The organism is Rhodoferax sp. GW822-FHT04A08, from assembly GCF_058801025.1.
In genome coordinates this window covers 54,170-107,684 of sequence record NZ_JBXAMW010000013.1, presented here as the reverse complement: position 1 = coordinate 107,684, position 53,515 = coordinate 54,170, and the positions used below count along the sequence as shown (strand labels likewise).

At 61.1% G+C, this 53,515-nt stretch carries 58 protein-coding genes (2 of these 58 cut by a window edge); 26 read left to right on the top strand and 32 right to left on the bottom strand.

The window, feature by feature from the left end:
- From AC1RMF_RS20935 to queE, 3 genes are all read left to right on the top strand, one after another.
- On the top strand, positions 1-389 hold the 3' end of the coding sequence (locus tag AC1RMF_RS20935) for a LysR family transcriptional regulator (RefSeq protein ID WP_342619168.1). It extends 532 nt beyond the left edge of the window; the window shows 389 of its 921 coding nt (coding positions 533-921); its start codon lies beyond the left edge, outside the window; the stop codon is at positions 387-389.
- 116 nt (positions 390-505) lie between these two features.
- A complete protein-coding gene (locus AC1RMF_RS20930) occupies positions 506-1,594 on the top strand; it encodes a 6-carboxytetrahydropterin synthase (RefSeq protein ID WP_493144060.1) in 1,089 nt (362 codons plus the stop codon).
- Positions 1,595-1,597: 3 nt separating this feature from the next.
- On the top strand, positions 1,598-2,233 hold the full coding sequence (gene queE / locus AC1RMF_RS20925; RefSeq protein ID WP_493144058.1) for a 7-carboxy-7-deazaguanine synthase: 636 nt from the start codon (positions 1,598-1,600) through the stop codon (positions 2,231-2,233).
- Between the two features lie 25 nt (positions 2,234-2,258).
- On the opposite strand, the gene AC1RMF_RS20920 is transcribed toward queE, so the two are convergent.
- Genes AC1RMF_RS20920 through AC1RMF_RS20900 form a run of 5 tightly spaced genes read right to left on the bottom strand, consistent with a single transcriptional unit; the run spans position 2,259 to position 6,748 of the window.
- The gene (locus AC1RMF_RS20920) at positions 2,259-2,984 is read right to left on the bottom strand and encodes an ABC transporter ATP-binding protein (protein WP_493144055.1); all 726 of its coding nucleotides are present in this window, start codon (positions 2,982-2,984) and stop codon (positions 2,259-2,261) included.
- Complete coding sequence (locus AC1RMF_RS20915; protein WP_493144053.1) at positions 2,977-3,750, bottom strand: ABC transporter ATP-binding protein; 774 nt, start codon at positions 3,748-3,750, stop codon at positions 2,977-2,979. Before AC1RMF_RS20915 ends, AC1RMF_RS20920 begins: the two co-directional genes overlap by 8 nt.
- Complete coding sequence (locus AC1RMF_RS20910; protein ID WP_493144052.1) at positions 3,747-4,694, bottom strand: branched-chain amino acid ABC transporter permease; 948 nt, start codon at positions 4,692-4,694, stop codon at positions 3,747-3,749. Before AC1RMF_RS20910 ends, AC1RMF_RS20915 begins: the two co-directional genes overlap by 4 nt.
- A complete protein-coding gene (locus AC1RMF_RS20905; RefSeq protein WP_493144051.1) occupies positions 4,691-5,566 on the bottom strand; it encodes a branched-chain amino acid ABC transporter permease in 876 nt (291 codons plus the stop codon). Before AC1RMF_RS20905 ends, AC1RMF_RS20910 begins: the two co-directional genes overlap by 4 nt.
- Positions 5,567-5,575: 9 nt before the next feature.
- Positions 5,576-6,748, bottom strand: coding sequence for an ABC transporter substrate-binding protein (locus tag AC1RMF_RS20900; RefSeq protein WP_446737974.1), 1,173 nt, complete (start codon positions 6,746-6,748; stop codon positions 5,576-5,578).
- Between the two features lie 177 nt (positions 6,749-6,925).
- Between AC1RMF_RS20900 and pobA the strand changes: the two genes are divergently transcribed.
- The 5 genes from pobA to AC1RMF_RS20875 all read left to right on the top strand — a co-directional run bounded on the left by pobA (position 6,926) and on the right by AC1RMF_RS20875 (position 11,637).
- Entirely contained in the window at positions 6,926-8,098 is a 1,173-nt protein-coding gene (gene pobA, locus AC1RMF_RS20895; protein WP_342619161.1) for a 4-hydroxybenzoate 3-monooxygenase, read from the top strand.
- A gap of 40 nt (positions 8,099-8,138) precedes the next feature.
- Complete coding sequence (locus AC1RMF_RS20890) at positions 8,139-8,723, top strand: hemerythrin domain-containing protein (protein ID WP_493144048.1); 585 nt, start codon at positions 8,139-8,141, stop codon at positions 8,721-8,723.
- 115 nt (positions 8,724-8,838) lie between these two features.
- On the top strand, positions 8,839-9,024 hold the full coding sequence (locus AC1RMF_RS20885) for a DUF3563 family protein (protein WP_342619159.1): 186 nt from the start codon (positions 8,839-8,841) through the stop codon (positions 9,022-9,024).
- Positions 9,024-9,251, top strand: coding sequence for a hypothetical protein (locus tag AC1RMF_RS20880; RefSeq protein WP_493144046.1), 228 nt, complete (start codon positions 9,024-9,026; stop codon positions 9,249-9,251). Before AC1RMF_RS20885 ends, AC1RMF_RS20880 begins: the two co-directional genes overlap by 1 nt.
- A 157-nt stretch (positions 9,252-9,408) precedes the next feature.
- Complete coding sequence (locus AC1RMF_RS20875) at positions 9,409-11,637, top strand: SulP family inorganic anion transporter (protein ID WP_493144043.1); 2,229 nt, start codon at positions 9,409-9,411, stop codon at positions 11,635-11,637.
- A gap of 36 nt (positions 11,638-11,673) precedes the next feature.
- Here AC1RMF_RS20875 and AC1RMF_RS20870 read toward each other — a convergent pair whose 3' ends face one another.
- The 5 genes from AC1RMF_RS20870 to AC1RMF_RS20850 form a co-directional block, all read right to left on the bottom strand.
- Positions 11,674-12,948: a PP2C family protein-serine/threonine phosphatase gene (locus AC1RMF_RS20870; RefSeq protein WP_493144042.1), complete on the bottom strand. Its 1,275-nt coding sequence runs from the start codon at positions 12,946-12,948 to the stop codon at positions 11,674-11,676.
- Between the two features lie 9 nt (positions 12,949-12,957).
- On the bottom strand, positions 12,958-13,392 hold the full coding sequence (locus tag AC1RMF_RS20865; RefSeq protein ID WP_493144041.1) for an ATP-binding protein: 435 nt from the start codon (positions 13,390-13,392) through the stop codon (positions 12,958-12,960).
- Between the two features lie 8 nt (positions 13,393-13,400).
- Positions 13,401-13,745 carry an STAS domain-containing protein gene (locus AC1RMF_RS20860; RefSeq protein ID WP_342619154.1) on the bottom strand — a complete coding sequence of 115 codons (345 nt, stop codon included), beginning with the start codon at positions 13,743-13,745 and terminating at the stop codon, positions 13,401-13,403.
- 125 nt (positions 13,746-13,870) lie between these two features.
- Positions 13,871-14,326 (bottom strand): universal stress protein, encoded by a 456-nt coding sequence (locus AC1RMF_RS20855; protein WP_493144039.1) that lies wholly within the window; start codon positions 14,324-14,326, stop codon positions 13,871-13,873.
- Between the two features lie 15 nt (positions 14,327-14,341).
- Positions 14,342-16,003, bottom strand: a complete 1,662-nt coding sequence (locus tag AC1RMF_RS20850; RefSeq protein ID WP_342619152.1) for an L-lactate permease — start codon at positions 16,001-16,003, stop codon at positions 14,342-14,344.
- Between the two features lie 173 nt (positions 16,004-16,176).
- Here AC1RMF_RS20850 and AC1RMF_RS20845 point away from each other — a divergent pair, with 173 nt between their 5' ends.
- Positions 16,177-16,929 (top strand): FadR/GntR family transcriptional regulator, encoded by a 753-nt coding sequence (locus tag AC1RMF_RS20845; RefSeq protein WP_493144036.1) that lies wholly within the window; start codon positions 16,177-16,179, stop codon positions 16,927-16,929.
- 9 nt (positions 16,930-16,938) lie between these two features.
- Here AC1RMF_RS20845 and AC1RMF_RS20840 read toward each other — a convergent pair whose 3' ends face one another.
- A complete protein-coding gene (locus AC1RMF_RS20840) occupies positions 16,939-17,619 on the bottom strand; it encodes an alpha/beta hydrolase (protein WP_493144034.1) in 681 nt (226 codons plus the stop codon).
- A gap of 16 nt (positions 17,620-17,635) precedes the next feature.
- The gene (locus AC1RMF_RS20835) at positions 17,636-18,469 is read right to left on the bottom strand and encodes a dioxygenase family protein (RefSeq protein ID WP_493144032.1); all 834 of its coding nucleotides are present in this window, start codon (positions 18,467-18,469) and stop codon (positions 17,636-17,638) included.
- A 125-nt stretch (positions 18,470-18,594) separates the two neighbouring features.
- On the opposite strand from AC1RMF_RS20835, the gene AC1RMF_RS20830 reads away from it, so the two are divergent.
- From AC1RMF_RS20830 to AC1RMF_RS20805, 6 genes are all read left to right on the top strand, one after another.
- Complete coding sequence (locus tag AC1RMF_RS20830; protein ID WP_493144030.1) at positions 18,595-19,494, top strand: LysR family transcriptional regulator; 900 nt, start codon at positions 18,595-18,597, stop codon at positions 19,492-19,494.
- Between the two features lie 82 nt (positions 19,495-19,576).
- Entirely contained in the window at positions 19,577-20,200 is a 624-nt protein-coding gene (locus tag AC1RMF_RS20825) for a flavin reductase family protein (protein WP_493144028.1), read from the top strand.
- A 6-nt stretch (positions 20,201-20,206) separates the two neighbouring features.
- Positions 20,207-20,755 (top strand): hypothetical protein, encoded by a 549-nt coding sequence (locus AC1RMF_RS20820; protein ID WP_493144025.1) that lies wholly within the window; start codon positions 20,207-20,209, stop codon positions 20,753-20,755.
- The gene (locus AC1RMF_RS20815) at positions 20,752-20,922 is read left to right on the top strand and encodes a hypothetical protein (RefSeq protein WP_342619146.1); all 171 of its coding nucleotides are present in this window, start codon (positions 20,752-20,754) and stop codon (positions 20,920-20,922) included. Before AC1RMF_RS20820 ends, AC1RMF_RS20815 begins: the two co-directional genes overlap by 4 nt.
- 115 nt (positions 20,923-21,037) lie before the next feature.
- Positions 21,038-21,346 (top strand): high-potential iron-sulfur protein, encoded by a 309-nt coding sequence (locus tag AC1RMF_RS20810; protein ID WP_342619145.1) that lies wholly within the window; start codon positions 21,038-21,040, stop codon positions 21,344-21,346.
- A 23-nt stretch (positions 21,347-21,369) separates the two neighbouring features.
- Positions 21,370-21,690, top strand: a complete 321-nt coding sequence (locus AC1RMF_RS20805; RefSeq protein WP_493144023.1) for an ATPase with chaperone activity — start codon at positions 21,370-21,372, stop codon at positions 21,688-21,690.
- 15 nt (positions 21,691-21,705) lie between these two features.
- Here the strand turns inward: AC1RMF_RS20805 and rsmI are convergent, their stop codons facing one another.
- Positions 21,706-22,620, bottom strand: coding sequence for a 16S rRNA (cytidine(1402)-2'-O)-methyltransferase (rsmI, locus tag AC1RMF_RS20800; protein WP_493144021.1), 915 nt, complete (start codon positions 22,618-22,620; stop codon positions 21,706-21,708).
- A 1-nt stretch (position 22,621) separates the two neighbouring features.
- Here rsmI and AC1RMF_RS20795 point away from each other — a divergent pair, with 1 nt between their 5' ends.
- The 3 genes from AC1RMF_RS20795 to AC1RMF_RS20785 all read left to right on the top strand — a co-directional run bounded on the left by AC1RMF_RS20795 (position 22,622) and on the right by AC1RMF_RS20785 (position 24,338).
- Positions 22,622-23,011: a YraN family protein gene (locus AC1RMF_RS20795; protein ID WP_493144019.1), complete on the top strand. Its 390-nt coding sequence runs from the start codon at positions 22,622-22,624 to the stop codon at positions 23,009-23,011.
- A 98-nt stretch (positions 23,012-23,109) separates the two neighbouring features.
- Positions 23,110-23,709 carry a phosphoheptose isomerase gene (locus AC1RMF_RS20790; protein ID WP_342619141.1) on the top strand — a complete coding sequence of 200 codons (600 nt, stop codon included), beginning with the start codon at positions 23,110-23,112 and terminating at the stop codon, positions 23,707-23,709.
- Positions 23,706-24,338: a BON domain-containing protein gene (locus AC1RMF_RS20785; RefSeq protein ID WP_493144017.1), complete on the top strand. Its 633-nt coding sequence runs from the start codon at positions 23,706-23,708 to the stop codon at positions 24,336-24,338. Before AC1RMF_RS20790 ends, AC1RMF_RS20785 begins: the two co-directional genes overlap by 4 nt.
- Before the next feature lie 64 nt (positions 24,339-24,402).
- Here AC1RMF_RS20785 and AC1RMF_RS20780 read toward each other — a convergent pair whose 3' ends face one another.
- The 3 genes from AC1RMF_RS20780 to AC1RMF_RS20770 form a co-directional block, all read right to left on the bottom strand.
- Positions 24,403-25,311: an NAD(P)-dependent oxidoreductase gene (locus AC1RMF_RS20780; RefSeq protein WP_493144014.1), complete on the bottom strand. Its 909-nt coding sequence runs from the start codon at positions 25,309-25,311 to the stop codon at positions 24,403-24,405.
- A gap of 3 nt (positions 25,312-25,314) precedes the next feature.
- Entirely contained in the window at positions 25,315-26,451 is a 1,137-nt protein-coding gene (locus AC1RMF_RS20775) for a PilT/PilU family type 4a pilus ATPase (RefSeq protein ID WP_342619138.1), read from the bottom strand.
- A 155-nt stretch (positions 26,452-26,606) separates the two neighbouring features.
- Positions 26,607-27,650 (bottom strand): type IV pilus twitching motility protein PilT, encoded by a 1,044-nt coding sequence (locus tag AC1RMF_RS20770; RefSeq protein ID WP_342619137.1) that lies wholly within the window; start codon positions 27,648-27,650, stop codon positions 26,607-26,609.
- Between the two features lie 44 nt (positions 27,651-27,694).
- Here AC1RMF_RS20770 and AC1RMF_RS20765 point away from each other — a divergent pair, with 44 nt between their 5' ends.
- On the top strand, positions 27,695-28,390 hold the full coding sequence (locus tag AC1RMF_RS20765) for a YggS family pyridoxal phosphate-dependent enzyme (RefSeq protein ID WP_493144011.1): 696 nt from the start codon (positions 27,695-27,697) through the stop codon (positions 28,388-28,390).
- Positions 28,391-28,402: 12 nt separating this feature from the next.
- Here the strand turns inward: AC1RMF_RS20765 and AC1RMF_RS20760 are convergent, their stop codons facing one another.
- Positions 28,403-28,888, bottom strand: coding sequence for an Lrp/AsnC ligand binding domain-containing protein (locus tag AC1RMF_RS20760; RefSeq protein WP_493144009.1), 486 nt, complete (start codon positions 28,886-28,888; stop codon positions 28,403-28,405).
- A gap of 279 nt (positions 28,889-29,167) precedes the next feature.
- Between AC1RMF_RS20760 and AC1RMF_RS20755 the strand changes: the two genes are divergently transcribed.
- Positions 29,168-32,194 (top strand): L-glutamate gamma-semialdehyde dehydrogenase, encoded by a 3,027-nt coding sequence (locus tag AC1RMF_RS20755; RefSeq protein WP_493144007.1) that lies wholly within the window; start codon positions 29,168-29,170, stop codon positions 32,192-32,194.
- A 274-nt stretch (positions 32,195-32,468) separates the two neighbouring features.
- On the opposite strand, the gene AC1RMF_RS20750 is transcribed toward AC1RMF_RS20755, so the two are convergent.
- From AC1RMF_RS20750 to AC1RMF_RS20740, 3 genes are all read right to left on the bottom strand, one after another.
- Entirely contained in the window at positions 32,469-33,272 is an 804-nt protein-coding gene (locus tag AC1RMF_RS20750; protein ID WP_493144005.1) for a TIR domain-containing protein, read from the bottom strand.
- Between the two features lie 242 nt (positions 33,273-33,514).
- Positions 33,515-33,835 carry a helix-turn-helix domain-containing transcriptional regulator gene (locus tag AC1RMF_RS20745; protein ID WP_493144002.1) on the bottom strand — a complete coding sequence of 107 codons (321 nt, stop codon included), beginning with the start codon at positions 33,833-33,835 and terminating at the stop codon, positions 33,515-33,517.
- Positions 33,836-33,840: 5 nt separating this feature from the next.
- On the bottom strand, positions 33,841-34,197 hold the full coding sequence (locus tag AC1RMF_RS20740; protein ID WP_493144000.1) for a type II toxin-antitoxin system RelE/ParE family toxin: 357 nt from the start codon (positions 34,195-34,197) through the stop codon (positions 33,841-33,843).
- A 243-nt stretch (positions 34,198-34,440) separates the two neighbouring features.
- On the opposite strand from AC1RMF_RS20740, the gene betC reads away from it, so the two are divergent.
- Entirely contained in the window at positions 34,441-35,955 is a 1,515-nt protein-coding gene (betC, locus tag AC1RMF_RS20735) for a choline-sulfatase (RefSeq protein WP_493143998.1), read from the top strand.
- A gap of 9 nt (positions 35,956-35,964) precedes the next feature.
- Here the strand turns inward: betC and AC1RMF_RS20730 are convergent, their stop codons facing one another.
- The 3 genes from AC1RMF_RS20730 to AC1RMF_RS20720 form a co-directional block, all read right to left on the bottom strand.
- Positions 35,965-37,533 carry a methyl-accepting chemotaxis protein gene (locus tag AC1RMF_RS20730; RefSeq protein WP_342619132.1) on the bottom strand — a complete coding sequence of 523 codons (1,569 nt, stop codon included), beginning with the start codon at positions 37,531-37,533 and terminating at the stop codon, positions 35,965-35,967.
- Positions 37,534-37,723: 190 nt separating this feature from the next.
- Positions 37,724-38,968 carry a sensor histidine kinase gene (locus tag AC1RMF_RS20725; protein WP_342619131.1) on the bottom strand — a complete coding sequence of 415 codons (1,245 nt, stop codon included), beginning with the start codon at positions 38,966-38,968 and terminating at the stop codon, positions 37,724-37,726.
- 8 nt (positions 38,969-38,976) lie between these two features.
- Positions 38,977-39,681: a response regulator transcription factor gene (locus AC1RMF_RS20720; protein WP_342619130.1), complete on the bottom strand. Its 705-nt coding sequence runs from the start codon at positions 39,679-39,681 to the stop codon at positions 38,977-38,979.
- 157 nt (positions 39,682-39,838) lie between these two features.
- Between AC1RMF_RS20720 and AC1RMF_RS20715 the strand changes: the two genes are divergently transcribed.
- Positions 39,839-41,302 (top strand): hypothetical protein, encoded by a 1,464-nt coding sequence (locus AC1RMF_RS20715; RefSeq protein ID WP_493143996.1) that lies wholly within the window; start codon positions 39,839-39,841, stop codon positions 41,300-41,302.
- 50 nt (positions 41,303-41,352) lie between these two features.
- On the opposite strand, the gene AC1RMF_RS20710 is transcribed toward AC1RMF_RS20715, so the two are convergent.
- Both AC1RMF_RS20710 and AC1RMF_RS20705 read right to left on the bottom strand, forming a co-directional pair.
- Positions 41,353-42,705: a GAF domain-containing protein gene (locus AC1RMF_RS20710; protein ID WP_493143994.1), complete on the bottom strand. Its 1,353-nt coding sequence runs from the start codon at positions 42,703-42,705 to the stop codon at positions 41,353-41,355.
- Positions 42,702-43,178, bottom strand: coding sequence for a hypothetical protein (locus tag AC1RMF_RS20705; RefSeq protein ID WP_493143992.1), 477 nt, complete (start codon positions 43,176-43,178; stop codon positions 42,702-42,704). The genes AC1RMF_RS20710 and AC1RMF_RS20705 overlap by 4 nt, the downstream gene beginning before the upstream one ends.
- A 133-nt stretch (positions 43,179-43,311) precedes the next feature.
- On the opposite strand from AC1RMF_RS20705, the gene AC1RMF_RS20700 reads away from it, so the two are divergent.
- The gene (locus AC1RMF_RS20700; RefSeq protein ID WP_493143990.1) at positions 43,312-44,049 is read left to right on the top strand and encodes a hemerythrin domain-containing protein; all 738 of its coding nucleotides are present in this window, start codon (positions 43,312-43,314) and stop codon (positions 44,047-44,049) included.
- 27 nt (positions 44,050-44,076) lie between these two features.
- Here AC1RMF_RS20700 and rocF read toward each other — a convergent pair whose 3' ends face one another.
- Both rocF and AC1RMF_RS20690 read right to left on the bottom strand, forming a co-directional pair.
- Positions 44,077-44,991, bottom strand: coding sequence for an arginase (rocF, locus tag AC1RMF_RS20695; RefSeq protein WP_493143986.1), 915 nt, complete (start codon positions 44,989-44,991; stop codon positions 44,077-44,079).
- Positions 44,988-45,995, bottom strand: coding sequence for an asparaginase (locus AC1RMF_RS20690; protein ID WP_493143984.1), 1,008 nt, complete (start codon positions 45,993-45,995; stop codon positions 44,988-44,990). Before AC1RMF_RS20690 ends, rocF begins: the two co-directional genes overlap by 4 nt.
- A 76-nt stretch (positions 45,996-46,071) precedes the next feature.
- Here AC1RMF_RS20690 and AC1RMF_RS20685 point away from each other — a divergent pair, with 76 nt between their 5' ends.
- Together AC1RMF_RS20685 and AC1RMF_RS20680 are read left to right on the top strand one after the other, a co-directional pair.
- Positions 46,072-46,911, top strand: a complete 840-nt coding sequence (locus AC1RMF_RS20685) for a phytanoyl-CoA dioxygenase family protein (RefSeq protein ID WP_493143982.1) — start codon at positions 46,072-46,074, stop codon at positions 46,909-46,911.
- A gap of 75 nt (positions 46,912-46,986) precedes the next feature.
- On the top strand, positions 46,987-48,144 hold the full coding sequence (locus tag AC1RMF_RS20680; protein WP_493143981.1) for an aminotransferase class V-fold PLP-dependent enzyme: 1,158 nt from the start codon (positions 46,987-46,989) through the stop codon (positions 48,142-48,144).
- Positions 48,145-48,181: 37 nt separating this feature from the next.
- Here AC1RMF_RS20680 and AC1RMF_RS20675 read toward each other — a convergent pair whose 3' ends face one another.
- The 5 genes from AC1RMF_RS20675 to AC1RMF_RS20655 all read right to left on the bottom strand — a co-directional run bounded on the left by AC1RMF_RS20675 (position 48,182) and on the right by AC1RMF_RS20655 (position 52,970).
- Positions 48,182-49,366 carry a pyridoxal phosphate-dependent aminotransferase gene (locus AC1RMF_RS20675; RefSeq protein ID WP_493143980.1) on the bottom strand — a complete coding sequence of 395 codons (1,185 nt, stop codon included), beginning with the start codon at positions 49,364-49,366 and terminating at the stop codon, positions 48,182-48,184.
- Positions 49,367-49,391: 25 nt separating this feature from the next.
- Entirely contained in the window at positions 49,392-50,117 is a 726-nt protein-coding gene (locus tag AC1RMF_RS20670) for an LrgB family protein (protein WP_342619121.1), read from the bottom strand.
- Positions 50,110-50,472: a CidA/LrgA family protein gene (locus tag AC1RMF_RS20665; protein WP_342619120.1), complete on the bottom strand. Its 363-nt coding sequence runs from the start codon at positions 50,470-50,472 to the stop codon at positions 50,110-50,112. The genes AC1RMF_RS20670 and AC1RMF_RS20665 overlap by 8 nt, the downstream gene beginning before the upstream one ends.
- A 6-nt stretch (positions 50,473-50,478) precedes the next feature.
- Entirely contained in the window at positions 50,479-51,981 is a 1,503-nt protein-coding gene (locus AC1RMF_RS20660) for an FAD-linked oxidase C-terminal domain-containing protein (RefSeq protein WP_493143978.1), read from the bottom strand.
- 101 nt (positions 51,982-52,082) lie between these two features.
- Positions 52,083-52,970 (bottom strand): LysR substrate-binding domain-containing protein, encoded by an 888-nt coding sequence (locus AC1RMF_RS20655; RefSeq protein ID WP_342619118.1) that lies wholly within the window; start codon positions 52,968-52,970, stop codon positions 52,083-52,085.
- 57 nt (positions 52,971-53,027) lie between these two features.
- Here AC1RMF_RS20655 and asd point away from each other — a divergent pair, with 57 nt between their 5' ends.
- Positions 53,028-53,515 carry the 5' portion of an archaetidylserine decarboxylase gene (gene asd, locus AC1RMF_RS20650; protein ID WP_493143977.1) on the top strand. It continues 358 nt past the right edge of the window, so 488 of the gene's 846 nt are visible here — the first part of the coding sequence; the start codon lies at positions 53,028-53,030; its stop codon lies beyond the right edge, outside the window.

Here is a 53,515-nt window from a genome sequence, read left to right as displayed (position 1 = left end):
CAGGGCTGAACCTGAAGGCGCGCATGCCGCTGTCGGCGCTGGCATCGCTGCCGCTGATACTGCCGAGCCGGCCCAACGCCTTTCGCATTCTGATTGACACCGAGCTGGACCATCTGCGCCTCAAGCCCGAGATCGTGCTGGAGGTGGATGGCCTCAACGCCATTCTGGAACTGGTCGGCGAGGGGCTGGGCTTTGCCGTGTTGCCCCACTACACCTTGAGCAATTTTCCCAAGCCCCACAGCTTTACTACCCACCGACTGCACAGCCCGCAACTGGCGTGCGAACTGATGCTGGTGACTTCAGCGCGCCGCCCCAGCACCGAGACCCACAAGGGCGTGCATGCGCTGGTGGCCGATGTGGTGAAGTCGGCCATCGAGTCCCTGTCCTGAGGCGGGTCCCGGGGGTGAAATCTCCGGGCGTTGGATAATGCACCTTTTACGTGCAGTCGGAACGGTCAGTGCAGTGGCCCGGATTTGCAGCGTGTTTGACCTGGAACCCCCTGAGAATGAATGTAAAGACCCTCTTCACCGCATCGGCCGGTTTTGAAGCGGCACGGCAGCTCGATGGCCTTGCTGCACAGCATCGGCTGGGCCGCCTGCATGGCCACAGTTTTATGGCCTCGGTGCGTTGTGCCCCGCCCGAAGGTTGGGCCCATTTCCCCGGAGGGGAGGTCGACCGGCTGCGCAGTACGCTGACCCAGGCCATTTCCAAGCTGGACTACCGTCTGCTGAATGAGCAGTTGCAGCAACCGACCGATGCCAATCTGGCGCGCTGGCTGCAATCGCAGTTGCAACTGCCATCCATCACCCAGGTGGGGTTGCAAAGCACGTCCACCAGCGGTGCCACGCTGGACCAAACCGGTCAGGCACACGTCTGGCGACGCTATGTGTTCCAGTCGGCACACCGTTTGCCCAACGTACCGGTCGGGCACAAATGCGGGCGCATGCACGGCCATGGTTTTGAAGTCATTCTGCATGCCAAGGAGCAGAGCAATGGGCGCGTTGTGGATGCCGACGTGCTGGATGCGGTCTGGGCGCCCATGCAGCAGCAGCTCGATTTCGCCTGCCTGAACGACCTGCCGGGTCTGGGTAATCCGACCAGCGAAATGCTCTCCAGTTGGTTGTGGCAGCGGCTGCTGCCGCTGCTGCCGGAGTTGTCCTGGATCACCGTGTTTGAAACCGCGTCCTGCGGCGCCAACTTCGACGGCAGCCACTACCGCATCTGGAAGGACTTCACGCTGGACAGTGCCCTGCAATTGCGCCGTGCGCCCGACGGCAGCGCGCTGCGCCGCATCCATGGTCACACCTACACCTTGCGCCTGCATCTGACCGCTGCGCTGGATCAGGTCATGGGCTGGACGGTGGACTTTGGTGACGTGAAGCAGGTGTTCAAGCCGGTCTTCGACGCACTGGACCATAGGCCGCTGTACGAAATAGCCGATCTGGCCGATTGCGATACGGCCAGCATTGCTGCCTGGATTCTGGCCAAGGCGCGCGCGCATCTGCCGCAGCTCAACCGTGTGGACCTGTTTGAGACGCAGGGGTGCGGCGCTGTGGTGTCTACCGATCTGGAGGCGCCGGCCCTGCCGGTGTAAGCCATGGCCTATACCGTCAAGGAAATGTATTACACGCTGCAAGGCGAGGGCGGGCAGGCGGGGCGGGCGGCGGTGTTCTGCCGCTTTGCCGGATGCAACCTTTGGTCTGGAAGGGAAGAAGACCGCAGCAAGGCCGTCTGCCAGTTCTGTGACACCGACTTCATCGGTACCGATGGTCCGGGCGGTGGCAAGTTCGCGTCAGCCGACGCCTTGGCGCTGGCGGTGCAGGACCATTGGCCGTTGGCCCCCGGTGGCAAGCCGTTGGTGGTGTTTACCGGCGGAGAACCGCTGCTGCAACTGGACCAAGAACTGGTGGACGCGATGCACCGCCTGGGTTTTGAAATCGCCGTGGAGACCAATGGAACCCAGCCGGCGCCTGAGGGGCTGGACTGGATCTGCGTCAGCCCCAAGGCAGACGCAGAGCTGGTGCTCACGCGTGGCAGCGAACTCAAGCTGGTGTTTCCTCAGGCTCTGGCCATGCCGGAACGCTTTGCGCACCTGGATTTCACCCACTTCTTCCTGCAACCCATGGATGGCCTGGAGGCCAAGCGCAACACGCAAGCCGCCATTGCGTACTGTCTTGCGCACCCGCAATGGCGCTTGAGCATTCAAACGCACAAGGTCGTCGGTATCGCCTAGCCCCTGGGGTCGGGGCCGACCCGGCTTAGCGCGCTACGCCTAGCAACTTGTCCAGCAGTTCGGGTTGTGCCAGCAGGTTGTCAGCGCTGTCGGTGTGTACCACCGTGCCGCGGTCCAGCACCGCAGCGGTGTCGGAGATGGCCAGGATCGCCTGTGGATGCTGCTCCACGATGATGGCTGCCAGCCCTTCGCTCTGGGTGATGCTGCGAATGGCTCGCAGCAGCTCCTGCACGATGATGGGTGCCAGGCCTTCCAGCGGTTCGTCCAGCAGCAGGATGCTGGGGTTCAGCACCAGGGCACGGCCCACGGCCAGCATCTGCTGCTCGCCGCCGCTGAGCTGGGTGCCCAGGTTGTATTTGCGCTCGGCCAGACGGGGGAACATTTCGTACACGCGCTTGGGCGTCCACTGCGGATTCTTGCTGCCGGCACGCGAGGGGCGCGCCACCGCCGTGAGGTTTTCATCCACCGTCAGCGATTTGAAGATGTTGCGCTCCTGCGGAACCCAGCCAATGCCAGCGGCGGCGCGTTCGTGCGAAGGTAGCTTGTGCAAGGCCACACCACCCAGGGTGATGCTGCCGCCGTGCTGGCGCGTGGCGCCAGCCAGGGTGTTGATGAGCGTCGTCTTGCCGGTGCCGTTGCGGCCCAGCAGCGCCAGGGTCTGGCCTTCAGCCAATGACACGTTGATGCCGTTGAGCACCACCGCTTCGCCATAGCCCGCGCTGAGGTTTTCCACGCGCAGCAGATCAGCCATGCTGTGCTCCTTCGCCGTGGCCCAGATACACCTCTTTGACCTGTGGGTCGTTGGCGATTTCATCGGGCGAACCTTCGGTCAGCACCGTGCCGTTGACCAGCACCGTCATGCGGTTGGCAAAGCTGAAGACAAGATCCATGTCATGTTCAATCAAAAGGATGGACACATCCGCCGGTAGCGCGGCTACCGTTTGCAGCAGCTCCTCACGCTCGCCCGCAGGAACACCAGCTACGGGCTCGTCGAGCAGCAGCACGCGCGGCTCGCAGGCCAGGGCGATGGCGATTTCCAGCAGGCGGCGCTTGCCGTAGGCCAGCACATTGGTGGTCTGGTGCGCAACGCTGGTCAGGTGGAATTGCTCCAGCAGTTCTTCGCAGCGGCGTGTGACGTTCTTGTTGGAGCCCAGCGCCTGCCACCACTTGCCACCCAGCCCTTGCTGTTGCGACACCGTGAGGGCCAGCGTTTCCATGGGCGTCATGGTGTCAAACAGCTGGTTGATCTGGAAGGTGCGCACCATGCCCCGGCGTACCCGTTGGTAGGGCGGCAGGTTGCTGATGTCGTTTCCTTCGAGCGTGATGCGTCCTTCGGTGGGCGTCAGCACGTCGGTCAGCAGGTTGATCAGCGTGGTCTTGCCTGCACCGTTGGGGCCGATGAGCGCATGGCGTGCGCCCTTGCGCAGATTCAGCGTCACGTTGTTGGTGGCGGTGATGCCACCAAACACCTTGACCAGGCCTTGCGCGCTCAGCACGATGTTGTCTTGCGCGCTCATGCCTTGCCTCCGCGTCCAAACCAGGTCCAGGGGCGCAGCAACCGCTCACGGCCCACCAGCACCAGCACCACCAGGAACAGACCGATCCAGAAGGTCCAGTACTGCGGCGTGATGGCGGAGATGACGTTTTGCAGCAGGGTGAACACCAAGGCACCGCCCACACCGCCATAGAGCCAACCTGTACCACCCACGACCAGCACCAGCATGACGTCGGCCGAACGATGGAACTCAAATACGTCCAGCGAGGCAAATCCGCTGGTCTGCGCCAGCAGGCCGCCGGCCGCACCGGCCATGCCGGCAGCAATGGTGTAGACCACGGCAATGCGCTGTGTCACCGGGATACCGATGGCCATGGCGCGCAGACGGTTGTCCCGAATGGCCTTGAGCGTGGCACCGAAAGGCGACTGCACCAGATGGCGTGCCAGCACGAACATGATGAGCAGCACGGTCAGGGAATACCAAGCAGCCGTCTTGCCAAACAGGTCAAACTCGAACGTGCCCAGGAGTGGCCCCATGACCACACCCTGCAGGCCATCGGCGCCACCGGTGAGCCAGTCCAGCTTGTTGGCCAGTTCTGCCAGGATCAGACCGACGCCCAGTGTCACCATCAGGCGCGTGAGGTCACTGCCACGGATGATGGTCATGCTGCAGAAGGCACCCAATACGGTGGACACCACGATGGCGGCAGCCAGACCCAGCAATGGATCGGGCATGACCAGCTTGGCAAACAGGGCCGCCACATAGGCACCCATGCCAAAGAAGGCGGCATGGCCCAACGACACGATGCCGGTAAAGCCCAGGATCAAATCCAGTGACACGGCAAACAGCGCGACGATGGCAATCTCATTGATGATGAGTGCGCGCTCTGGCAAAGCCAGCGGAGAAGCCAGCAGCAAAATCCACAACACATATTCCCACCAGGCCCAGCTCTTGGGGACTTTCATGACTTGCCCCCTTGACGCACAAACAGGCCCTGCGGACGCCAGATCAGAATGGCAATCATCAGGCTATACACAATAAAAGCACCCAGCTTGGGGATGTAGTACTTGCCCGCCACATCGGCCACACCCAGCAGCAGGGCTGCCAACAGCGGGCCGGTGATGCTGGACGTGCCGCCCACAGCCACCACAATCAAAAAGTACACCATGAACTTCAGCGGAAAGGTGGGGTCCAGGCCCAGCACCTCGGCGCCCAGTGCGCCTCCGAGTCCAGCCAGGCCCGAGCCCACAGCAAAGGTGGCCAGAAACACCACATTCACATTGATGCCCAGTCCAGCGGCCACGCGCTGGTCATCCACCGAGGCGCGCAGGCGGCTGCCAAAGCGGGTCTTGGCCAGCACATATTGCAGGGCAATGGTGAGCGCGGTACAGACGGCGATGATGAACAGGCGGTAATGCCCCATGCCCAGCATCCACGCGCCTTCGCCCAGCTCGGTGCGACCCTTGAGCCACTCGGGCAACTGGATGATCTGCTGGGTGGAGCCAATGAAGTAGTCGGCACTGGCCACCGCCATGAAGGTCAGGCCGATGGAGAACAGCACCTGGTCCAGGTGCGGCTTTTTATAGAGCGGACGGTACAGGCTGCGCTCCAGCACGGCGCCGAGCAGCGCCGAACCCAGAAACGCCAGCGGCAGGCACAGAAGGAAGGGCACACCGGCGCGTTGCATCAGCAACACCGTGATGTATCCCCCCACCATCGCAAACGCACCGTGGGCGAGGTTGATGAAGTTCATCAACCCCATGGTGACGGCCAGTCCTACAGCAAGAATGAACAACAGCATGCCATAGGCGATACCGTCAAATAACAGTGTCAACATCGAGTGCGATTAACGGTTCTTGCCAGGGTCTTTGACGTCCTTGATCACGTCGAATTCCACGTTGTAGAGTTGGCCTTCCTTGCGTTCCACCTTGCGCAGATAGATGTTCTGCACGATGTCGCGGGTCTGCGCATCGATGAACACCGGGCCGCGTGGGCTCTCAAAGATCTGGCCCTTCATGGCGGCCAGCAGGGCGTCACCGCCGCCATTGCCCTTGGTGGCCTTGAGTGCTTCGTAAATTACGCGCATGCCGTCATAGCCACCCACGGCCATGAAGTTGGGGCGCAGGTTCTTGTTGGCTTTCTGGAAGGCCTCAACAAACTTCTTGTTGGCAGGCGACTGGTGATAGGTGGAGTAGTGGTGGGATGTCACCACGCCCAAAGCGCCATCGCCCATGTCGTTGAGTTGATCGTCATCGGTGATGTCACCAGTGCCGATCAGGCGGATGCCGGCTTTGTCCATGCCGCGTTCCAGGAACTGCTTCATGACCGCTGCGCCCGCACCGGAGGGCACAAACACAAACAGCGCATCGGGCTTGAGGTCACGCACTTTTTGCAGGAAGGGCGCAAAGTCCGGTCCACGAAGGGGCACGCGCAGGGATTCGATGACCTGGCCGCCGTTGAAGGTCAGGCGTTCCTTGAAGAACTTTTCGGCATCGATGCCGGGGCCGTAATCGCTCACCAGGGTGACGACCTTCTTGATGCCGTTCTTGGGAGCCCAGTCGGCTAGCGACACGGATGCCTGCGGTAGCGTGAAGCTGGTGCGGATGATGTAGGGCGAAGATTCAGTGATGCTGGAGGTGGCTGCTGCCATAACCACTTCCGGTGTCTTGGATTGGGTGGCGATGGGGGCCACGGCCAATGCGGACGGGGTGATGCCGAAGCCGGCCAGTACGTTGACCTTGTCGTTCACGACCAGTTCCTGTGCCATGCGCTTGGTGACGTCGGGCACGCTGGTGTCGTCCTTGACGATCAGCTCGATCTTCTTGCCGGCAACCGTGTCACCGTTTTGCGCCATGTACAGGCGCGCTGCAGCTTCGATCTGGCGACCCGTGGTGGCCTGCTGTCCGGTCATGGGCAGGATCAGTCCGATCTTGAATGTGTTGCCATCAGCGAAGGCAGCACCTGACCACAAAGTGGCGATGGCCATGGACATGGCGCCGATCAGTACGCGTTTTTGCACGTTTTGTCTCCTGTAAAAAGCGAATTATGTGGCATGGTGTTCGCAAAACGACCTATTGGCAAGCGCGATTTCATACTGGTAGCTATAACGATTTTAGATAGCTGCTAGCGGCTGGTTCCACCCCAACTGATCCATGATTGCCGTAGCATGAAATTCGTCAAAGCAGGAGTCATTTAAATGCGTACACAAGTAGCCATCATAGGCGCTGGCCCCTCGGGCCTGTTGCTCGGACAGTTGCTGCACAAGGCGGGGATTGACGCCATCATTCTGGAGCGGCAGACCGGTGAATATGTATTGGGCCGCATCCGCGCGGGCATTCTGGAGCAGGTCACCATCGATTTGTTGGATGAGGCAGGCGTTGGCACGCGCATGCACAAGGAAGGCATTCCCCACCACGGCTTTGACATGCTGTTCGGCGGCGAGCGTCACCGCATCGACATGACCGGGCTCACAGGTGGCAAGCAGGTGATGGTGTACGGCCAGACCGAATTGACGCGCGACCTCATGGACGCGCGCAAGACCGCCAATTTGCCCACGGTGTACGAGGCCGGTAACGTAACGGTCCATGACTTTGACACCCTGAAGCCGCGTGTGCGCTATGAGAAGGATGGCAAGACGCATGAAATCGAATGTGATTTCATTGCCGGGTGTGACGGTTTCCATGGCGTCTGCCGTGCCAGCGTGCCACGCGGTGCCGTAACCGAATACGAAAAGGTCTATCCCTTCGGTTGGCTGGGCTTGTTGTCCGATACCCCGCCGGTGCATGAAGAGTTGATCTATGCCAATAGTACGCGTGGTTTTTCGCTGTGCTCCATGCGCAGCCAGACGCGCAGCCGCTACTATCTCCAGGTGCCGCTGAGTGACCGCGTGGAAGACTGGTCGGACGAAGCGTTCTGGCAGGAGCTGCGTCTGCGTCTGGACCCGCCTGCACGCGAGAAGCTGGTGACGGGGCCATCGCTTGAAAAGAGCATTGCTCCGCTACGCAGTTTCGTTGCCGAGCCCATGCGCTTTGGCCGCATGTTCCTGGCGGGTGACGCGGCGCATATCGTGCCACCTACCGGTGCCAAGGGACTGAATCTGGCGGCCTCGGACGTGAAGTACCTGTGCGGATCCATCATCGAGTTTTACAAGGAGCGTAGTGAGGCCGGCATCAACCATTACTCTGACCGCTGCCTGCGCCGTATCTGGAAGGGTGAGCGTTTCTCGTGGTGGTTTACCAATCTGATGCATCGTTTTCCCAATGATGGCGCCATCGGGCAGAAATTGCAGGAAGCCGAGTTGGAGTACCTGATCGGCTCCAAGGCAGCCTCCACCGTGATGGCAGAAAACTATGTGGGCCTGCCGCTATAGAGTGGGTATGAAGTTTGAAACAATAAATTGAGGAGTCACCATGAAACACAGCAGTCTGCAAATCATTCGCGAAGAACATTCATCTCTGGCAGCCATGTTGCAGTCCTTGCGCATGATGCTGGAGCGTGGTCCCGGTCAGGATGCCCAGCAATACTTCGACGTGCTGCGGGCCATGCTGTTCTACATCGACGAATTCCCGGAAAAGCTGCATCACACCAAGGAGTCGGCGCTGCTGTTTCCCAAAGTGCTCAAGGTTGCGCCCGAGGTCAAGGACACCCTGGACCGCCTGGAGCAGGACCACGAACACAGCGAGGCGGGCGTGCGTGCACTGCAGCACCTGCTGTCGGCCTGGGAGTTGCTGGGAGATACCCGCAGGAAGGTTTTCGAGGAGCGGTGCACGCAGTACATCGACTCCTACATGGACCACATGCGGCTCGAAGAATCCATCATCCTGCCGCAAGCCATACAGCATTTGACAGAAGCAGACTGGAAGGAGCTGGATACTGCGTTTGAACAAAACACCGACCCGCTCAACGGCAAATATGCGCGCGACCCGGTGTATGACCGTTTGTACTCACGCATTGTTTCCACGGCTCCGGCACCGATCGGACTCGGGCCGAACTGAGGCTTTGCAAAGGCCGTTGCCTAACGGCACCGGATTGGGTGTTTCAGTCTATCGGGGTTGAAACACTAGGGTAAACCCTTATAATTAAGTCATCGCACTTTATTAAGGACTTACCATGTCCCACTTTGTTGAGCTCATCAAGGCTCTTGTTCCTCACATTCCCTCGCAACAAGAGCTGGATGAGAAGTATCTGAATCAGGCCGTAGACATCTATGACGTCGAGCGCCGCATCTGGGAAATCGACCATCGCAGTCAGCAATCGGGTCTCAACTGCCCGGCCTTGGGTGGAGCGATCCACTGATGACTCCCGTCATTGAGAGCGCCGCCGCTGTGCCTGCAGTGCTCAAGAGCATGACGCGTCTTGGCAGTGACATGCTTGCGCTGCCGTTTGACGTGGCGCGCGAGCAGTACGCCAAGTCGGTACGCGCTGGTCTGGTGGAGCGCTCCCTGATTGCATCCGCCCGGTTTGAGCACACCATCAGCGCCCTGGAGCGTCTGACGCTGGGTTGCATGGCTCGGCGTTACTGACTCCATCATTCTTCGACCAATCCAATTCGCACGGCCGTGTCGTAGCAAAATAGCCCGGCGTATTGATGTCGAGCAATGAATGGGCGAGGAACAACCGGAAGTCAGGCTTCCGGAATGAGTAACACGTTCGGCATCCTTTCTGCGCAAGGGGAAAAGGGTGTCCACTACAAAAATTCACGCTTGGCGCAACGAGCTGCGTAGCGGTATCGAGAGCGCGCTCCAGGGCATACCCATGCTGCTTACCCCGAGCCTGCTATCTGTGGGTATTCTCGGGGCCCTGGCGGCGGGCGCCGGCCTGTGGGGGACCCTGCTGGCCATCACGTTCATTCCCGTATTGCGGTTGTGGTTCAGGGGCTCCAGCGCCGTCATCGCTGGCCCACGCATTGCCTCCACTGCAACGTACGCGGCACTGGTGCTGAACATGGCTCTTCTCGCGTCGGATGCCCCGGTACGCAGCAACGCCGTATTGACACTCTCTCAATTGCGCATGGGGCTGGCTGCGGCCAGCGTGATGTACCTGATCGCCAGCTTCCTGATTCTGCTGTCGGGCCTGCTGCGGCTGGGGCGGGTGTTCAAAATGATTCCTACACCGGTGACCTCCGGCATCAGCAATGGCACCGCGCTGATCCTGCTCGTGCTGGCTGCGCACAAGGTGGACGCTGGTGGAGTGGCCGCAGGCCTGACGGCGGCAACCATGTTGGCGGTGCATCTGGCCTGGCCGCCGGTTCAGCGGCGTTTGCACCTGTTGCGATTCTTTCCCACAGTCGTCATGGTGCTGTTCTCTGGATTGCTGTGTGTGATGCTTCTAGGGGGGCTGCACGTGGAGTCGGAAGCGGCTTCAGGCGGGCAGGATCCCGTGCAATGGATGTCCGCAGCGCTGTGGCCGTCACTCCATGGCGTGCACCTTGGCGTGCTGATCAAGCAGGGCATTCCGGCAACCATTACGCTGGCGCTGGTGATGGTGCTCGAGACATTCACCGCGGCCAGCACCATGGAGATTCGGTTCGGTGCGAGATTCAGCGCAGACCGCGAGTTGATCGCCTTGGGTGGGGCCAATATGGTGGGCGCCTTGGTGGGCAGCTTGCCCTGCAGCGGTAGCCCGGTGTACAGCGTTGCGGCCAGGCTCTCGGGCGGACGGGGGCGTATGACGTCTTTTGTCTGCTTTGCGGTCAGCGGCATTGGACTGGCGTTCCTCAACCCCTGGCTCATGGCGTTGCCAGCCGGTCTGGCGGCCGGGTTGCTGATACTGCAGTCGACCATGATGGTGAGCCCGGCGTTCCTGGAAAGCCTGTCGCAGGTTGTGCATACCCGCCGCTGGACTAGGCCGCAAGCCAGTGACCTGGGCTTCTGGATCACGGTGGTGATTTCGCTGGTGGGTTTCTTTGGCAATCTGATCTGGGCTACTTTTGCAGGTGTGGGGCTGTCCTGTCTGGTGGTGTTGCGCCGTGTTTCGGCCAACCTGACCGCGCGTTGGGTGTATCTGGATGGCGTGCGCTCCCGCCGTATACGGACGCTTGCGGAATCGGATGCGCTGACGCATCTGGCCCACCACGTGGGTGTGCTGCGCATGACTGGCCATCTGTTTTTCGGCAACAGTGCGCGCATCACCCAGCTGGCGGATGAGCTTGACGAAGACTGCATCTGCGCGGTCATTGATGTCAGCGCCGTGCAGGACGCGGACCCCAGTGGTCGTGACGCAGTGCTGTGGCTGGTGCGTGCACTCAAGGAGCGCAACCTGCAGGTGGTGATAGCCGGCTTGCCCAAGTGCCGTGTGCCCAGTCTGCAGACTGCACTGGACAGTGTTCCGGTGCTGGATCAGTGCATTGATCTGGACCGCGGCCTGGAGCGTTGCGAGGAATGGGTGTTGCAAAACGCAACCGCTCTGCCCAGAACCCAGGCGGCGCGCGTCGTCGAAGGCAACAGCTTGCTGCGGGGGCTGGATGAAGAAGAAATCACTGCCGTGCTGATGGTTGCCGAGGAGCGCCAGGTGGAAGCCGGCATGGCACTGTTTCGCAAGGACGATCCTTCCAACGGCGTGTGGATGCTGCAGTCAGGGCAGGTCAGCATTCTGGCGGGGTCAGGTGCCAGCTCCATGCGGCTGGCGACCTTTGGTCCGGGCCAGTTTGTCGGTGAGATGGGTTTGATTGACGGCAACACCCGGTCGGCAACGGTAACGGCGGATACGCCGGTGCAGGCGGTACTGTTGGACAACCAGGGCATCGCCGCCTTGGTACGCGACCACCCGCAAGCGGCGCTCAAGATCACCCGCAACATTGCCAGGGAGTTGTCTCAACGTGTGCGCAGCACCTCGGCCGTATTGGCCCAGGAGTGGGAGACGCCCAGCGCGGTATGGGGCAACAGCATGCTCAGCGTCGTCAACAAATAGTGGGGTGGACTTTGCGCCGGGGCGGCAGCAGCCGGCTCAGCGCAGCCGCTTGACCGCCAGCATGGTGCAATCATCATCCAGCACCTGCTTGTCGGTGAACCGCGCCACGTCGGAGCGCACTGTGTCCAGCAGTTCAGCCAGCGTCAGGTGCCGGCTGGCCTGCAGCAGGTTGATGCAGCGTTCCTCCGAGTATTCGGTGCCATCGGGCATCTGCGCCTCGGTCACACCGTCCGTGTAGCAAAAAAGCAGCTCGCCGAGTTGCAGCGTCTGGTGCTCTTTTCCAAATCGAACGCCCTCAAACGCGCCAATGAGCGGGCCTTTGGGCACCGGCAGAAAACGGGCGCCCGTGTGCGTCAGCAGCAGCGGTGCGCAGTGCCCGCCGTTGGAGTAACGCACTTGCCCGGAACGGACGTCGTAGAAGCCGCAGAAAATGGTCAGGAAGATATTCGTCTCGTTGGCGATGCAGAGTCTGTCATTGAGTTCCGTGAGCAACTGGCTGGGGTCGTCGGTCTTGATCGCCAGCAGGCGCAACAGACCAATGGCCCGCGCCATGAACAGTGCCGACGCCACGCCGTGCCCCGACACATCACCGATGCAGAAAAACAGCTGGTGGTCGTCCACAAAAAATGCGTCAAAGAGATCGCCACCCACGTTGGAGGCCGGCTCCATGAAGCCACACACGTCAAGTTCGGGACGTTGCTGGAAGATGGGGCGTTGCAGCGGCAACATGCTGGCCTGCAATTGGGTGGCAACGGCCAGCTCTTTGCGCAAATGCATCAACTCCAGCTGTTCCCTTTGGGCCTTCAGGGCGAGGTCGTTGGTTCTGCGTACCCGCTCGCTCAAGGTTCTCTGCAGGTTGCGCGCCACGCTGGGCATGGTCATCAGTCGATCCCAGAATATGTCCGCTGGAATTTTCAGTACCCGTGTTTCGCTGACCGCGATGACCAGGGCCGATACGGCCTTGCCGTCAATGGCAGACATTTCGCCCACGCATTCGCCGTTGACGATGGGAATTTCAGAAGTCGCACCCTGTCCACTGTTGAGCCGGACCACCACGGTGCCGGACAGGGGGATGAAGATGCTGTGGTTGATTTCTCCCGGCGAGAGCAGTCGGGTGTCGGCTGGCAGTTCCAGAACTTCACAGTCCGCCAGTGCCTCTCTGAGCTGCGCCGGTGGGATGTCGCGAAACAGGGGGATCCATTCCAGCTCTTCGCGCCTGCGCTCTTCCTTGCGGCGTTCGGGGTGGTGCGGCATGCGCACGTGCCGGCGCTCTTCCCTGTCCTTGAATTTGCGTGGGAATTGGGTGGTCATCAGGGAAGGCTAGCCCCAGTGCACCCGGAAGGTGAGTTCGTTCTTGCCGTCAATGCGGCGATACGCCACGTCGTCGGAAAAGCTGCGGATCATCATCAAACCCAGACCACCCGGCTCGGCATCGGCCAGGGTTTGTGGCCGCTCGGGCAAAGGTGCCGAGGCCATGTCGAAGGCCGGGCCTTCGTCGGTGACGGTGACGGCGGCCTGCGCGCAGTCGCAGACTTCCAATGTCAATCTGATAGGCTTGTTTTCACTGCCCGAGTAAGCATGCGCGATCACGTTGGCCAGCGCCTCGTTCAGACACAAGTCCAGGCGACCCATCTGGTCGGCCGGAACGCCGTGTTCGGTGGCGTGCTGTGCCATCCATTCGGATGCACGGCGTACTTCCGAAGCGTTCGCCTGAATGCAGATGTCAGAACGGAAATGCGTTCCCAGCGCAGTCATGCCGTGCGTTAACCGTTGAGTGCCTTCTCGGCCTCGGACAGTTCGGTGAACATGGGGATCAGGCTATCGATGCCGGTGGTTTCCAGTGTCTTGTACACCGGCGCGTTGTCGCCCACAAACAGAACCATGCGTCCCCCCCTTTGCTGCAAAGCCTTTGCATTGGTGATGATGGCACGGATTCCGATGGAGGCCAGAAAGCTCACGCCGCTCAAATCCACAATGACGCGGCGGTTGCTGGTGGCGGACAGTGCCGCAAACTTGGTGGAGATTTCATCCGTGCCGGGCAGATCCAGACGGCCGGTCAGGGTAACTTTGCGCAGTGTGTCGGTGATGTCTTGAAAATCGATGGCCATGGCAGGGATCCCCGTTGGTAAAGGCTGGGAAGTGAAGAAGGTCCGTCATACGGGCTTCCAACGAGGGTAAGTCAAATATGTGAAACAAATATGACAACTCTTTTTCACCATGGTCCCAACTCTTGCTAGTGCCCCTGGCGAACAATCAGCAGCGAGATGCTGCAGATGCGCGTCAGGTTTTCGGCCACGCTGCCCACCAGCAGGCGCTCCACGCCCCGCACCCCGTGGGCCCCGATGACCAGCAGATTGGCGCCCCAGCGGTTAGCGGCTTCGGACAGCGTTTCCGCCACACGGCGGTTGGCCGATTCGATCAGGAGCTTTTGTGCCTGGCAGCCTGACGCTGTCGCCTTGGCAACGGCTTCATCCAGCAACTGGTTGCCCATGTTTTGCATGTCGGCCTTGACCTTGTTGACGTCGATATAACTGCCAAGCCCCATTCCATGCTGCATAAGTCCGGCCTCATCGGCGACAAAGGCAATGCACAGCTCAGCCTTGAGGGCGCGAGCCAGTGCAATGGCTTCTTCCAACGCCTTTCTGGCGGTGCTGCTGTTGTCGATGGCGACAAATACTTTGGTGTACATACGCTTGCCTTTCGTTTAGTGGACGACCATGGCCGTGAACGGGAACACATAGGCCTGCAGCGTCACGAAGATGCCAACCAGACAGGCCAGGGCGATGGAGTGGAAGAACACATAGCGCAGGATGTCGCCTTCGTGGTTGAACCAGCGCGTGGCGGTGGAGGCCACCACAATGCTTTGTGCGTCGATCATCTTGCCCATGACGCCGCCAGAGCTGTTGGCCGCGCCCATCAGGTTGGGGGAAAGACCCAGCTGTTCTGCAGCCACCTTTTGCATACCGCCGAACAGCACGTTGCTGGCCGTGTCAGAGCCCGTCATGGCCACGCCAATCCAGCCCATCAGCGTGCCGAAGAAGGGATAGAGCACGCCGGTGTTGGCAAAGGCCAGGCCCAGCGTGGTGTCGGTTCCGGAGTAGCGCGTCAGCGTGCCAAGTCCCAGCATCAGCACGATGGTGGCCAGCGAATAGCGCACCAACCAGGCGGTGCGACCAAAGGTGCGTACGATTTCCAGTGGTTTGTACTTCATCACCAGGGCGCCCACGATGGCGGACAGCAGAATGCCGGTGCCGGTGGCCGACAGGATGTTGAGCGTGTAGACCGCGGCTTCCTTCGTGGGTTTGGCCACCACGGGGGCCACCTTTTCCACCATGTTGTGCAAGCCCGGCATGGGGAAGGCCGGCGCATACAGGCTGTTGAGGAATGCCTTGACCGGTGGCAATCCCCATACGAACACAAAGGCTGTCAGGATGATCCAGGGTGTCCAGGCCTGCATGAGCGCGGCCTTGGAGTGCACCGCAGGTGCCACTTCGGCCTTGGCGTCTCCACCATCATTCTCGTGGCCCTTGAGCGAAGGGGAGCGCCAGATCTTCCTGGGTTGCCAGACGCGCAGGAACAGGATCAGCGAAGTCATGGAGACCAGGGCGGCGATGATGTCTACCAATTCGGGGCCGATGAAGTTGGAGACCAGGTATTGGGGGATGGCAAACGACAGACCGGTCACCAGAATGGCGGGCCAGATTTCCAGCATGGCCTTGCGCCCGGCAAAGGCCCAGATCAGCCAGAACGGTACCAGCAGCGAGAAGAAGGGCAGCTGGCGCCCGATCATGGCGGTGACCTGCATCAGGTCGTAGCCGTGCACCTTGGCCAGCGTGATCACCGGCGAGCCCAGGGCGCCAAAGGCCACGGGCGCCGTGTTCGCAATCAGCGACAGGCCCGACGCCGCCAGCGGCGAAAAGCCCAGGCCGATTAGGATGCCCGCTGTCACTGCCACGGGAGTGCCGAAGCCGGCTGCCCCTTCAAAGAAGGCGCCGAAGCAAAAGGCAATCAGAAGCAACTGCAGACGCCGGTCGGTGGTAATGCCGGACAGGGAGTCCTGCAGCACCTTGAAGCTGCCGTTCTGCTCGGCCAATTGCTGCAGGAAGATGATGTTGAGCACGATCCAGCCAATCGGCAGCAGACCGGTGAACCCGCCCAATAGTGCCGCTTTGCCCGCCATCTCTGCCGGCATGCCGTAGGCCAGCACGGCAATCGCCAGAGCGCTGACCAGGCCCAGCGCCGCAGCGATATGTGCCTTGATATGCAGAAGGCCCAGGCAGATCAGCATCACGGCCACCGGCACTGCGGCCAGTAGCGTAGAGATGACCATATTCCCGAACGGGTCGTAGATTTGCTGCCAGACCATGAAAGTCTCCTCGTTGGAATTTAGAAAAGGTAAAGTGGTATTACCACTATGTGCAGCAGGATTACACGATAACTTCTAGATTGCGTCAATTGAATTTATCGAGACAGGGGTGAGAGATTTTTTGAAGGGCAGGGATGCTAAACTGGTAAGACCACTTGAAATGGCGTACTTTCATGAATAGCACCCGACCTGCCATGGCCCGCATAGCCGACGTTGTTGCCAGCGAGCTGGAGCAACGCATCCTGGAAGGTTCACTCAAGCCCGGGGACAAGTTGCCGGCAGAGCGCAATCTGGCGCTGGAGCTGAATGTTTCGCGTCCCACCCTGCGTGAGGCGATTCACAAACTGGTATCCAAGGGCCTGCTGCATACGCGGCATGGGGGCGGCACCGTGGTCACCGACCGGTTGCAGGCGCCGTTCACCGATCCCTGGAAAGACATGCTGCGCGGTCATCCGCTGCTGCAAAGCGACATGCTGGAGTTCCGTCACATGCTGGAAGGGGAAGCTGCCAAGCTGGCGGCGGAGCGGGCGACCGATATGGATCTGGCGCGCATCGATGCGGCCTACACAGCGCTGGAGAAAGCCTACGCCAGCAATGACATGAACACCTGCGTGGAGCGGGATGTGGCCTTTCACCAGGCCATTGCCGACGCATCCCACAACACGTTGATTGGTCAGCTCACCGCCAGCCTGATGCAGGTGATCCACGGCCACGTCACGGACAACCTGATCCACTTGCATGAACTGCCCAAGCAGTGGGAGCAGTTGCGCACCCAGCACAAGGCGATCTGGGAGGCGGTGCATAGGCGCGAGGCCGAGGAAGCCTCGCAAGTTGCAAGGGACCACATCCGCTTTGTGCGCCTCAGCATGGAAGAGTCTGCCAAGCTGGAAGATCGCAGGAACAGCGCCCTGCGGCGGTTGACCTGAAGGCCTGCGTCAGCCCGCCAGCCAGCGGACAAAGTCCGCATGCATCTCTGCGCTGATGCCGTGGTCTATGGGGTAGCGGTGCGACTCATGGATGACGCCGCGCGCCTTCAGCAACGCATCAGACCGTTCGGCCCAGTGCACCGGCAGCTTGCTGTCGTAGTCGCCATGACCGACGAACGCACGCAAGGTGGCCAGGCGCGCATTGCTGGCTATCTGCGGCGCCAGCTCGGGCAGTATGCGGCCCGACAGGATGGCAAAACCGCGCACGCTCTCGGGTGACGACAGCGCCACGCTGGCACTCATGATGCCACCCTGACTGAATCCGGCAATCACGCTGTTTGCAGGTGCGATCCCATGCTGCTGCTGAAGCTGCTGCAGCAGTGTGATCAGCAATTGGCGGCTGTGCTCGGCTTCCTGCGGGACGATCTGCGGCCCGCTTTGTGTGAACATCACACGAAACCACGCGTATTGCTGCGGCCCCATTTGCAGCGGCCCTTGACCAAACACTACCAGCGTGTTTGTGTCTATGCCCGTGGCAAGGGTCAGCAGGTTGGTCTCGTTGCTTCCCACGCCGTGCAGCAGCACCAGCAGCTTGCCGGGTTTTGCCGGCGTCGGTGTGCGCAGGCGGTAGGCCAGGCCGGATACCGGCTCGATTTGCAAATCGCTCAATCCGAAAGAGAGTGTGGTCATGGGGACTCCTTACCTCTTATGGTGCAACCGATGGGGCAGCGGCACTCTGCGGCACTCCCCAGGCAAAGGAGTCCATGGACAGCATGCCGTGTTCGATGCCCCCTTCGAACAATTGTGCGCTCTCGCCTGGCAGCTGCGCGCCCATGGCCACCAGCAATGGCAGAAAGTGCTCCTCCGTCGGGTGGGCACGCTGGGCGTGGGGAGCTTCTGTGCGGTAGTTCACCACCGGCTGCAGCGCATTGGCCAGCACAGCGGTCTTCACCCAATCGGAAAACTCCTGCACGTAACTTGCGGGTTGGTTCACGCCCTGACGGAATTCGCGCAGGTTGTGCGTCATGCTGCCGGAGGCAATGATCAGCACGCCCTCCTCGCGCAAAGGTGCCAGCGCACGGCCCAGTTGCACGCTTTGTTCGGCGCTCAGGTCGTACGGCATGGAGACTTGAAACACAGGGATCTGCGCCTGGGGAAGCAAGTGGTAAAGCGGCACCCATGCGCCGTGGTCCAGGCCGCGGCCCGGATCCAGCTTGGTGGCAAAGCCCGCATCGCCGAGCAGCTGCGCTGCGCGTTTGGCAATGTGAGGCGCTCCGGTGGCGGGGTAACTCAGGTCATACAGCCTGGCCGGGAACCCCCCGAAGTCGTGGATGGTTTCGGGCTTGGGGTCGGTTGAGACGCTGACGCCGCGGGTCTGCCAATGGGGCGAAACCACCAGCACGGCCTTCACGTCAGAGAGCTGCGCACCCAGTGCATTCAGCCGGGGGCCCAATTGGCCGGGCTCCAGTGCAAAAGTGGGCGCACCGTGCGAAATGAAGAGCACGGGTGCCTTCGCGGCTTGGGTAGACGTATGGGCCATGGTGTTTCCTGGGTTGTGGGGTCTCTGTGTGGCGCCACTCTGCGGCGCATGCATGGAACTGTATTGGCTTATCGCCTGCAGATAAATATGCAAAAATAAGATTGATTGTTCCGTTTGGAGGGATAGTGGATCGATTTCTGGAAATGCAGACCTTCAACGCCGTGGTCGATGCCGGAAGCTTCGTGAAGGCGGCAGAGACACTGGACATGTCCAAGGCCGCGGTATCGCGCTACGTAGGCGACATGGAGACGCGCCTGGGCGTGCGGTTGCTGCACCGGACTACGCGCCGTCTGTCCCTGACCGACGAGGGGCAGTTGTTTTACGCCCGCAGCAAGGAGCTGCTGGACGCGCTGGAAGGAGCCGAGGCAGAGGTCACTTCGCGCAGCGAAGCGGCCACTGGTTTGCTGCGGGTGAATGTGCCCTTCACCTTCGGAATCCTGCACCTGGCGCCCTTGTGGGGACAGTTCAAAGCGCAGAACCCCAAAGTTACTCTCGACATCACGCTGGCAGATCGTCTGGTGGATCTGGTGGAAGAAGGCTATGACGTTGCCATCCGGATTGCCACGCTGGAGAGCTCCACCCTGGTGAGCAAACGGTTGGCCAGCACCCGCATGGTGTTGTGTGCCTCGCCCCGGTATCTGGCGCAACACGGCACACCACAGCATCCCCACGAACTGAGCAGCCACGCAGTCATCTCCTACAGCTACTGGTCCACCCGGGATGAATGGCGATTTGACGGGCCGCAGGGGCCGGTGAGCGTGAAGACCCAGCCCATCATCAGTACCAACAGCGGCGATACCTGCCGCGCCGCCGCGCTGGCGGACCAGGGCGTGATACTGCAGCCCAGCTTTCTGGTGGGCAAGGATCTGGCCGATGGCACGCTGGTGGAGCTGATGCCGCAATTCCGTTCGCTGGAGCTGGGTATCTACGCCGTCTATCCGACACGCAAACACGTGCCTGCCAAGGTGCGTGCTCTCATCGACTTCCTGCAGAGCCACTTTGGCGGCAACCAGCAGCCCTGGTGAGGGGGCAGTGGCCCCGGTCACGCTTTCGCGCAAGCTGCGATACTTCAGCGCATGTATGGCACCTTGCGCGATTGACGGCACCATGGACGAACGTTTCCATTCCTACGAACCCCGATCCGGCCACGGCCTGGCGCATGACCCGTTCAATGCCATCGTCGGCCCGCGCCCCATAGGCTGGATCTCAACGTGCAGTGCCGCAGGCCAGGTGAATCTGGCGCCCTACAGTTTCTTCAACGCGTTCAGCTACGTGCCACCCATCATCGGTTTTGCCAGCATTGGCCACAAGGACACGCTGCGCAACATTGAGGAAACTGGTGAGTTCGTCTGGAATCTGGCCACCCGTCCCCTGGCCGAGGCCATGAATCAGACCTGTGCTCCGGTAGGTCCGGAAGTCAATGAATTCGAGCTGGCCCGCCTGGCCGCCGCACCCAGCCGTCTGGTCAAGCCGCCGCGTGTGGCCGACAGCCCGGTAACTTTTGAATGTCGTCGGACGCAGATCGTGCAACTGCAGGGGCTGGATGGCCAGACGATTTCCACCTGGCTGGTGCTGGGCGAGGTGGTTGCAGTGCACATCGCGCAGCACCTGATCGTGGATGGCGTGTACCAGACTGCTGCGGCAGCGCCCATATTGCGTGGCGGCGGCCCCGCCGACTATTTTGAAATTGGCCCGCAGCAGTTGTTCCACATGTGGCGGCCATCCCGGTAAGAAGACATGCACACCACGACGCCCGACGCTGCACTGCGTGCCTTGCTGACCCAGGCCTATGAGGCCGCGCGCCATGCCGTGGGAGCAGATCGCAACATCGTGGTGTTGCACATTGGTGATGCGCAATGCGGGATCGTAGCCGGTACGGGGGCGCAACCGCAGACCCTTCATGCGCTGCCCATGGGGGCCGAGCGTACTGCACGCGAACATTTCCGCTCCGATCCCCCAACTGCGCTGGCCATGGAAAACGCAATCGCAGCAGTGGAAGACGTGGTCATGCCGCTTAGACCACTGTTGCCGCGTGATGCGTTGTTGTTCACCCTGGATGCTCCCTTGCGCGACCTTGCGACGCTCGCAGGAGTGCCAGCCAATGCCCGCGTGCTCTCGCTGGAGTCCATGGAACAGTGCTTCGACGATCTGACGGCGGTGGTCATGGGCACGCCTGCGGCGCGTCTGGGGCTGCCGGAGTCCAGATCTTTCGCCGCCAGACTGCTGATCCTGCGCGAGTTCATGCACCACATGCAGTTTGCCCAACTGGAGTTCATAGACCCTTGATTGCAGCAGCCCGGATGCGCAGCCGCATTCCACGCCTTTTTCAGCGCAGCTCCTGGCATTTCGCCCTGGACCGCAATACCGTTCACTATCTGGCGTATCAGATCGCGGCCTACGTGATACTGAACCTGGGGGAAGACGTCGCCATGGCGGCCTTCATGTTTTGTTAATTGACCTACATCAGGGGCTATTCAATTTCTGGTTGGTAGGTCAACGGCGGTAGGCGACAATGCGTTGTGCTTTTACATACTCCCCCCTGTTAACTAACCTTTGAGGATTTTCCCCATGAGCAATCGTCGCGAATTCATCGTTCAATTTGGCCTTGGCGGCGCAGCAGTGCTTGCTGCTGGTCAGTCTTTCGCCCAAGGCGCCATGGTCGCCGATGCCGATCCTCAAGCTACAGCACTGGGTTACCACGCTGACGGCACCAAGACCGACAAAACCAAGTTTCCCAAGTACGCTGCTGGCCAGCAATGCAGTTCCTGTGCCTTGTTCCAAGGCAAGGCTGGTGACAAGGCTGGCGGCTGCCCCCTGTTTGCCGGCAAGCAGGTGTCCGCATCTGGCTGGTGCAGTGCTTACGCCAAGAAGGCCTAAGCCAAGCACTGCAAGGATTGCATTTGTCTGAAGACAATCAGATCGAGATTCCGCAGTCCTTCATAGCGCTTTTCATTGAACCGGGTCGCAGCAAACCAGCTGCAACCCGGTTTTTTATTGCCGAGCGCTATGAGTTGTGCGAGGACATGGCCAACATGCTGACGCAGACCGCGCAGGAAATGTTGCACGGGTTGGGCATTACCGAAGCGGACGTGTTGCAACGGTGCTACCTGGGGCTGGTTGCCGGCGACGCAGTGTTCAGAGTGGCCGAGGCCGAATGGGTGGTGCGCCGACTGGCCGAACTATCACAATGGCCGCAGCCATTGCAGCTTTCAGCTCCTTAGAACCTCCCAAGCTTTTCAGTCTTGTTTCTTTAGCAACAGTGCTTGCTCGTATAGTGCATTGCGTGGCTGGCCGGTGATTTCAGCCGCCAGTCTGACGGCGGATTTCAGCGGTAGCTCTGCCATCAACAAGGTCAAGATCCGTACCACATCACCGCCCTGCGCAGCAATGGCGGCAGGGTGCAGCACCAGCGCGAATTCGCCACGCAGCCGATTGGCATCGGCCTGCAGCCAAGCCGAGAACTGGCCGGCGGACATGGTTGCAATTTCCTCGAACTGCTTGGTCAGCTCACGCCCCAGGGTTAGTTGCCGGTCTCCCAGAACCGCCAGCGCCTGCGCCAAGGCCTCAATACGGTGGGGCGCCTCCAGCAACACCACGGCGCGCGGTTCCTGGGCCAAAACACCAATCGTGTGCGCTCGCTCGGTGCTCTTGCTGGAAAGAAAGCCATGGAATACAAAGCCCGGCGTGTCCGCCGACTCGCTACCGATGCCCGCAACACTCAGCAGCGTGGTGACGCTGCTGGCACCGGGCAGCGGAATGCAGCGCAAGCCCTGCTGCGTCGCGACTGCCGCGAGCCGTGCGCCGGGGTCGCTGATGCCGGGCGTGCCCGCATCGCTGACATAGGCCACTCGCAGGTTCTGCCGCAGCCTGTCGATGACGGTCTGCGCAGCCTCGGACTCGTTGTGCTGGTGTACTGCCAGCAGCTGGCCGGCGCTTTTGTCGATGCCGTAGGCGCGCAGCATCTGCTGGGTATGGCGCGTGTCCTCGCAGGCGATGACGTCGGCCAGCTCCAGAACATGCAGGGCGCGCAGGGTGATATCGGCCAGGTTGCCAATCGGCGTGGCCACCACATAGAGCGCCCCTTGCGGATAATGCTGCGAAGAGGCCGCCTCGCGGGCGGCACCCCGGGCAGAAGAATAAGAAGCGCTCACTATGGAATTCCCATCATCAAAATCACCGCACAAGGCCACCACCAAACAGACTGGTGATGCCGCAGAAGGCGTGGCGCTGCGTTACCTGCAGCAAAAGGGCTTGCGCCTCATACAGCGCAATTATCGAACCCCGGGCCGGGGTGGCGGCGAAATCGATCTCATCATGGCCGCGCCTGACGGTACCACGGTGTTTGTGGAGGTACGTAGCCGCGCGTCGGGAGCGCACGGCGGCGCTGCCGCCAGCATCGGGTTTGTCAAGCAAAGGCGCATCATTTTTGCGGCGCGCCACTACCTCGCAAGGCTGCGGCAGTTGCCCCCTTGCCGATTTGACGTGGTACTGGTGGAGCCGGATGGTGTGCAGTGGCTTCAGGCCGCATTTGACGCCAGTTGAGATGCGTTGGGCGCCCAAAGACGTTTGGTAACAAATGCCATTGTTTCGCGCAGGGACTGCTTCACAAGGGATTTATGTCGGGCAGGTATCATTGCCCCATGCTGGAACAACGAATTCACCAACACTTTATCGATAGTGCCGACTTGAAGTACCAGTCGGCAGAGGCGCTGAGCAAACCCATTGCGGCCGCAGTACAAGCCGTAGTGGCAAGCATCACCAGTGGTGGCAAGGTGCTGGCTTGCGGAAACGGCGGCTCGGCAGCCGATGCCCAGCACTTCTCCGCAGAGTTTGTCGGACGGTTCGAGCGTGATCGCCCCGAACTGGCCGCCATAGCGCTGACTACCGATACCTCCATCATCACGGCCATTGCCAACGATTACGACTTCAATGTGATCTTTTCGCGCCAGGTGCGTGCGCTGGGCCAGCCCGGCGACGTGCTGTTGGCCATTTCCACCAGCGGCAACTCCGCCAATGTGTTGGCCGCCATTGAGGCGGCGCACGAGCGCGAAATGGTCGTCATCGGCCTGAGCGGTCGGGGCGGCGGCAAGATGAACCATGCGCTGCGTGACACCGATGTGCATATCTGTGTCCCCCATGATCGCACCGCACGCGTTCAGGAAGTTCATATTCTGGCTTTGCATTGCATTTGCGATGCGGTCGATGCCCTTTTGTTGGGCGATCAGGAAGCGTCTGCATGAAAACATTGATTCAAAAATCCGTACTGGGTGTGACCCTGCTTGCTGCCGTGGCTGGGCTCTCCGGCTGCTTTCCATTGGTGCTGGGTGGCGCAGTCACCACCGTGATGGTGGCATCCGACCGTCGCACTTCAGGAACCGTGGTGGAAGACAACGGCATTCAGCTCAAGGCCAACAACCGTATCGACGATAGTTTGGGTGACCGTGGGCATATCGATGTCACGGCCTACAACCGCCAAGTGCTGCTCACCGGTGAAGTGCCGTCCGAGCAGGATAAGCAGTTGGTCGAAAAAATTGTCGCCAATGTGGAAAACGTGCGTAGCGTGCTCAACGAGCTGGCCGTCATGGGCAACTCCACATTGGGCCAGCGTTCTTCCGACGCGCTGGTCACCAGCCGCGTGAAAGCCAACCTGGTTGACGCGAAAGACCTGTATGCCAATGCCTTCAAGGTCACCACCGAGCGTGGCACGGTGTACCTGATGGGGCGCGTGACAAAACGTGAAGCCGATCGTGCGACAGAAGTGGTGACGGCGACCTCGGGCGTGCAGAAGCTGGTGCGCATACTGGAGATCATCAGCGAAGACGAGTTGGTTCGCATGATGCAGCAACCATCGGACGCCAAGGCGCAGTAATTTGGCTTCCAACAAAAAGGCCCGGAACAATCCGGGCCTTTTTGCTTTCAGGTGTTGATGCGCTTTACTTGAGTCGTTTGATCAGGCTGCTGGTGTCCCAACGTCGGCCCCCCATCTGCTGCACGTCCGCATAGAACTGGTCGACCAGTGCCGTGACGGGCAGGCGGGCACCATTGCGCTTGGCCTCGTCCAGCACCAGTCCCAGGTCCTTGCGCATCCAGTCCACTGCAAAGCCGAAGTCGAATTTGTCGGCCACCATGGTCTTGCCACGGTTGTCGAGTTGCCAGCTTTGTGCCGCACCCTTGCCGATGACGTCGAGCACCTGGTTCATGTCCAGGCCGGCGCGCTGGCCGAATGCAATGGCTTCGGACAGACCCTGCACCAGACCGGCAATGCAGATCTGGTTCACCATCTTGGCCAACTGGCCCGCTCCGCTTTCTCCCAGATGCGTGTAGGCGCGCGAAAACGCCATCGCCACCGGTTGGGACTTGGCAAAGGCCGCCGCATCACCGCCACACATCACGGTCAGCATGCCGTTTTGCGCCCCGGCCTGGCCACCGGATACCGGCGCATCGATGAATTCCAGTCCCGCCTGCTTGGCGATGGCATGGAGCTCGCGCGCCACGCTGGCCGATGCCGTGGTGTGATCGACAAAGACAGCGCCGGGCTTCATGCCGGCAAATGCGCCGTCGGCACCGAGGGTGACGCTGCGCAGGTCATCGTCATTGCCGACGCAGCAAAAGACAAAGTCAGCGCCCTGAGCCGCCAGCTTGGGCGTCGCAGCGAATGCATGCCGGTTGCCGAATTCGGCTACCCAGGCTTCAGACTTGGTTGCGGTGCGGTTGTATACCGTGACACGGTGGCCAGCTTTGGCCAGATGGCCTGCCATGGGGTACCCCATGACACCAAGACCCAGAAAAGCAACAGAAGCAGGAGAGGAGGTTTCGTAGGTTTTGGCGTTGATGCTGGACATAAATTACATGATGGCGAGGTTTTCGGTGCCGGCACTCAGGTCTTGCGACTTGCCGCGCACGCTGTTGAGTTTAATCTGCAGGCGCAAATCGTTGAGCGAGTCGGCATTGCGCAGGGCATCTTCATAGGTGATCTGATTGTTCTCGTAGAGATCGAACAGCGCCTGGTCAAACGTTTGCATACCCAAGTTGCGGCTCTTCTTCATGATCTCCTTCACTTCAGAGACTTCGCCCTTGAAGATCAAGTCGGATATCAGAGGGGAGTTGATCATCACCTCCACCGCGGCCATGCGGCCCTTGCCATCCTGTTTGGGGATGAGGCGCTGCGATACCAGCGCCTTGAGGTTGAGCGACAGGTCCATGAGCAACTGCTGGCGCCGCTCTTCCGGGAAGAAGTTGATGATGCGGTCCAGCGCCTGGTTGGCGCTGTTGGCGTGCAAGGTGGCCAAGCACAGGTGACCGGTTTCCGCAAAGGCAACCGCGTGCTCCATGGTTTCCCGGTCGCGGATTTCGCCCATGAGAATCACGTCCGGTGCCTGGCGCAAGGTGTTCTTCAGAGCCGCCTCCCAGCTGTCGGTATCCAACCCCACTTCGCGCTGTGTGACTACGCAATTCTTGTGGGCGTGCACAAATTCCACCGGGTCTTCGATGGTGATGATGTGCCCATAGGAATTTTCATTGCGCCAGTCCACCATGGCCGCCAGGGTGGTCGACTTGCCCGAGCCAGTAGAGCCCACCATGATGCACAGCCCGCGCTTGGACTGTACGATTTCCTTGAGCACCTGGGGAACACCCAGGCCGTCAATGGTGGGTAGATTGGCCGGGATGACCCGCAGCACCAGGCCGACTTTGCCTTGCTGGATGAACACATTGACCCGGAAGCGACCAATACCCGGAGGCGAAATGGCAAAGTTGCCTTCCTTGGTGCGCTCGAATTCCGCGACCTGCTTGTCGTTCATGATGGAACGTGCCAACGCCAGCGTGTGTGCGGAATTGAGCGGCTGGGGCGACACCTTGGTGACCTTGCCATCCACTTTGATGGCTGGCGGGAAGTCCGCGGTGATGAACAGGTCGCTGCCATTGCGACTGATCATCAGCTTGAGCAGGTCATTGATGAACTTCGTTGCCTGGTCGCGTTCCATTTCTGTGACTCCCTGTATCTAACGTGCGGATTTCTTGGCGCGCAAAAACGCAAACCAGAAATGCCGTGGAACCGGCTTTGCCGGGCCACTGGCGTTGCCCCCAGCAAGGGGGAAAGCGGTTACGCGCAGCGAACAAGCCGGGGGGTGTTCCATCTCTAGCCCGGGAAGTTTTCTGGGATCTTGGCTTTGCTGCGTGCCTCTGCCGGGCTAATGATGTTGCGCTTGACCAGATCCGCCAGATTCTGGTCCAGCGTCTGCATGCCTACGCTGTTACCGGTCTGGATGCTGGAGTACATCTGTGCCACCTTGGCTTCACGGATCAGATTGCGGATGGCGCTGGTGCCCAGCATGATTTCATGTGCCGCCACGCGACCCTGGCCGTCCTTGGTCTTGCACAGCGTTTGCGAAATCACGGCCTGCAGTGACTCAGACAGCATGGCACGCACCATCTCTTTTTCGTCGGCCGGGAACACGTCAATGATCCGGTCAATGGTCTTGGCGGCACTTGAGGTGTGCAGCGTGCCAAACACCAAGTGGCCGGTTTCCGCGGCGGTCATGGCCAGGCGAATGGTTTCCAGATCACGCATTTCGCCCACCAGAATGGCGTCCGGGTCTTCCCGCAGCGCGGACTTCAGGGCAGCGGCAAATGACAGGGTGTGCGGACCAACCTCGCGCTGGTTGATCAGGCACTTCTTGGACTCGTGCACAAATTCGATGGGGTCTTCCACCGTCAGGATGTGGCCAAACTCGGTTTCGTTCAGGTAGTTGACCATGGCAGCCAGCGTAGTGGACTTGCCCGAACCGGTGGGTCCGGTCACCAGCACCATGCCGCGTGGCTTGAGTGCCAGGTCGCCAAAAATCTTGGGAGCATTCAATTGCTCCAGCGAGAGGATCTTGCTGGGAATCGTCCGGAACACGGCACCGGCGCCGCGCTGGTGGTTGAAGGCATTGACCCGGAAGCGCGCCAGTCCGTCGATCTCGAAAGAATAGTCAATCTCCAGAAACTCTTCGTAATGCTTGCGCTGGGTGTCATTCATGATGTCATACACCATGCTGTGCACCTGCTTGTGGTCCAGCGGCTCCACGTTGATGCGGCGCACGTCACCGTGCACACGGATCATGGGTGGCAAGCCAGCTGAGAGGTGAAGGTCCGACGCTTTGTTCTTGACGCTGAACGCCAGCAATTGGGTGATGTCCACAAAGTCCTCTCTCGCTTGATGTTGTTTGGTACGCTTGGCAGATTATGACCATGATTGCCGACAATCTCCAGCGCGTAAGGGCCCGAATTGCGCAGGCCGCCACAGCCTGCCAACGCAAACCAGACAGCGTGACCTTGTTGGCTGTATCCAAAACCTTTCCCGCCGAGGCAGTGCGCCAGGCCTATGCGGCCGGGCAGACGGCGTTTGGCGAGAACTACATCCAGGAAGCCGTGGACAAGATCGCCGCATTGGCCGACCTGCCCCTGGTCTGGCACTGCATAGGCCCGATCCAGAGCAACAAGACGCGTCTGGTGGCTGAGCACTTCGACTGGGCGCATTCGGTAGACCGGCTCAAGATCGCTCAGCGCCTGAGTGATCAGCGCCCTGAGGGCTTGGCTCCTTTGCAGGTGTGTATCCAGGTGAATATTGACGGAGGGCCGACCAAGGCTGGTGTGGAGCCCGAAGCCGCGCTGGAGCTGGCCCGGCAGATCGCTGCGCTGCCACGCCTGCATCTGCGTGGGCTGATGACCATTCCCGAGCCTGCAGCCGATTTCGCGTCAGCCTGTGCCGTGCACACACGGGCGCGCGCCTTGTTCGATGCGCTCAACGCAGAGGGTCTGCAGCTGGATACCTTGTCCATGGGCATGACGGCAGACCTGGAGGCAGCGGTGCAATCCGGCAGCACCATGGTCCGCGTGGGGACGGCCATCTTCGGCAAGCGGGACTACGCCACCGCCTGAAATCCGAGCGCCTCAGCTGAGCTTGAGGTGCGTGGTGCTCTTCACTTCTTCCATCACGGCATAGGTGCGGGTTTCGCGCACACCGGGCAACTGCCACAGCACATTGCCCGCAAAGTCGCGGTACGCGCCCATGTCGGCGATGCGCGTCTTGAGCAGATAGTCAAAGCCGCCGGCCACCATGTGGCATTCCTGGATCTCACCATGCACCTGCACGGCCACCTTGAACGCATCAAACACGTTGGGCGTGGTGCGGTCCAGCAGCACCTCCACAAACACCGTCAAGCCTGCGTCCAGCTTGAGCGGGTTGAGGCGCGCCTCATAGCCCAGGATGTAGCCATCCTTGGTCAGTCGTTGCACCCGCGACAGCACCGCAGTAGGCGACAAAGCCACCGTTTCAGCCAACTTGAGGTTGGACATGCGGCCATCCGTTTGCAGACAATTCAGGATCTTCAGGTCTATGCGGTCAAGATCAGCGCGGCCGTTGGTGGATTGGGTCATGGCGTTATCTGGCCTCGGTTTATTTTGTTGATCACACGGTGCCCTCCACATTCTTTGCGATCCATGTGCAGGTAACCACTGCAAAAGCGCTCCCACAGTGGAGTTTGTCTCTTAAAGTTGATGAACTTGGTCATTATTGTGGTTGCTTTAGTCAATTTCGGTCAATATTGTTTGGAATTCATGCAAAGGAGATTTATCCAGCATTTGTAGATAAATATAGTGATTAATTCATGTGTGTAAGCCGGATGATCTCTCCCATCGCTAATATGAGGAGACTCTGTGCTAATCCATTCCCACCTTCCCACTCCCTATCGCCCCGAGAGTGAAGTCGTAGCCAGACTGCTGCAGGTTGTCACCACCGGCCTGGACTGGGCCTTGGCCGCCAAAATGGCCTCTCCCTGGGTGCAAGCGGTGCGCGACAACCCGCCGCCTTTCTGGGCGATGGAAAGCCTGTTGCGTGAATACCCCATCTCCAGTGCAGAAGGGCTGGCACTCATGCGGCTGGCCGAAGCGCTATTGCGCGTGCCGGATGCCGAAACCGCCATTGCCCTCACCGCAGACCAGCTGGGGCGCGCAGACTTCGAAAACAGCGGCGACAAGGTTCTGGCACGGCTTTCCAGCACCGCCATCGCCCTGTCCAAACACTTCTTGCCAGATCCACAAACCGGCCCGGGTGCGCAGGAAGAACCCGGCATCATGGCCAAGCTGGGTGCCAAGACCGTGGTCGCGGCAACCCTGCGGGCTGTGCAACTGCTGGGCCGCCAGTTTGTGCTGGGCCAAAGCATGGACGAGGCGATGAAAGAAGCCAACGCCGCACGCAAACATGCGCAAGGGCTCACCTACTCGTATGACATGTTGGGTGAGGGGGCCCGCACCGACGCGGATGCCCTGCGCTATCTGCAAAGCTACATCGCGGCGATCGACTTCATTGCCGGCCATACCGACACATCGGCAGCGCCCGAGCGCAATGACGGCATTTCCATCAAGCTCAGCGCCTTGCACCCACGCTATGAAGACGCGCAAAGCCAGCGCGTGCTCGACGAGTTGGTGCCGCGCGTCTGGAGCCTGTGCGAGCGCGCGGCCAAGGCCAATATCAATCTCACCATCGACGCCGAAGAAGTGGACCGGCTGGAACTCTCGCTGGCCGTGTTCGAGGCACTGCTGGAACGGGTGGCGCAGCATTGCCCACAATGGACCGGTTTCGGTCTGGCCCTGCAGTCGTACCAGACCCGCTCGCTGGAGCTCTTAGAGCACCTCACGGCCCTGGCACGCAAGCACAAGGTGCGGCTGATGTGCCGACTGGTCAAGGGCGCGTACTGGGACGCGGAGATCAAGCGGGCGCAAGAGCTGGGCCTACCGTGCTACCCGGTGTTCACCCACAAGCACCATACCGATGTGTCCTACCTGGCCTGCGCGCGCACGCTGCTGGATGCGCCGGACGCCATCTATCCCCAGTTCGCCACCCACAATGCGGCCACCATTGCCGCCATCCTGCAAATGGCCGCGCGCACTGGTGGCAAGTTCGAGCTGCAGCGCCTGCATGGCATGGGCGAGGGCGTGTACCGCGAGGTGCTGAAGAACCCCACCGTCTCTTGCCGTGTCTATGCACCGGTGGGCGCGCACCGCGACCTGCTGGCCTACCTGGTGCGCCGCCTGCTGGAGAACGGCGCCAACTCGTCCTTTGTGCACCAGATGGCCGATGAGTCGGTCAACATGCAGGAGCTGCTGATCTCGCCCTTGCGCCTGGAGCCGGTGTCATCGCTGCCCATGCCGATAGACCTGTTTGGCACCCATGCCGGTGCGCGCAAGAACAGCACCGGTCTGGACCTGACCGTGCCCGCCATGCGCTCGCCCCTGCTGGCTGCGCTGGATACCACCACCGTGCCACAGGTGGCCGAGGCCAATGTGCAAACCATCCCGCAGGCCTATGCATCCAGCTATGCCAGCTACAAGAGCTGGAGCCAGACGGACGTCAGCGCACGCTCGGCCATCCTGCGCCGCGCGGCAGACGCCATGCTGGCCAAGACGCCCGCCCTGTGCGTCATGCTGGTCAAGGAGGCCTTCAAGACTTGGGGCGATGCGGTGTCGGAAGTGCGCGAGGCGGTGGACTTCCTGCGCTACTACGCCGACGAGGCCGAACGCATCATGCAGCCCCTGCCCATGCCGCAGGTGCATGGCGTGGTGGCAGCGCCGTTCACCTACGGTGTGACGGGCGAGACCAACACCCTGCGCCTGACGGCGCGCGGCGTGTGGGTGTGCATCAGCCCCTGGAATTTTCCCCTAGCCATCTTCGCCGGCCAGGTGGCTGCGGCACTGGCCACCGGCAATACGGTACTGGCCAAACCGGCGGAGCAAACGCCTGGCATTGCACTGGCCGCCGTGCGCATCCTGCATGAAGCCGGTGTGCCGCAGGACGCGCTGCAGTTGCTGCACGGTGCTGGCGAAACCGTGGGTGCGGCCCTGGTGGCGCAGCCCGGTGTGGCCGGCGTGGTGTTTACCGGTTCCACCCAGGTGGCCAAGATCATCCAGCGCGCGCTGGCCGCCAAGGACGGCCCCATCGTTCCGCTGATTGCGGAAACCGGCGGCATCAACGCCATGGTGGTGGACTCCAGCGCCTTGCCCGAGCAGGTGGTGGATGCCGTCTGCCTGAGCGCCTTCCGCTCCGCCGGCCAGCGCTGCTCTGCGCTGCGTTTGCTCTGCGTGCATGAGTCGATTGCCGACGGCGTCATCGAGATGGTGCAGGGTGCTGCGCGTGAATTGCGTGCAGGCAACCCGGCCGAGCTGAGCACCGACGTGGGCCCGGTCATCGACCAGGAAGCGTTTGACAACATCCAGCGCCAGATCGACCGCCTGAGCAAGGAAGCGGTCGTCGTGGTCAAGCCGGATGCGTCTGTGCAGGCCGGTGTGAAGCATCTGATTGCGCCCCACGCTTTTGAGGTCAAGCGCATTGCCGACGTGAAGGCGGAAATCTTCGGACCCGTGTTGCAGATCGTGCGTTGGACAGGTGACCCGGCGCAGGTTGTGGAAGAGATCAACGCCCTGGGCTACGGCCTGACCTTTGGCATCCAGACCCGCATCGACTCACGCGCCAACGCGCTGGCACACGCGGCGCACATCGGCAATGTCTACGTCAACCGCAACATGATTGGTGCGGTGGTGGGCGTGCAGCCGTTTGGCGGCGAAGGCTTGAGCGGCACCGGACCCAAGGCGGGTGGGCCGCACTATCTGTACCGCTTCTGCGCGGAGCAGACGGTGACGGTCAACACCACCGCTGCGGGGGGGAATGCTGCGTTGTTGGCGCGTTGATTTTTCGGGCCGCGTGTGGTGAGGCGGGCGGCGCAGCTTGCGCTCTCCGGCTCACCTCGCGGGCGGCTATTGCTGGTGCGCTTGGGTTGCTGCGTCAACTTGGTTGTTGATTGGGCGCCTCTGTGGCAACCACGAATGGCGCCTGCGCTCGCAAGCTGCACCGCCCGCCTTGGGGGATGGGTGGGAAATGGAGTGTTGTGGGTTGGTAGATTGCAATCCACTGTCCTTGATATTTGAACTACAGCGTAGCTGGCGAAGTCTGCTTATATGCCCTCTAAATCCAGCTCCCAATTTCATAGCCGCACGCCATAAGCTCTTTCGATACCTCTGCCTTCCACGCACCTTGCGCATCGAAGTTGACGTAGACCACACCACTGATGTCGTTTGGGGTTTCGATGTCACCCTTCACAAGCGCACAGACATTTTCCCGGCCAAGCTTAGCCATAAGGTAGCCGTGTTCAAAGACTACGTTCTGCCTTGCGCGATTTCTTGGTTGAACCTTAGTGTCCTGTGCTCCCCTTCCGTGGTCGCACGGGGTGTACAAAATAAGCGCGAAGTCCGCATCATTTGCATAACGCTCAATTTTTTCAATGATTGTCATACCTGCGCTTGCTTGCTCATGCAAAATTATTGGCTCAAGTCCAATCACTCCAACAAATCGAGCAACCTCTTGCTTCACTTCATTGTCTCGTCCATGAACAATGAATACCTTTCGTTTGTTCCGTGCTACAGAAGATTGCTTACTTTTATTAAATAGTGCAGATGTAGCCGTTGGCAGATTGGTTGTAGCACCGAACTCCAATGTATCGAGAAGAGGTGTGAACTCTTCAGATAGATAAGACCGTCGCTCTGCGTACGTACCGAACTTGCTTTTGATGAACCCCCAAAACGAATCAAGGTTTCGGTGTGTTCGAACCCATGATGGAATGAGACTTGACGTTTCTGTGTCTGTCAAAAGTTCTCGACGTAGCGCTTCGTACTCCCTAGTGTCCGCGTTACCTCCCGTTGCGTGCGAAACAAGCAGGTTCAACAAGTAATTTACTTTGTCGAATTTTGTCTGCAGGAATTCGATACTCATAGTTTCGTTTGCTTGTTATGGTTATCTATATTCTGGCAGACAGGTCACCGCAATAAGGGAAGTTTCTTGGTTTGAGGAAATCATGATGGCATCTGAATCAGCAGCCCGTGTGTCTGCTCCGATAACGTCTCCCTAGCAGGTAGACCAATCGCGAGTCCCATTCTCCGTTGCCACAGAGTCGCCACACCAGCTACGGCAATGGCTGCAAAACGTCTTTTTGGTGAGAGCCGGGTTGCGGTCTTTCAGACTGCGACAGAGTGCGCTGAGAGGTTCACCTGAAGCTTCTCGCGCACAGCCCGAAATATGGCCGCCAAGTTGTCCATGCTGGGATTGCCCGTAGGGGACAGCATCCTGTGCAGGCTTTTGCTAGGTTTGGCGGTCAGCATTGCAAGTTGCTCAAAACCAATTGTGGCGTTGACGAGGTCACGCAGAATAAGACGGGCCGTTTCAGGCTCACCGTTGAGAAACAGAGTCGCTGCCTCATCCAGAAGCGCTTGCGCAAAAGAGGCGTCACTTTGAACACGCTCAACGACGGTCTCTTTGAAATTTCTAGTCAGTGCCATTTCTATTACCCCTTGTGCTTGCTGGCCATCTTGGACGCCATCGCCCTTTTGCGGGCTTTGTACTCAGCCAATAGTTCCTTGGCCCTATCAATGTCACGTTGCTGTCCTCGCTTGGTGCCACCACCGAATAGAACAATAAGCGTGTCGCCATCTTTTGCAAGATAGATCCGGTAACCGGGCCCCCAGTCAATGACGTACTCCCCCATGCCATCAAACCATTTGATGTTGGACGTATTGCCCAACTCCATGCGCAGCTTGGCAACGGTCACCTTGGCAGCCGCCTGGGATGAAAGGCCGTCAAACCATTGTTTGTACGGGTTGGAAGCGTCTTCGCGGATGTACTCTTCGACTTTGATCGCCATGCGGAATGGTAACACATACGTTACTTCGTTGGACTGCGAATATTTGGCGACCTATCAGCCATCCATTCGCCATCGCCACCAAGACCAAGCCCCCCACCACGGCGTTAACGGAATAGTGCAGGTCGCCCGGAAGCAGGCACCGGAGAGCGTGGGCCAGAGAATGCATGGATGGTCTGATGGCCCACCTACCCATGGGCGCTACCATTTCCTCTTCCCTCGCCAATAGAAAGAAAGCCCAAGTCCATGGCCGCCAAACGCCCGCATATCCTGTTCATCATGGCCGACCAGATGGCCGCGCCCATGTTGCCCATGTACAACCCGCAGTCGGTGGTGAAGATGCCGCATCTGAGCCGTCTAGCGTCCGAAGGCGTGGTGTTCGAGTCGGCTTACTGCCCCAGTCCTTTGTGCGCGCCCTCGCGCTTCAGTCTGGTCAGCGGCCAGTTGCCCTCCAAGATTGGCGCGTACGACAATGCTGCGGACTTTGCTGCGGACGTGCCCACCTACGCGCACTACCTGCGCAACCTGGGCTACCGCACGGCGCTGAGCGGCAAGATGCACTTTTGCGGTCCCGACCAGTTGCATGGTTATGAAGAGCGCATGACCAGTGACATCTACCCGGCCGATTACGGCTGGGCGGTGAATTGGGATGAACTGGAGGTGCGCCCCAGCTGGTACCACAACATGTCTTCCGTGCTGCAGGCCGGCCCCAGCGTGCGTACCAACCAGCTGGACCACGACGAGGAAACCATCTTCAAGGCGCGCCAGTACCTGTACGACCATGTGCGCAACACGCCGGATCAGCCCTTCTGCCTGACCGTGTCCATGACGCACCCGCATGACCCGTACACCATTCCGGCAGAGTTCTACGACCTGTACCGCGATGAAGAAATTCCCATGCCCGCGCACCCGATTGCGCAGGTCGACCAGGACGTGCATTCCAAGCGCCTGCTCAAGGTGATCGACCTGTGGGACAAGCCGCTGACCGAGGAGTCGATTCGCCGTGCGCGGCGCGCCTACTTCGGCTCCTGCAGCTATGTGGACTCCAAGATTGGCGAGCTGCTCAAGACGCTCAAGGACTGTGGTCTGGAAGACGACACCATCATCGTCTTCTCCGGCGACCATGGTGACATGCTGGGCGAGCGCGGCCTTTGGTACAAGATGCACTGGTTCGAGATGGCCGCACGCGTGCCCATGATCATCCACGCGCCCCAGCGTTTCCAGGCGGGCCGCGTGGCGGGCAGTGTTTCCACCATAGACCTGTTGCCTACCTTTGTGGAGTTTGCTGGCAGCCAGGTAGATGCGCGCCTGCCGCTGGATGGGCGCACGCTCATGCTGCATCTGCAGGGCCAGGGCGGGCACGACGAGGTCATTGGCGAATACATGGCCGAGGGCAGCAAGACGCCGCTGATGATGATCCGCCGCGGTCCCTGGAAGTTCATCTACTCGCAAGACGACCTGTGCATGCTCTACAACCTGCAGAGCGACCCAGCCGAGCGCACCAACCTGGCCGGTGACGCCAAATACAGCGAGATCCTGCAGGCCTTTCTGGCAGAGACCGCCAAGCGCTGGGATCTACCCGCGTTGCACCAGCAGGTGCTCAACAGCCAGCGCCGCCGCCGACTGGTGTACAGCGCACTGACCAAGGGCAAGCTTACGTCGTGGGACCACCAGCCCTTTGTGGACGCCAGCCAGCAGTACATGCGCAACCACATTGATCTGGACGACCTGGAGCGCCGGGCGCGCTTTCCGCGCCCCTAGTCCGGTGCGTTAGTGGGTCAAGCGTGGCACGGCGTCTTCGTCCTGTGCCACCTTGAATACCGCCACCGTGCCCACCAGCTCTTGCGCCTGAGATTTCAGGCTGCTCGCAGCCGCCGCCATCTGTTCCACCAGGGCGGCGTTTTGCTGGGTGGAGCGGTCCATCTGTGTGACTGCTTCACCAATTTGGGCCACACCTGCACTTTGTTCCGAGCTCGCGGCGCTGATCTCGCCCATGATGTCGGTCACGCGCCGGATGGAGCTCACCACTTCCGTCATGGTGACGCCAGCCTTGTCCACCAGCGCCGAGCCCTGTTCGACCCGCTCCACGCTGGCATTGATGAGCGACTTGATCTCCTTGGCGGCCTCAGCTGAGCGACCGGCCAGGCTGCGCACCTCGGAAGCCACGACCGCAAAGCCCCGCCCTTGCTCACCCGCCCGGGCGGCTTCCACGGCTGCATTGAGGGCCAGGATATTGGTTTGAAAGGCGATGCCGTCGATCACGCTGATGATGTCGCTGATCTTGCGTGAGGACTCGTTGATGCCCTTCATGGTGTCCACCACCTGTGCCACCACTTCACCGCCCTGCACGGCCACCGTGCTGGCATTCATGGCCAGTTGATTGGCCTGACGGGCATTGTCGGCATTCTGGCGGACGGTGGAGCTGAGCTCTTCCATGGATGCGGCCGTCTCCTCCAGTGCGCTGGCCTGGCCTTCGGTGCGGGCCGACAGATCGTTGTTGCCGTGGGCTATTTCGCTGCTGCCATTGGCAACCGCCTCAGAGCCCTGGCGCACCCTGGACACCACGGCAACCAGGCTCTCGCGCATTCTTTCCAGAGCCATCAACAACTGGCCCAGGTCGCCTTCAACTTTGGCGCGGATGGGTGTGCGCAGGTCACCGTCGGCAATGGACTCGGTTGCGCTCAGGGCATGGGCCAATGCAGTGCGGATGCTTTGCGCCAGTTTCCAGGCCAGAAAACCGCTGAAGAGGATACCGATCAATCCCAGTGTCAGGATGATGTTGGTCGCACGGTCAATCCGGTTGCCGATCTGTGTGCTGCCTTCATCCATGCCGTTCTGCTGTTCCAGCGCGAAACCGTCTAGCACTTTCTGGTAGCTCTGCAGGGATGGCATCAAGGAGTCATAGAACTCCGATCGGGCGTAGTCGGAAGAGCCGGAACCCAGGGCGTCCAGGAAGGACTTTCTGGCCTTCTGGTATTTGTCGTCCGCCTTGGCAATTTCAGCAAAGGTGGGGGAATCCTTGGACGTCTCGGCAAAGGTGGCCTTGGCCTGGTCGATGATTTTCTTGTTGTCATCAACCTGCTTGTGCAGCACGTTCAACTTGTCCGGGTCGCCAGTGGCCAGCATGAAGCCGAACTGGAGTGCGTCCTGCGACAGAGTGGAATGCCACTGCCGGGCAGCCCGTTCCCTTGCGACTTCGTTCTTCATGAGCGCACGGGACGCAGAGCCGACACCACGCAACTGGCTCCAGCTGGCGATCAGGATGAGGATCAGGACCCCCCACATCACGGCATAGCCCACCATGAGGCGTGATGCGGTCGTCTTCCGAAACTCCAACATAGCTTGACTCCAAGTATTTTTGTTGCCGTTGCGACCCCCTCGCCACGGCGCGTCAGCCAAGTGTAAGGCGTGGGCCGATAGGCCAAAAACATTCAATGCGAACTAGCTGTTAGCCCGAAATGGTATAGCTCCCCCGATGTGGCTGGCTGCTTCAGAGTGGTGTGCGTGCTTTCCCAGGCCCGGAGTGGACTCAGGCAACTGGCAAGGCCATCGGCAGGTAAACCTCGACACTGGTTTCGCCGACCTTGCTGTTTATGGTGAGTTGTGCGTGGATGGCGCGGGCGCGCTCCTGCACGGCGGCAAGGCCTTTTTTGAAGGGGTTGCCGGTGTCGAATCCGTGCCCGTTGTCCACCAGCATCAGGCATACCCCATCCGACGTGCACGCATCCGCTCCCGTGCGGACATGTGCCACCACCCTGAGCGTAGTGGCATGCGAGTGTTGCATCACGTTGGACAGAACCTCCAGCAGCAGGAACTGCAGTTGCCGCATGGAATCCACTGACAGGTAATCCAGATGGGGCAGCATGCCCACATCCCAGAACAATTCGAGGTGCATGGCCCGCAAGCGCGGCTCCATGCGGTAGCGCAGGTTGGCCAACAGCGTGGTGATGTCGCCGGGCTCCAGGTGCATGGCGTCTATGGAAAGCTTGAGTTGGTCCAGCGAGTCGCGCAGCGTGGCCAGCACTTCGGCGGTGTGGAACGCGGGAGATTGCAACTGCCGGATGGCCGAGCTGATGTGTGCACCCACGCCATCATGCATGTCGCGCAAGATGCGGGTGCGCTCCAACACCCGTGCCCGCTCTGCCTCGCCTTCGCGCAGACGCAGCTCAGCGCGGGCAAGCTCTTCCCTCTGTAAAAAGAGCAGGCGCTTTTGTCGTTCGGCAAGATACCCCGCGGTGCCCCCAATCAGGTTGGCAGAGAAAAGGAAAAAGTCGTGCCCGACGAGCTCTGTAACCGGATACGGGTGCCATATGCCAAAGACCACGTTGTACAAAACCAGCAAACTTAGGTCCACCCCGAGTGCGTAGACAAAGCGCACGCCAACAAAGTTGTAGGTGTAAAACGCGACTTCAACAATCAGCGGGTAAAACGCCGACGCGTAGTCATCGTGCACCATGGTCTGCATGGCAATAAGCCCCCAGCCTGCTGCAAACCCCACCATGGAAAGACCCATGTGACAGTGTTTTGCAAACCATTGCGTGGGATGCAGCAGCAGCATCAGAACAGGAACCAGCATTGCAGTCAGTCGCATGGACCAAAGCCCTGTCACCTGCGGTGCGGGCAACACCAGATCCAGCACAAACCCGTGCACCAGATAGACCAGGATTCCCATCCAGACGGCAATCTTCCCCTGACGGGCAACGCGTGCCAGAGAGGCTTCTGCAAAAGCGCGCTCCAGCGTCTGGTCCGAAAAGCGCAGCGTCAGCCAGTGCATAAGCGCGCTCAGCGTTCCGCGGAATTCAGCAGACCAAGGCGCCCGGCCTCGAATACGGCTTCATTTTTGGAATGCACCGAGAGCTTGGCGTACAAGTTCTTGATGTGGGTTTGCACGGTATGCACGCTCACCCCTTGCAGGCGGGCGATCTCCGCATAGGAAAAGCCGCGCGCAACCAGGTCCAGCACACCCTGCTCACGCGGTGACAGCGACGGCGTGTTGTCATCGGCGGGCTTTTGCGCATCCGGCGTGCATTTTCTGGTTGCTTCGGCAACTGGCGGTTGGACGGCATGCAGGTACCTGCGCAGGACCTTGCGTGCAATCATGGGCGAGATGGGAGAAGCGCCAAGCTTCATCTCGGTGATGGTGTGCGCAATGTCGTCCGGCGTGGCATCTTTGTGGATGTAGCCCAGGGCACCCGCCTCAATGCTTGCCAGCACGTTGTCATCGTCACCGAACATTGAAATCACCAGCGCCTCGCATTCGGGATGCTGCTGCCTGGCAAAACGGATCACATCCAGTCCGCTGCCATCCGGCAGGCCCAGGTCGGTGAGAAGCACGTCAACTCTGTTGCTGGGGTCCGAGAGAAACGCCTTGGCTTGCGCCACATTGTTCGCGCATCCGGCCAGCGCCAGCTGACTGCTTTTGCCCACGCTTAACGCAAAAAAATCCACGGTTTCCGGATCGTCTTCAACGATAAGCACATGCCACATGGTGTGGGAGTCCTACATAAATTGACAAGACCGGAGCATATCGCCTTGGTGGACTCCAGTCGCTGTTGTTCCATCCCCCTTTTATGGGATGCCGTAATACTGCACGCAACAGTAACCTGTGCCGTCTCTTACCCATACCGACAAAGGAAATGCACATATGAAGACGATTCAAGCCAGGGCTGGTCTACTTGCGGTGGCAGCGGCCATATTGGTGGCGTGCGGTGGTGGGGGCGGAAGTTCTCCCCCGGCGACGGGCACCACGGCTACCACCACCTCCTTGTCCGGCGTTCTCACGGATGGACCTGTCAAAGGGGTTTGTTATCTGGCATCGCCCTCAGGACTCAATGGCACCACCAGTGCAACTGGGGCCTACAGCTTCAGTGCGGGCGATTCGGTGGCTTTCTGGATTGATACCAGCGGAACCGGATGCGGCACCACCGCGGCGAACAACTCCAGTACCACCGGCATTTCACTTGGCACAGTGTCACCCGGCACGACGGCCACCGGGACCACGGAGCAAACATTCATCCTGAGCCTGTCGACCGGTTCACAGGCGGCAGAAACGTTGCAGGCGCTGAACCACGGGACAACCAGCAATATGGACGTCAGCGGTATCACCCTGCCAGCGGCGAACGTGCAGGACATCAATACCTACATTGCCAGTTCCGGGGACAACACAGGAACGGCGAGCAATGTTGTCAACCTGTTTACTGCCGCCCAGGGGGCTGCGAAAGTTGCGAGCGTCACTTTGGTGCCCAATTTGCCGGTGACCAATGCGTTTCAGTTGACGGTGGTGAACAACCTGTCGACAACCATCAGCAGCGGACTGGGAACTGCACCAACCAATTTCAGCATTCCCGAAGGAACGCTGGTGTTTGCAATCAACAGTGGCAACGTCACCGCAACCACCTACCCTGCAAACTCCGTAGGACCCTATTCCAAGGCCAGAATTTTGTATTACGGAGCCAATGGCGCGGGCCGACGCATTGTGTCCGGCACCATGTCCACCGCCAGCACGTTCTCACTGACGGGAACGACCGGCGACAACCTGCTGGTGGTGGATCAGCCCCTGACCTACTCGGTGTCGGGCAACACCGTGTCCATTGCGGTTCAGAAGAGCAACAAGAATGGCGTTCGTACCAACAATGTGGCCTCTTCCAAGACCATGACCTACTTCGATGGCAAAGCCGGCTTCTATACCGGGCAGGCCACCACAACGAATATTGCCAATGGCTACACGGAAAGCGAAACGTTCACCGGTGCAGATGTGCGGCTTACACCGCTGACCAATGCCATGCTGGCGGGCAAAGTCGTCAAGATAGTTGCGCCGAATTGCACAAACGGAGTGGCCTCCATGACCTTCTCGGCCGATGGCACAACAGCCGCATCGGATTGTGGCGGCACTTCTACCTTTACACCCATGTCGGATATCCCCGGCGTGATGGTGGTGACCAGCCCGGTCGGCGCCCAAGCCGGCAACGATGGATCCATTCTGTTTGTGGGCCTGGATGGCTCCAGCGTGAGTGCAGGATCTGCCCTGGTCTTTGTAACGGGCAATCCCGGAGTGACTTCCACCGACTATCCGGCCTGGGGCCGTCTGTCCATCATCTCGGTCAAATAGCCCTGCCTGGATGCGCTGGAGTGGTGGGCGCGATTTCGGGGTTGCCGAGATCAGTCCACCTGCTTGAGCTCGACGCTCCCCTGAACACTCAGGCGTAGCCGTCCGCGTCCGCATTTTTCGATCGCAATGCCCATGGCCTGGTCTGCCAGGCGCCGCCGCAGCAGGACCAGGCGCGCCTCCAAGTTGTCCACCACGTCTGGCAGGCCCAGGTCCGGATTGAGACGGATCTCGCGGTTGCTGAACTCGGTGCGTCCGTCACGCACATACTCCTGTAGCAAGTGCCACAGAATGGCGCCGGCCACGCCCTTGATGATGTAGGTATCGTCGAAGAAGATGCTGCGGGACTCGCGGAAGCAGCGCACCCGCAGGCTTTGTGCAGGCGGCGGCGCGGCCACCACGGAGTCTTGCGGGGCGGGCGTCTCGGCATCGATGGAGCCGTCGCCGCCTTCCTGCAGCGCACGCATGCTTGCGGCGACCTGTGCAGCCAAAGCAGCCAGCGTGTCCTCGTCGTCGTAGCTGAATCGCAAGTCCACGTTGCTCTCCACAAACAGCACACCGCACACCTTGCCGGCCTGCATCAAAGGCAGGCCCAGCTGGCTGTGCGGATCTGCTAGGCCCGGGTAGGGGATCTCGGTGGAAAGCGTGCGCCCTATGCCGTCCTGCAGCACCACATCACGTATGGCCTTGCTGTAGCGGTAGGCTTGCGTTACCCAACTTACACGGATAGCTGACTTTGCTTCTGCGCAGACACCGATGACGCCATCGCCCAGCGCCACTTCCGAGCCCACGCCCGAAGTGGAATAGCCCCGGCTGCCGACGGTGTAGAGGCGTGTACCGCTTTCATCGAGCATGAGGAAGATGGCATGTTCTATGCCCATCTCCTGTTCCAGCACATCCAGTGTGGTATCCACCAGGGCGCTCAGGGAGGCGCATTCCGCGATGCGCTCACTGCACCGGCGCAGTGCCGACAGGTGGTTGCGATCGGGCACTGGAGCGGGCAGGGTATTGCCCGACAACGCCTCGACGTTCAACACCTCGTAGATGTCGGAGCCCAGCAAACGAAAGACAGCACTCATGCCCGTGTGCGAGGCAATGCCTTCCAGATGCGCTTTCATGCGCTCGAACAGGGGGCCGCTGCTTTCGGTGCGCAGATAGTGCAAGCGCAGACGGTATATCTGAGCTGTGCGCGGATGGACGATGGTTAGCTGGCCATAGGGGTTGGCCAGGATGTTGCGTCGCGTCTTGTTGAAGAACTGGTACGACAGTGCAATGTGCGATCGGTCTACATACTGCACCTGCGACAGAAAGGCCACATTGGGCTCCCCCTCTGCTGAGCAGGTGGCCATGACGCCGGGTATGACGCCTTCCATGGCCTCGCGGATGTGGTCTATGCGCACGTTCATGGCGAGGGCTCGACTGTGCGCCCTGCACGAGGTCCGGGTGTTTGCTCAAACACGCTGTGGATGGTGAAGTCGATTGCCACCAGGTCGTCGGGACACTGGTCAAAGGCCGCACGCGCAAACGCCTCCCTGACATTCACCAGCCGCAACTCCCTGACCATATTCGACACGTGGCGCTCGAGCAGCGCAGCATCCGTTGCATCGACGGCGCGCACGCGGGCATCCTGTCCCTTGAGTTGCAAGCTGAAGTTGGTGAAGGGCACGGTGAACACGGCAGCGATCCAGCCGTTCGATGCAATATCGGCCATGGCCTGGGACGCATGGTCCCTGCGTGTCCACACCGTTGCGGACTTGCGGTCTTCTGCCACGTGGCCACCCATACTCCAACACACACTGGGCGCCATCGTTGCACTGCGCGTGGCAATGACCACATCGCTGCGCGTATTCAATAGCTCCAGTTGCTGAATGCTGATCATGGGGTGGCGAATGTATTTAGCAAAATTTTAAGCTTCCTTTATCAAATAGTTAGCCGCAAGAAGACGGTGAAATTTCTACAGTCATGCCGTGGATGGATAGCCACATGTGAATTGAACCAACCAAGGGAAAACTATGAAATTTGATAATGCTGAATCTGCCGCAGTGGCCCATGCCAACAGCCACGTACGCCTGGACATCTACCGTGACATACACAAGGCACTGCGCATGTGCATGGGTCACACGCTGCAACGGGTCGGCAGTGCGGACTGGCAGGACGCGGCCTGCGTAGCCAAGGCATGCGAACAGGTGCAAGGCCTGGCCGATTTCTGCGAAGGCCACCTCGCGCATGAAAACGCCCACGTTCACGCGGCCATGGAAGCCCGTGCGCCGGGCTCCAGTGGCAAGATCGCTGCGGAACACATCGAGCACGAACTCGAAATTGCGGCATTGCGCAATCTGGCCAACCAACTGGCGGCGGCACAACCGGCGCAGCGCGAATCGGCAGCACGCGCGCTCTACCAGACGCTGGCGTTGTTCATTGCGCACAACATGGTGCACATGCACGTAGAGGAGACGCAGAACAACGCGGTGTTGTGGAACAGCTATACCGACGCAGAAATCCTCGGCATCGAGCAGCGTCTGGTGGCCGATATCGCGCCGCCCATGATGATGCAGTCCATGCGTTGGATGATCCCTGGCATGTCCCACCCCGAGCGCGTGGCCAAGTTCACCGGCATCAAAGCCGGTGCTCCCAAGCCCGTGTTCGAAGCCCTGATGAATGTGGCCCGTGAGACGCTCAACGACACGGAATGGGCCAAGCTGGCACGTGCCCTGCAACTGCCGGTTACCCCCGGTCTGGTCGCTGGCTGAGTGGCAAAGGGCGCGGCGATGGGGACGTCAGTCCCGCATCAGCGTGCTCTTGCCGAACAACGACTCGATCAGGTCCACCGCCACCTCTGCCGTGCGGTTGCGCTCGTCCAGCGCGGGGTTGAGCTCCATCACATCCATGGAGGCCAGCAGGCCGGTGTCGGCAATCATCTCCATGCACAGCTGCGCTTCCCGGTAGGTGGGGCCGCCGCGCACGGTGGTGCCCACGCCGGGGGCGATGTCGGGGTCCAGAAAGTCCACGTCAAAGCTCACATGCAGATGGGTGTTGTCGTCGAGTTCCATCAGGGCCTGCTCCATGGTGGCGCGCATGCCCATCTCGTCGATGAAGCGCATGTCGAACACCTCCAGCCCCTGCGCGTGCACAAAGCGTTTCTCGCCCTGGTCCACGCTGCGGATACCGATCTGGCGCACCCACTGCGCCTGGATGGCGGGCACCTGTCCGCCGATTTCGATCAGCTCCTGGGGGCCGTGTCCGCACAGGCAAGCCACCGGCATGCCATGGATATTGCCGCTGGGTGTCAGGGTGCTGGTGTTGAAGTCGGCATGCGCGTCCAGCCAGAGCACGCGCAGCCGTTTGCCGGTGTCGCGGCAGTGGCGTGCCACGGCGCTGATGCTGCCAATACCCAGGCAATGGTCGCCGCCCAGCACGATGGGCAGGCGGCCCAGTTGCAGTTCGGCGTAGACCGCCGCATGCAGCGTCTGGTTCCAGGCGGTCACTTCGGCCAGGTGCCGGTAGCCGTCGACCGGCGGCAGCCAGGGGTTGCGCGGGCCGCTCAGGTTGCCGCGGTCCAGTACCTCCAGGCCGTGGCTCTCCAGCGTGCTGGCGATGTGGGCCACGCGCAGGGCTTCTGGCCCCATGCTGGCGCCGCGGCTGCCAGCGCCCACATCGGTGGGTGCGCCTATCAGGCTGATCTGTGTGTTCATGGTGTGTGCAGTGTGAAGATGGGAGAGCGGCTGCCCACATGCAGGCCGCGCGCGTTGCGCAGGGTGCTGGCACGCCAGGGTTCCAGTTGGGTGCGCTGTGCATCGTCCAGCCAGCCCAACTGGTCCAGCACGGCCACGGTGGCGGCAAACAGGGCTGGCTTGTTGCCGTCAATGATCTTGATGGCCAATGCCTCGCCCCGGCTCTTGCTGCCAATCACCTGCACACCGTCGGCGCCCACCTTGCTGACCCAGTCGCCGCGCCCGGCCTGCATGAAGGCCAGATCGTTGCGCGCCGTGCCGCTCACCATCCAGGGCTCTGCGGTCATGGCGCTGGAGAGCGTGGCAAAGCTCTCGCCGAACTCCGCGTCGGCTGCGCCACTGGCCAGCCGCGCATAGCCATAGGCCAGGCGCGACAGCGGCATGGCGTAGTTGGGCGCCGAACAGCCGTCTATGCCCATTCCCATATCTTCTGCGTCCATGCCCACCGCGCGGGCCACGTCACGGCGGATGGCTTGCTGCAGTGGGTGGTCCGGGGCAATGTAGTCCTGCACCGGCCATCCGCTTTGCACGCAGTGCGCCAGAAAGCCCGCATGTTTGCCGCTGCAGTTGTTGTGGCGCTCGTCAAACTGCAGCCCTTCCGGTGGCGCCTGCTCCAGCTGGGTGAAGATGCCCGGCACATGGCAGCCGCAGCGCAGCGTCTTGTAATGCAGGCCGGCTTTGCCCAGCATGGAGTCGGTCGCCGCCACATGGGCGTCTTCACCGTTGTGGCTGGCACACATCATCGCCACTTCGGCTTGTGTGAAGCCCAGTTGGGTGTGGCCGCCGGCCTCTATGAACGGCAATGCCTGCAGTGCCTTGAGGGTGGAGCGGGTGAAGGTGCGCAGGTGGGCGTCGCCCGCATGGGCGACCAGCTCGCCGCGTGTGTTGACCACCGCAATGGCGCCGAAGTGCAGGCATTCGCTTAAAGACCCGCGGGTGAGTTCGATCAGGGGTTCGAGTTGCATGGCCGCAAGCATAGTGCGTATGGAGCGAAAGCGGATGCCTTGCCTATACTGCCGACATCAACAAGGGTTTTTGAGCATGCTTTCACAAGAGCAGATGGCGCGCTACCAGCGCGAGGGTTTCCTGGTGTTGCCAGGCTTCAAGCGCGCGGACGAAATTGCCGCGTTGCGCGCACGCGCCATGCAGATGGTGCACGATTTCGACCCGCAGACCAGCAAGACCATCTTCACCACCAACGACCAGGTCCGCACCATAGACCGTTACTTCCTGGACTCCGCAACCAAGAGCAGTTGCTTTTTTGAAGAAGAGGCGTTTGATGCGCAAGGCAACCTGCGCCAGGCCAAGGAGTTGTCCATCAACAAGATCGGCCACGCCATGCACGATCTGGATCCGGTGTTCAGCGCGTTTTCGCGCGGCGCGGCACTGGACGCGGTGGCCAAGGGCGTGGGCTTGGAACAGCCGCAGATCTGGCAGTCCATGTACATCTTCAAGCAGCCCGGCATTGGCGGCGAAGTGGGCTGGCACCAGGACGCCACCTTCTTCGACAGTACCCCCATCAGCGTGACCACCTTCTGGTTTGCATTGGAAGACGCCACGCTGCAGAACGGCTGCCTCTGGACCCAGGTGGGCGGGCACCACGGCCCCTTGCGCGAACGCTTTGTGCGCCACGGTGACGTTGTGCGCAAGGATCCCCTGGACGCCACGCCCTGGCCCGATAGCAGTACGGCGGTTCCGCTGGAAGTGCAGGCCGGCACGCTGGTGGTGTTCCACGGCCTGCTGCCGCACTACAGCGCGCCCAACCGCTCCCCCATCTCGCGCCATGCCTACACCCTGCATGTGACCGACGCCCGTACCGCGTATGCGCCCACCAACTGGATACAGCGCGGAGCAGACTTCCCGGTGCGCGGGTTTGTCTAGCTGCGCTAAACAGCCCCGCGTGCTAAGCTGACTGCCCGACTTTGCTGACATAACAATTTGACGGAGACCCCCACCATGCCAGGACTCGTACCCCATATTGATCCGGACGGATTGCTCGAATTTTCCGTGGTCTATACCGATCGCGCACTCAACCACATGTCGCAGCGTTTCCAGGGCGTGATGCGTGACATTTCCGCCATGCTCAAGGAGGTGTACCACGCGCTTTCCGTGGCGCTGGTCCCCGGCAGCGGCACCTTCGGTATGGAAGCCGTGGCGCGCCAGTTCGCCACCGGCAAGAAAGCCCTGGTCATCCGCAACGGCTGGTTCAGCTACCGCTGGACGCAGATCTTCGAGATGGGCAGCATCCCCGCCGAATCCACCGTGCTCAAGGCGCGCCGCATCAATGATTCCAAGCAGTCGCCCTGGGTTCCCTGCCCGATTGCCGAAGTGGTGGCTACCATCCGCGACAAGAAGCCCGATGTGGTCTTCGCCCCCCACGTGGAAACCTCGGCCGGCATGATCCTGCCCGACGACTACCTGCGCGCCGTGGCCGATGCGGTCCACGAAGTGGGAGGTCTGTTTGTGCTGGACTGCATTGCCTCGGGTGCGCTCTGGGTCAACATGGAGGCATTGGGCGTGGACGTGCTGGTGACCGCCCCGCAAAAGGGCTGGAGCGGCTCACCCTGCTGCGCCATGGTGATGCTCAGCGCCCGCGCGCGTGCCGCCATCGATGGCACCACCAGCACCAGCTTTGCCTGCGATTTGAAGAAGTGGCTGCAGATCATGGAAGCCTACGAAAAAGGCGGCCATGCCTACCACGCCACCATGCCCACCGACGCTCTGGTGCGCCTGCACGAGGTGATGCGCGAAACCCGCGCCTACGGTTTCGAGAAAGTGCGCCAGGAGCAGATTGCCCTGGGTACCCAGGTGCGTGCGCTGTTCGAGAGCCGCGGCATTGTCAGCGTGGCGGCAGAGGGCTTCAAGGCGCCTGGCGTGGTGGTGAGCTACACCAGCGATGCCGACATCCAGAACAGCAAGAAGTTCCTGGCGCTGGGCCTGCAGACCGCCGCCGGCGTGCCGCTGCAGTGCGACGAACCGGCCGACTTCATGACCTTCCGCGTCGGCCTGTTCGGCTTGGAGAAGCTGCACAACGTGGACCGCAGTGTGGCGCATCTGGCTGCCGCGCTGGACGCCATGGGCATCAAGGCCCCGGTCGAAGCCGTCGTCGCCTGAGCGGCTTCAGGGCCCGCGGCGCAAGTTGCCCGCGGGCTCAGTGGGCGTTGCGCGCCTGCAACCAGGTCTGCAGGCGCGCAACGCCCTGGTGCAGACGCGCAATGTCCTTGGACGCAAAGCACCAGCGCAGCCAGCCATTGGCCTCCGGGGCAAACGCATTGCCCGGTGCCAGGCCCAGCCCCGCTTCCTGCACCAGCCGCTTGGCAATGGTGAGTGAGTCACCCGCCACCGGCACCTTGAAAAACGCATACATCCCGCCCTTGGGGCTGGCCACTTCCACGCCTGGCAGCGCCTGCAATGCAGGCACCAGCGCATCGCGGCAGGCCTTGAGGTGCTGCACCACGCGCGGCGTGACTTCATCGGCACGATCCAGCGCCGCGATGCCGGCACGCTGCACAAAGGTGCTGGCACAGGAGGTGTTGAACTCGATCAGCTTGCCCATGGCCTGCGTCAGCGTGGGCGGCAGTACCAGCCAGCCTAAGCGCCAACCGGTCATGAGGTAACTCTTGGAAAAGCTGTGTACCACCAGCAGCCGGTCTTCTGGCACGGAATGGTCCAGAAAGCTGGGCGCGCAGGCCTGCGCTGTGGGCTCGTAATACAGGTTTTCGTAGACCTCGTCGGCCAGTATCCAGGTGCCTGTCTTGCGGCAATGCGCCAGGATGGCACGCTGCTCCTCGGGCGTGAGCGTCCAGCCCGTGGGGTTGTTGGGCGCGTTGACGATCAGCAGCTTGGTGGCTGGCGTGATGGCCGCCAGCAGCGCGTCCAGGTCCAGCGTCCAGGCGCCCGCCTTGGGTTGCAGGCTGACCGTGCGCAACTTGCCGCCCATGATCAGCGCCTGCGCCGTCAGGTTGGGCCACACTGGGGTAACCGCCACCACTTCATCACCCGGGTCCACAATCGCCTGCACCGCCAGCATCAGCGCACTCACGCCGCCACTGGTCACCGCAATGCGGTCCGCCGTGATGCCCGCGCCCGCATTGTGCTGCGGGTGCTTGGCCGTCATGGCGCGGGCAAGGCCTTCGCGCAGCGGCGGCAGGCCCAGGTTGTGGGCGTAAAAGGTCTCGCCCTGGCGCAATGAATCGATGGCCGCTTCACGGATGAAGTCGGGTGTGACTTCATCGCTCTCGCCAAACCAGAAAGCCAGCACATCGGTGCGCCCTATGCCGGCGTTGGCTACTTCACGGATCTTGGATTCTTCGAGGTTCTGTATGGTGCTGCGCATGGTAGTGGGGCGTGTGGAAACAGCCTCACAGCATACGCGCTACCAACGGTATCAGGACCGATGCAAACACGACCTGCAACCCCAGCGCCAGCGCCGCCCAGGCACCGGCATCGGCGTTGACCTGCATGGCGCGAGCCGCGCCTATGCCGTGCGCCGCAGTGCCCAGCGCAAAGCCGCGCGCCATCCAGCCGGTGGCATCCCTGCCGATGCGCAACACATCAAACAGGTACTTGCCCGACAGCGCGCCCACCATGCCAGTCACCACCGCGAACACAGCAGCCAGCGCCGGAATGCCGCCTAGTTTTTCCGCCACACCCATGGCCACCGGCGCCGTCACCGACTTGGGCGCCAGAGACAGCAGCACATCGTGCGGCAGGCCCAGTGCCCAGGCCAGGCCGGTGGCGCTGACGGCAGCTGCCGCACCGCCGGCCAATGCCGCGATGGCAAAGCGGCTCCAGCGCGAGCGCAGCACGGCGCGGCGCTCCCACAGCGGCCAGGCCAGCGCCACCACGGCGGGCCCCAGCAGAAAGTGGATGAACTGCGCACCCGAAAAATACGTGGGGTAGGCAGTGCCGGTGAGCGTCAGCCCCACGGCCAGTGTCAGCACCGACCACAGCACCGGATTGGCCCAGGCGGCCTGGCCCATGCGTCCGTAAAAGGCCTGCGCCAGCACATACACCACCAGCGTGGCGGTCAGCCCAAACAGGGGCGTGGAAGACAGGTACACCCAGAGCTGCACGAACTCAGCCATGGCCCTCCTCCGTAGCATCGTCTTTGAGCAGGGCGCGCAGCACCAGTGCCGTGACGGCCAGGCTGGCCCAGGTGGACAGCACGATCACCACTGCGATACGCACGCCGTAAGTGCCCAGCACATCCAGGTGCGTCATCACGCCCACACCGACCGGCACAAACAGCAGCGAGAGGTGCTGCAGTAAAAAAGCCGCCACCGCACCCACGCTTTCCTGAACCAGAGGCCAGCGCAGCGCCACCAGCAACAGCAGCATGCCCACCACCGGTCCGGGTAGGGGCAGATGCAGCCCGCGTGAAATCACCTCGCCAATGGATTGCAGCAGCAATAGCCAGGTGATGCCGCGCAGTGCCTGCATCGCAGCCTAGAAACGTTCGAGTTCGGGGTGCTTGATCTGCCCGCCGCGCACCAGCATCTTGCCGTACTCGGCACAGCGGTGCAGCGTGGGAATCACCTTGCCCGGGTTGAGCAGGCCCTTGGTGTCAAAGGCCGCCTTGAGGGCAAACATCTGGGCGTTCTCTTCGGCGGAGAACTGCACGCACATGCTGTTGAGCTTTTCCACGCCCACACCGTGCTCGCCCGTCACCGTGCCACCCATGGCCACACTGGTTTCCAGGATGTCGGCGCCAAACAGTTCGCAGCGGTGCAACTGGTCGGGGTCGTTGGCATCGAAGAGGATGAGCGGATGCAGGTTGCCGTCGCCAGCGTGGAACACATTGCAGCAGCGTAGCTGGTATTTCTTTTCCATCTCCTGGATGGCCAGCAGGATGTCGGCCAGGCGCTTGCGCGGAATGGTGCTGTCCATGCACATGTAGTCCGGGCTGATGCGGCCCGATGCGGGGAAGGCATTCTTGCGCCCGCTCCAGAAGCGCATGCGCTCAGCCTCGCTCTGGCTCACCGCAATGCGGGTGGCACCGGCGGCTGTGAGCACCGCACTCATGCGGCCGATTTCCTCTTCCACCTCTTCAGGCGTGCCGTCGCTCTCGCACAGCAGGATGGCGGCAGCGTCCAGGTCGTAGCCGGCGTGCACGTAGTCTTCCACGGCGGCGGTCATGGGCTTGTCCATCATCTCCAGCCCGGCCGGGATGATGCCCTCGGCAATCACGGAGGCTACCGCTTCCCCGGCTTTGCGCACGTCGTCGAAGCTCGCCATGATGCAACGCGCCAGAAGGGGCTTGGGCACCAGCTTGACGGTGACCTCAGTCACCACCGCCAGCATGCCCTCACTGCCCACCAGCACGCTCATCAGGTCGTAGCCGGGCTCGTCCAGCGCGTCGCTGCCAAATGTGACGGGTTCGCCTTCGGCAGTGAAGCCACGCACCTTCTGGATGTTGTGCAGCGTCAGGCCGTATTTCAGGCAGTGCACGCCGCCGGAGTTTTCCGCGACGTTGCCACCAATGGTGCAGGCGATCTGGCTGCTGGGGTCGGGCGCGTAGTACATGCCATAGGGTGAGGCTGCTTCGCTAATAGCCAGGTTGCGCACGCCACACTGCACTACCGCTGTACGGCTGCGCTTGTCGATCTTCAGGATCTTGTTGAACTTGGCCAGCGACAGGGTCACGCCCAGCGGGTTGGGCATGGCGCCGCCCGACAGGCCGGTGCCTGCACCGCGCGCCACCACGGGCACTTCCAGCGCGTGGCAGGCCTTGAGCACGGCGGCCACCTGGGCCTCGGCTTCCGGCAATGCCACCAGCAAGGGGCGGGCGCGGTAGGCGGTGAGGCCGTCGCATTCGTAGGGCGTGGTGTCTTCTGTCTGGTAGAGCAGGGCGTGGGGTGGCAGCAGGGGTTTGAGGGCCTGCAACACGCGGGCCTGCAGTTCGGCGCGTTGCATCAATTCGTTGGCAGCAGATGGGGTCGGGGCGTTCATGAAGAGCGTGTTTTGGGGTGTCTGTCCACTGTAGGGCAAGCGCCGCAGGTGTGGCGTGAATTAACTTGCACGGGCTGTTGAATTGCCGCCACGTTGTGTGGTCAGGCCATGGCCTTCTTGAGCCACTCGGTGAAAGCGGCCACTTCCCAGCGGTCCATGGCACCGGTGCGCCAGCACAGGTAGTGGGCGTGGGGGCTGGGCACATTGCGCATGAACGCATCGGCGGTGCCCAGGCGCACCAGGGAGCCTTGCTCCAGCCAGGGCGCACCCAGTTTCAGCCGCACCAGTGCGATGCCCATGCCGGCAGCGGCGCAGTCGCACATTAGGCCGATGTCGTTGAACTGCGAGCCTTCGGTGGGTTCGGGCCAGTCCAGTCCGTTGGCAGCAAACCAGGTGCGCCAGGGTTCCAGAGGACTGCGCAGCAAGGGCATGTTGTCAAGATCCTGCGCCGACTCGAATGGCCCGTGCTCACGCACATAGGTGGGTGAGGCCAGGGGCGTCACTTCGTCCTTGGTCAGGCACAGGTATTCCAGGTCGGAGTAACGCCCGGCGCCAAAGCGCACCGTCAGGTCGGCGTCTTCGGCCACCACGTCCAGCAGCGGGATGGATACCTGCAGCGTCAGGTCGATTTCCGGGTAGGCGTCGGTGAACTGGCGCAGCCGGGGGATGAGGATGCTGCGCGCAAAGGTGGGCGTGACGGCCAGCCGCAGCTTGCGTTTTCCCGGAACCGAGGTGGAGCTGGGGAACTTTTGCAGGATGGCCAGCCCTTCACGCACATGGGCCAGGTATTCACTACCCTCGGTGGTGAGCGAGAAGTCGGCCCGTCCGAACAGCTTGGTGCCTATGATCTCCTCCAATTGGCGCACCCGATGGCTGATGGCACTGGGCGTGACATGCAGTTCTTCGGAGGCCTGGGTCACACTGCGCAGGCGCGCCAGTGCTTCAAAGGTCAACAGACACTGGATCGGTGGAATGCGGGCGGTGCTCATGCCCTCACTATAATTCGCGGCCCTCCCCCTGCATACCCAAACACCCGAGAAACTGCCATGTCCGACTCCCTAGCGGTGCTGCCGCAGTACCTCCTGCCCAAGAAGGCGCTTACCGTCTTCGCCGGCTGGGTAGCCGGTGCCAAGGGTGGCGCCATCACCACAGCGCTGATCCGCTGGTTCGTCAAGCGCTACCAGGTGAACATGGGCGAGGCGGCCCAGCCGGACATTTCCGCGTATGCCAGTTTCAACGACTTTTTCACCCGCGCGCTCAAGGCCGGTGTGCGCCCTCTGGCCGCAGCCGATTACCTGTGCCCGGTGGACGGCGCCATCAGCCAGTTCGGCCCCATAGCCGGCGACCAGATCTTCCAGGCCAAGGGCCACAGCTACAGCACCACCGCGCTGGTGGGTGGCGACGCGGCGCTGGCGGCGCAGTTCCAGGATGGCGCCTTTGCCACCCTGTACCTGAGCCCGCGCGACTACCACCGCATTCACATGCCCTGTGACGGCACCTTGCGCCGCATGATCTATGTACCAGGCGATCTGTT

What these genes read in the sequence shown, in the direction of transcription:
- AC1RMF_RS20685 (WP_493143982.1), top strand. Translation starts at nt 46,072, where the DNA reads ATGCTTTCACAAGAGCAGATGGCGCGCTACCAGCGCGAGGGTTTCCTG.
- AC1RMF_RS20670 (WP_342619121.1), bottom strand. Translation starts at nt 50,117, where the DNA reads ATGGCTGAGTTCGTGCAGCTCTGGGTGTACCTGTCTTCCACGCCCCTG.
- AC1RMF_RS20835 (WP_493144032.1), bottom strand. Translation starts at nt 18,469, where the DNA reads ATGGCCCATACGTCTACCCAAGCCGCGAAGGCACCCGTGCTCTTCATT.
- AC1RMF_RS20760 (WP_493144009.1), bottom strand. Translation starts at nt 28,888, where the DNA reads ATGACCCAATCCACCAACGGCCGCGCTGATCTTGACCGCATAGACCTG.
- AC1RMF_RS20720 (WP_342619130.1), bottom strand. Translation starts at nt 39,681, where the DNA reads ATGTGGCATGTGCTTATCGTTGAAGACGATCCGGAAACCGTGGATTTT.
- AC1RMF_RS20930 (WP_493144060.1), top strand. Translation starts at nt 506, where the DNA reads ATGAATGTAAAGACCCTCTTCACCGCATCGGCCGGTTTTGAAGCGGCA.
- AC1RMF_RS20850 (WP_342619152.1), bottom strand. Translation starts at nt 16,003, where the DNA reads ATGGTCTGGCAGCAAATCTACGACCCGTTCGGGAATATGGTCATCTCT.
- AC1RMF_RS20740 (WP_493144000.1), bottom strand. Translation starts at nt 34,197, where the DNA reads ATGGCGATCAAAGTCGAAGAGTACATCCGCGAAGACGCTTCCAACCCG.
- betC (WP_493143998.1), top strand. Translation starts at nt 34,441, where the DNA reads ATGGCCGCCAAACGCCCGCATATCCTGTTCATCATGGCCGACCAGATG.
- rocF (WP_493143986.1), bottom strand. Translation starts at nt 44,991, where the DNA reads ATGAACACACAGATCAGCCTGATAGGCGCACCCACCGATGTGGGCGCT.
- AC1RMF_RS20785 (WP_493144017.1), top strand. Translation starts at nt 23,706, where the DNA reads ATGAAAACATTGATTCAAAAATCCGTACTGGGTGTGACCCTGCTTGCT.
- AC1RMF_RS20905 (WP_493144051.1), bottom strand. Translation starts at nt 5,566, where the DNA reads ATGTTGACACTGTTATTTGACGGTATCGCCTATGGCATGCTGTTGTTC.
- AC1RMF_RS20780 (WP_493144014.1), bottom strand. Translation starts at nt 25,311, where the DNA reads ATGTCCAGCATCAACGCCAAAACCTACGAAACCTCCTCTCCTGCTTCT.
- AC1RMF_RS20680 (WP_493143981.1), top strand. Translation starts at nt 46,987, where the DNA reads ATGCCAGGACTCGTACCCCATATTGATCCGGACGGATTGCTCGAATTT.
- AC1RMF_RS20690 (WP_493143984.1), bottom strand. Translation starts at nt 45,995, where the DNA reads ATGCAACTCGAACCCCTGATCGAACTCACCCGCGGGTCTTTAAGCGAA.
- AC1RMF_RS20870 (WP_493144042.1), bottom strand. Translation starts at nt 12,948, where the DNA reads ATGACCACCCAATTCCCACGCAAATTCAAGGACAGGGAAGAGCGCCGG.
- AC1RMF_RS20775 (WP_342619138.1), bottom strand. Translation starts at nt 26,451, where the DNA reads ATGGAACGCGACCAGGCAACGAAGTTCATCAATGACCTGCTCAAGCTG.
- AC1RMF_RS20750 (WP_493144005.1), bottom strand. Translation starts at nt 33,272, where the DNA reads ATGAGTATCGAATTCCTGCAGACAAAATTCGACAAAGTAAATTACTTG.
- AC1RMF_RS20795 (WP_493144019.1), top strand. Translation starts at nt 22,622, where the DNA reads ATGGAATTCCCATCATCAAAATCACCGCACAAGGCCACCACCAAACAG.
- AC1RMF_RS20665 (WP_342619120.1), bottom strand. Translation starts at nt 50,472, where the DNA reads ATGCAGGCACTGCGCGGCATCACCTGGCTATTGCTGCTGCAATCCATT.
- AC1RMF_RS20710 (WP_493143994.1), bottom strand. Translation starts at nt 42,705, where the DNA reads ATGAACGTGCGCATAGACCACATCCGCGAGGCCATGGAAGGCGTCATA.
- AC1RMF_RS20845 (WP_493144036.1), top strand. Translation starts at nt 16,177, where the DNA reads ATGAATAGCACCCGACCTGCCATGGCCCGCATAGCCGACGTTGTTGCC.
- AC1RMF_RS20700 (WP_493143990.1), top strand. Translation starts at nt 43,312, where the DNA reads ATGAAATTTGATAATGCTGAATCTGCCGCAGTGGCCCATGCCAACAGC.
- AC1RMF_RS20885 (WP_342619159.1), top strand. Translation starts at nt 8,839, where the DNA reads ATGTCCCACTTTGTTGAGCTCATCAAGGCTCTTGTTCCTCACATTCCC.
- AC1RMF_RS20910 (WP_493144052.1), bottom strand. Translation starts at nt 4,694, where the DNA reads ATGAAAGTCCCCAAGAGCTGGGCCTGGTGGGAATATGTGTTGTGGATT.
- AC1RMF_RS20880 (WP_493144046.1), top strand. Translation starts at nt 9,024, where the DNA reads ATGACTCCCGTCATTGAGAGCGCCGCCGCTGTGCCTGCAGTGCTCAAG.
- pobA (WP_342619161.1), top strand. Translation starts at nt 6,926, where the DNA reads ATGCGTACACAAGTAGCCATCATAGGCGCTGGCCCCTCGGGCCTGTTG.
- AC1RMF_RS20655 (WP_342619118.1), bottom strand. Translation starts at nt 52,970, where the DNA reads ATGAGCACCGCCCGCATTCCACCGATCCAGTGTCTGTTGACCTTTGAA.
- AC1RMF_RS20840 (WP_493144034.1), bottom strand. Translation starts at nt 17,619, where the DNA reads ATGACCACACTCTCTTTCGGATTGAGCGATTTGCAAATCGAGCCGGTA.
- AC1RMF_RS20860 (WP_342619154.1), bottom strand. Translation starts at nt 13,745, where the DNA reads ATGGCCATCGATTTTCAAGACATCACCGACACACTGCGCAAAGTTACC.
- AC1RMF_RS20855 (WP_493144039.1), bottom strand. Translation starts at nt 14,326, where the DNA reads ATGTACACCAAAGTATTTGTCGCCATCGACAACAGCAGCACCGCCAGA.
- queE (WP_493144058.1), top strand. Translation starts at nt 1,598, where the DNA reads ATGGCCTATACCGTCAAGGAAATGTATTACACGCTGCAAGGCGAGGGC.
- AC1RMF_RS20825 (WP_493144028.1), top strand. Translation starts at nt 19,577, where the DNA reads ATGGACGAACGTTTCCATTCCTACGAACCCCGATCCGGCCACGGCCTG.
- AC1RMF_RS20660 (WP_493143978.1), bottom strand. Translation starts at nt 51,981, where the DNA reads ATGAACGCCCCGACCCCATCTGCTGCCAACGAATTGATGCAACGCGCC.
- AC1RMF_RS20890 (WP_493144048.1), top strand. Translation starts at nt 8,139, where the DNA reads ATGAAACACAGCAGTCTGCAAATCATTCGCGAAGAACATTCATCTCTG.
- AC1RMF_RS20865 (WP_493144041.1), bottom strand. Translation starts at nt 13,392, where the DNA reads ATGACTGCGCTGGGAACGCATTTCCGTTCTGACATCTGCATTCAGGCG.
- AC1RMF_RS20715 (WP_493143996.1), top strand. Translation starts at nt 39,839, where the DNA reads ATGAAGACGATTCAAGCCAGGGCTGGTCTACTTGCGGTGGCAGCGGCC.
- AC1RMF_RS20920 (WP_493144055.1), bottom strand. Translation starts at nt 2,984, where the DNA reads ATGGCTGATCTGCTGCGCGTGGAAAACCTCAGCGCGGGCTATGGCGAA.
- AC1RMF_RS20675 (WP_493143980.1), bottom strand. Translation starts at nt 49,366, where the DNA reads ATGCGCAGCACCATACAGAACCTCGAAGAATCCAAGATCCGTGAAGTA.
- AC1RMF_RS20765 (WP_493144011.1), top strand. Translation starts at nt 27,695, where the DNA reads ATGACCATGATTGCCGACAATCTCCAGCGCGTAAGGGCCCGAATTGCG.
- AC1RMF_RS20820 (WP_493144025.1), top strand. Translation starts at nt 20,207, where the DNA reads ATGCACACCACGACGCCCGACGCTGCACTGCGTGCCTTGCTGACCCAG.
- AC1RMF_RS20730 (WP_342619132.1), bottom strand. Translation starts at nt 37,533, where the DNA reads ATGTTGGAGTTTCGGAAGACGACCGCATCACGCCTCATGGTGGGCTAT.
- AC1RMF_RS20915 (WP_493144053.1), bottom strand. Translation starts at nt 3,750, where the DNA reads ATGAGCGCGCAAGACAACATCGTGCTGAGCGCGCAAGGCCTGGTCAAG.
- AC1RMF_RS20745 (WP_493144002.1), bottom strand. Translation starts at nt 33,835, where the DNA reads ATGGCACTGACTAGAAATTTCAAAGAGACCGTCGTTGAGCGTGTTCAA.
- AC1RMF_RS20705 (WP_493143992.1), bottom strand. Translation starts at nt 43,178, where the DNA reads ATGATCAGCATTCAGCAACTGGAGCTATTGAATACGCGCAGCGATGTG.
- AC1RMF_RS20725 (WP_342619131.1), bottom strand. Translation starts at nt 38,968, where the DNA reads ATGCACTGGCTGACGCTGCGCTTTTCGGACCAGACGCTGGAGCGCGCT.
- AC1RMF_RS20790 (WP_342619141.1), top strand. Translation starts at nt 23,110, where the DNA reads ATGCTGGAACAACGAATTCACCAACACTTTATCGATAGTGCCGACTTG.
- AC1RMF_RS20810 (WP_342619145.1), top strand. Translation starts at nt 21,038, where the DNA reads ATGAGCAATCGTCGCGAATTCATCGTTCAATTTGGCCTTGGCGGCGCA.